Raw genomic sequence first — 57,671 nt, forward strand, 5'->3', positions numbered from 1 at the left:
AACGCCTGCCGTTGCCCGAAGGCGTCGAGCGCCTGTTACTGGAAGAGGCCGACCTCGGCAATGCGCTGGCGGTGCGTCCGCTGGTGCGCATCCAGGCGCAGAACCTCGCCTACCTGATCTACACCTCCGGCTCCACGGGCCAGCCCAAGGGCGTTGCCGTCGCCCACGGCGAGATTGCCGCGCACTGCCGCGCCATCGGCCAGCGCTACGCCATGAGCGCCGCCGACCGCGAGCTGATCTTCATGTCCTTCGCCTTCGACGGCGCCCACGAGCGCTGGCTTACCGCGCTGTCCCACGGCGGCAGCCTGCTGATCCGCAATGATGCGCTGTGGACCGCCGAACAAACTCTCGACCAGTTGCGCCGCCACGAAGTCACGGTGGCAGCCTTCCCGCCGGCCTACCTGCAACAGTTGGCCGAGCAGGCCATGATCCACGGCCACGCGCCGAGCATGCGCATCTACTGCTTCGGCGGTGACGCGGTGCCCGAAGCGGCCTACCAGTTGGCGCACCAGGCGCTGAAGCCACAGCACCTGATCAACGGCTACGGCCCGACTGAAACCGTGGTCACCCCGATGCTCTGGAAGGCCGACGCCCGCACCACTTGCGGCGCTGCCTACGCCCCCATTGGCGAAGTGGTGGGCGAACGCAGCCTGTACATCCTTGATGACCGCCTGCAACCGCTGCCGCGCGGCGTGGCCGGCGAGCTGTACATCGGCGGGCATGGCCTGGCTCGCGGCTACCACCAGCGCGCCGCCATGACCGCCGAGCGCTTCGTGGCCGATCCCTATGCTGACGGCCTTCGCCTGTACCGCAGCGGCGACCGCGTGCGCTGGCGTGAAGACGGCGCGCTGGACTACCTCGGTCGCGTCGACCAGCAGGTGAAGATCCGTGGCTTCCGCATCGAGCCGGGCGAGATCGAAGCCCGCCTGCGCGCGCTGCCCGGCGTGCGCGAAGCGGCGGTGATCGCACGCGACAACGAGCGCGGCAAGCGCCTGCTGGGTTACGTCACGGGCGAAGGTGTCGCCGAAGACACCCTGAAAGCCGCTCTGCGCGCACAACTGCCGGACTACATGGTGCCGTCGCGCATCCTCGTGCTGGCGCAGATGCCGCTCAACGCCAACGGCAAGATCGACCGCAAGGCGCTGCCTGAACCTGAGGAAACCGCCAGCGCTGCCGAGGCCCCGCGCGATGGCCTGGAAAACCGCGTCGCCGCCGTCTGGGCTGAAGTGCTTGGCGTGCCGGCTGTAGGTCGCGAGGACGACTTCTTCGAGCTGGGCGGCCACTCGCTGCTGGCCACGCAGGTCATCTCCCGCCTGCGCCGTGACCTGGGTTGCGAAGTCCCGCTGCGCGACCTGTTCGAAGCCAGCCGCCTGGATGAATTCGCGGCGCGGCTGAGTGCATCGACGCCCAGCGGACCTCCGCCACTGCGCGCCCTGGCTCGCGACGGCGATCTGCCGCTGTCCGCCGCCCAGAGCCGCCTGTGGTTCTTCTGGCAGATGGAACCGGCCAGCGCCGCCTACAACGTGCCGGGCGCCCTGCGCCTGCGCGGCGAGTTGGACGAATCTGCGCTGCGCCGCTCCTTCGACGCCCTGGTGGCGCGCCATGAAACCCTGCGCACCACCTTCGATGAAGTGGACGGCCAGGCCTTCCAGCGCATCCAGCCGGCCCGGCCCCTGGATCTCGCGGGGGTCGATCTGTCCGCTGAAAAAGACCCCGAAAGCGCCGCCCGCCGACTGGCGGAGGAAGAAGCGCAGCGTCCGTTCGATCTGCGCCATGGACCGCTGCTGCGTCTGACCCTGATCAAGCTGGCCGACAGCGACCATGTGCTGCTGCTGACCATGCACCACATCGTCTCCGACGGCTGGTCGATCCGCGTGCTGGTGGACGAGTTCAGCCGTCTCTACGGCGCCTTCGCTGCGAGCGAGAAGCTGGAACTGCCAGCGTTGCCGGTGCAGTACGCCGACTACGCCCAGTGGCAGCGCGAGTTGCTGGCGGGCGAGGAGGGCCAGCGTCAGCTGAGCTGGTGGACCGAGCAGCTGGGCCGCGATACGCCCGTTCTCGAATTGGCCGCCGACCGTCCACGCCCGGCGGTGCAGAGCTACCGGGGCGGCAGCCTCGGCTTCAGCCTTGATGCCGGACTTGGTGCGCGTCTCAAACAACTGGCCCGCGAGCAGGACGTCACCCTGTTCATGTTGCTGCTCGGCGCTTACGCCGTGCTGATGCAGCGCTACAGCGGCCAGCGCGACCTGCGTATCGCCGTGCCCATCGCCAACCGCCAGCAACTGGAGACCGAAGGGCTGATCGGCTTCTTCGTCAACACCCAGGTCATGCCATTGCAACTCGCCGATGACGAGTCCTTCGCCGCGCTGCTGACCCGCATCAAGCCGCTGGCGCTCGGTGCGCAAGCGAACCAGGACCTGCCATTCGAGCAACTGGTGGAAGCGTTGCAACCCGAGCGCAGCCTGGCCTACAACCCGCTGGTGCAGGTGAAGTTCAACTTCGGCTTCGACGTTAGCCGCCTGCCCGATGCCGGCGCGCTGAAGCTTGCGCTGTTCAGCGAGGAGCAATACGGCGCGCGTTTCGACCTCGCCCTGGACATGGCTGAGGCGCTGGATGCCAGCGGCCAACCTGGCGATGAGCTACGCGGCAGCTTCGTCTATGCCTGCGATCTGTTCGACGAGGACAGCGTCGTGGCTATCGCCGGCCAGTTCGAAGCGTTGCTGCGCCAGCTGTGTGCCGAGCCGCAGCGTGCTCTCGGCGAGTTGCCGCGCCCAGTGGCTTCGCGTCGTCGTGGCGAGGCGCGCCAATGGCCGCAGCAGGACGTGCTCGCTCTGTTCGCCACGCAAGTTGCCGCGCAACCGGACGCCATCGCCGTGCAGGACGACAGGGTGCGCTACAGCTACGCCGAACTGGATGCCCGCACCAACCGCCTGGCCAACGCGCTGATCGACAGCGGCGTGGAGCCAGTTGAGTGCGTAGCGATCTGCCAGGAGCGCAGCGCGCAGTGGGTGCTCCTGCTGCTGGGCGTGCTGAAAGCCGGCGCCACCTACGTCCCGCTGGACCCGGCGCAGCCGGCCGAGCGTCTGCGCCAGTTGATCAAGGACAACGGTATTGGCCGCGTGCTGGTCAGCGATGCCGTGCTGCAGGATACCTTCGGCGCCGCCGCCACGCTGATCCCGGCCGGTGGCCCGGAGCAGGGCAGCGACAAGGCGCCGTCGCTGAGCATCGAGCCGCAGCAGGTTGCCTACGTCATCTTCACCTCCGGCTCCACCGGCCAGCCCAAGGGCGTGCGCGTCAGCCACGCGGCGCTGGCCAACTATGTGCAGGCTGTGCTGGAGCGCCTGCAACTGGACCAGGGCCGCGCCCGTGGCCTGGGCATGGCGATGGTTTCCTCGGTAGCTGCAGACCTCGGTCACACCACGCTGTTCGGCGCGCTGTGCGGCGGGGGGCGTCTGCATCTGGCCGATGCCCAGGCGGTGGCCGATGCCGAACGCTTCTCGCAGTTCATGCGCGAAGTGGATGTGCTGAAGATCGTCCCCAGCCACCTCGCCGGTTTGCTGGCGGCTGCACCGAATGCTGCCGCTGTGCTGCCGCGCCGCCTGCTGGTGGTGGGCGGGGAAGCCTGTGACCGTGCGCTGCTGCAACCGATTCGTGAAATGGCCCCGCGACTGCGCATCGTCAACCACTACGGTCCCAGCGAGTCCACCGTGGGGGTGCTGACCCACGAATGGTCGCTGGTGGATGATCTGCCGGCTGCCAGCCTGCCCATCGGCACGCCCCTGGCCAACACCGCCATCCGCGTGCTCGACGAGAACGGTCGTGACCTGTTGCCGGGCGTACCGGGCGAGCTGTACATCGGCGGAGCCGGCCTGGCACTGGGCTACCTCGGTCTGCCGGAAATGACGGCGGAGCGTTTTGTGAAGATCGAAGGCGAGCGCCTGTACCGCAGCGGCGACCGTGTGCGCCTGAACCGTCGCGGCGCCGTGGAATTCCTCGGCCGCGTGGATGACCAGGTGAAGATCCGTGGCTACCGCGTCGAGCCGGGCGAACTGGCGCAAGCGCTCAAGCGCCTGCCGGGCGTGCGCGATGCCGTGGCGCTGGCCGAGCGCGAGGGCGACGGCCCGATGAGGCTGCTGGCCTGGGCCATTGCAGAAGGGCAGAGCGTTGAAAGTCTGCGTGAAAGCCTCGCCGCCGAAGTCCCCGAATACCTGCTGCCGGCCCAGTTGATGCTGCTGGAGTGCCTGCCGCTGAACGCCAATGGCAAGGTCGACCGCAAGGCCCTGCCGCGTGTCGAGACGGCGGCCAAGCCGTTGGATAGCGCACCGCTCTCCGAGCTGGAACAGCGTATCGCCGACATCTGGCAGGCGGTGCTGAAGGTCGAGCGCGTCGGTGCCGAGGACAATTTCTTCGAACTGGGCGGCGACTCCATCCTCAGCCTGCAGATCATCGCGCGCATCCGCAAACTGGGTTACAAGCTCAGCCCGAAACAGCTGTTCGAGCGGCAGAGCGTCCGCCAGCTCGCGCAGTGGCTGGAAAGCCGCGCGCCGGCTGCCCCCGCGCCGGTGGTTGCTGTCAGCGGTGAGGTGGCCTTGTCGCCGGTGCAGGCGCGCTTCTTCGAACGCGTACCGAGCGCCCAGCGTCACCACTGGAACCAGGCGCTGCTGCTGCAACCGCGCGAGGCGCTGGATGGTGATGCCCTGGCCCGTGCCCTGCACTGGCTGGTCGGCCAGCACGACGCGCTGCGCCTGCGCTTCGACGGCAGCCGCCAGCGTTACGCGGAACAGGGGCCGCTGGACATGACCCTGCTGTGGCGGCGCCGTGCCGCTGACGCCCGCACCCTGGAGCGTCTATGCGACGACGCCCAGGCCAGCCTGGATATCGCCAACGGTCCTCTGCTGCGCGCCATGCACGTCACGCTCGAAGAAGGTGGCGAGCGCCTGCTGCTGGTCATCCACCATCTGGCGGTGGATGGCGTGTCCTGGCGCATCCTGCTGGAAGACCTGCAGTACGCCTACCGCGAGCTGCGCGCCGGCCGCACGCCCGCCGCATTGCCGCGCACCGATGGTTACCAGGCCTGGAGCGCCCGCCAGCAGGCGGCCGCGGACAGCGCCGAAGTGGCTGCCGAGCTGGCTTACTGGCAAGCCGAATTGCGCGATGCGCCGTTGCTCAACCGTGGCCGCAACGACGCTCCGGCAACCTGGAAGGAAGCCGCTAACGCGCGCTTCAGCCTGGACGTCGAAACCACCCGCCAACTGCTCGGTCCCGCGCTCAAGGCGCAGCGCATCCAGATCAACGACCTGCTACTGACTGCCCTGGCCCGCGCGCTGTACGCCTGGACAGGCGAGTCCTCCGCGCTGGTGGAAATGGAAGGCCACGGCCGGGACGGCGACGGCGCGCTGGACCTGAGCCGCAGCGTCGGTTGGTTCACCGCCCTGTATCCGGTTCGTCTGCAAGCCGGCGGCGAGCCGGGCGAAGACCTGCGCGCCACTCGCGAGCACCTGCGCAACCTGCCGCGCGGCGGTATCGGTTACGGCCAACTGCGCTACCTCAGCCAGCACGCGGCCAGTCTGCGTGACCTGCCGGCGCCGCAGGTGACCTTCAACTACCTTGGCCAGCTCGACCAGGCCTTCGCCGACGCCGACTTCCTGCCGGCCTTCGAAGGTGTAGGCCGCAGCCAGCCGCTGAATGCTGCGCTGGGCAATGCGCTGGTGTACGTCGGCCGTGTGCTGGGCGGCGAGCTGAGCCTGGAAGTCACCTACAGCCGCTTCATGTTTGATGCTGCCGACATCGATGAGCTGCAAGCCTTGCTGCGCGCCGAGCTGCAAGCGCTGGTCGCATACTGCCTGAGCCATCCCTACAAGCTTGGCGCAAAGGATGTGCCGCTGGTCGAGCTGGACCAGCAACAGCTCGACGCACTGCCGCTGCCGGCCGGAGTGGAAGACCTTTATCCGCTGTCGCCGATGCAGCAGGGCATGCTCTTCCATGCGCTCGACGTGCCGGGCTCCTCGCTCTACGTCAACCAGTTGCGCGTCGACCTCGACGGCCTCGACGAGGCCCGCTTCCTCGACGCCTGGCGCGCGGTCATCGCCCGCCATGCGAACCTGCGCACCGGCTTCCTTGCCAGCGCCGATTCGGCGCCGCTGCAGTTCGTCCTGCGCGAGGTGCAACTGCCGGTGCAGTCCTTCGACTGGCGCGATCAGTCCGTCAGTGAGCAACAGCTCGACAGCGTCGCCGATGACCAGCGCAACCTGGGCTTCGACCTGGCCAAGCCACCGCTGCAACGCCTGGCGCTGGTGCGTCTGGGGGAGCGCCGCTACCACCTGATCTGGACTTGCCACCACCTGCTGCTGGATGGCTGGAGCAGCGCGCGGCTGATCGGCGAAGTGCTGGCCCTCTACCGTGCTGAAACTTTGTCTGCGCCCACCGTGCAGTACGGCGATTACATCGCCTGGCTGCACGCCCAGGATGGCGCTGTGGGTGAGACCTTCTGGCGTGAACGCCTGAAAGACTTCGATGAGCCGACCCTGCTGGCCACCGCCTGCAACGCCGGGTTCCGCGACGAGCCGCTGCGCGAACTGCGCAGTCGCCTCGACAGCGCACCGCTGCAACGCTTCGCCCAGGCCCAGCGCATCACCCTCAACACCCTGGTGCAGGGCGCCTGGGCGCTGCTGCTGCAACGTTACTGCGGCCAGCGCAGCGTCACCTTCGGCGCCACCGTGGCCGGGCGACCGGCCACCTTGCCGGGGGCGGAAGAGAGTCTCGGCCTGTTCATCAACACGCTGCCGATCCTGCAAAGCCCGGACGACGCCCAGCGCGTCGGCGACTGGCTGCGCGAGCTGCAGGCGTTCAACCTCGACGTGCGCGAGTTCGAGCACACCCCGCTGTACGACATCCAGCGCTGGGCGGGTCGCGGCGGGCAGGCGCTGTTCGACAGCCTCATCGTGTTCGAGAACTTCCCCATGGACGCGGCGCTGTCGTCCCCTGGCGACGATGACCTGCGCATCCTCGGCCACCGCCCGGTGGACGGCACCAACTACGCCCTGGCCCTGGTGGCCAGTGCCGGCGATCAGTTGGACGTGCGCTACACCTACCGCGCCGACCGCCTGAGCGCGAGCCAGGTCGAGCAACTGCGTGGCCACTTCGAGCACCTGCTGATGGCGCTGGTGGAAGACGCCGAACGCCCGCTGGGCCGGGTCAGCCAACTGGCCGACGGCGAGCGCCACTCTTTGCTGCAACGCTTCAACGACACCGTGGCGACTTTCCCGGCTGATGTGCAGCTGCAGGAGCTGATTGAGCGCCAGGTTGCCGCGACCCCGGATGCGCTGGCCCTGCAATGCGGTGAGGAGCACCTGAGCTACGCCCAGCTCAACGCCCGCGCCAACCAGCTCGCGCATTGGCTGCGCGGTCAGGGTGTCGGCCCGGATGTGCTGGTCGGCGTGGCCGCCGAGCGTTCGGTTGAGTTGGTGGTGGCGTTGCTGGGCATCGTCAAGGCCGGCGGCGCCTACGTGCCGATGGACCCGGATTACCCGCAGGATCGCCTGCAACACATGCTCAGCGATAGCGGCGTGGGGCTGCTGCTGACCCAGCAGCACCTGCGGGATCGCCTGCCGGCGACTGGCGCCCGACGGATCTGCCTGGACAGCCAGTGGAGCGAGATCGCCACGGCGTCAGAGCAGAATCCGGCCATTCTCGGCAGCCCGCAGAACCTCGCGTACCTGATCTACACCTCCGGTTCCACCGGCAAGCCCAAGGGCGCCGGCAACAGCCACCGCGCGCTGGTCAACCGCCTGCACTGGATGCAGAAGGCCTACGCGCTGGATGCCTCCGACCGGGTGCTGCAGAAGACCCCGTTCAGCTTCGACGTGTCGGTGTGGGAGTTCTTCTGGCCGCTCATGACCGGCGCCGCCCTGGTGGTCGCCGCGCCCGGCGCGCACCGCGATCCGGCAGCGCTGCGCCAGGTGATCGAGGCGGGGCAGGTCACCACGCTGCACTTCGTGCCCTCGATGCTTCAGGCCTTCGTGGCGTCCGGCGAGCTGGAACGCAGCCCGTCGCTGCGGCAGGTGATGTGCTCTGGCGAGGCGCTGCCCTATGAGCTGCAACAGCAGTTCCGCCAGCGCAGCAGCGCGAAGCTGCACAACCTCTATGGCCCGACGGAGGCGGCGATCGACGTCAGCTTCTGGGCCTGCGATGAAGACAACGCGCGGCACGTCGTGCCCATCGGTCGGCCCATCGACAACCTGCGCCTGGTGCTGCTGGACGAACGCCTGGAGCCGGTGCCGCAGGGTGTGGCGGGTGAACTGTACATCGGCGGCGTGGGCCTGGCGCGCGGTTACCACGCGCGTCCCGGGCTGACTTCCGAGCGTTTCGTCGCCGACCCCTTCGGCAGCGGTGAGCGGCTGTACCGCACTGGCGACCTGGCTCGCCAGCGCGAAGACGGCGCCATCGAATACCTCGGTCGTCTCGACCACCAGGTGAAGATTCGCGGCCTGCGTATCGAACTGGGCGAGATCGAGTCGCACCTGCAGGCCCACCCACAGGTCAGCGAGGCGGTGGTAGTAGCCAGGGACGGCGTGCTGCTGGCCTACGTGGTCGCCAGCGCCAAGCCCGAAGCCCTGCGCCAGGCGCTGCAAGGCGAGCTGCCGGACTACATGGTGCCGTCGCGGATCATCGCCCTCGATGCCATGCCGCTGTCGCCCAACGGCAAGCTGGATCGCAAGGCCCTGCCGGACCCGCAACTGGGCGAGCGCCTGCGCGAGTACGTGGCGCCGCGCAGCGACCTGGAAGTCGAGCTGGCCGGCATCTGGCAGCACGTGCTGCAAGTGGATCGCGTCGGCCTGCACGACGACTTCTTCGAACTGGGCGGGCATTCGCTGCTGCTCACCCAGGTCGGTCTGACCCTGCGTCAGCGTCTGGGCCTGGAACTGCCGCTGCATCGCCTGTTCGAGCTGAGCAACATCGAGGCGCTGGCCGCCTGGATCGAGTCGCAGCGGGCAAGCTCCGCCAGCGCGGAAGAGGAACTGGACCTGATGGACGAACTGCTCGGCGAGCTGGAGAACCTGTAATGAGTCAACCGATGGACGCCCAGCTGAAACAGGTCGCGGAGCGCCTTGGCGCGCTGTCCGAGGACAAGCAGATCGTCTTCCTGCGTCAGCTTCGTGAGAAGGGCGTGAGTCTTTCGCGCCTGCCGATCCTCCGCGAAGGGCGCGAGCACGCGCCGCTTTCGGCGGCCCAGGCGCGCCTGTGGTTCCTCTGGCAGATGGAGCCGCACAGCGCCGCCTACAACATTCCGGCCGCCGTGCGGCTGCGTGGCGCGCTGGACGAGGGCGCGCTTATGCGTGCCTTCACCGCGCTGATCGAGCGCCATGAAAGCCTGCGCACGGTTTTCCGCTCGGCAGAGTCCGGTCATGATGCCTCGGCGGATAACGCTGGCGCGTTATGCGCCCTACGGGAGCCGGCTGGCGAGGTACTGCGCACGGCAGAGGACTGCTCTGGTAGGGCGAATGACGCGCAGCGTCATCCGCCGCAGGCAGGACAGGGTGCGGCGGATGGCGAGGTGATGCAGTGCATCCTGCCGCCGGGGCCGGCGCATCTGGAGGCGAAGGACTTCGGTAGCGAAGACGAAGCCCGCCATTGGCTGAACCACTGCGCGCAACGCCCCTTCGACCTCGCCGAAGGCCCGCTGCTGCGCCTGCATCTGGCGCGCCTGCCGGGTGAAGCGCTGCTGCTGGTGAACCTGCACCACATCATTGCCGATGGCTGGTCCATCGGCGTGCTCATCGATGAATTCGCCGCGCTCTACAGCGCTGAAGTGAGCGGTGCGCAGGCCGATCTGGAGCCGCTGCCGATCCAGTACAGCGACATGGCCCGTTGGCAGCGCCTGTGGCTGGCGGCCGGCGAAGGTGAGCGGCAACTGGCCTACTGGAAGGCACAACTGGGCGACGAATCCCTGCTGTTGACGCTGCCGGGCGACCGGCAGCGTCCCCTGGTGCAGAGCTATAGCGGCGCGACACTGGACTTCGAGCTGCCCCGTGCGCTCAGCGATGCCTTGCGCGACCTGGCGCGGGGGCAGGGTGCCACGCTGTTCATGCTGATCCTCGCGGCCTACCAGCTGCTGCTGTCGCGCTACAGCGGCCAGCGCGAGCTGCGCGTCGGCGTGCCCATCGCCGGCCGTGGCCGTGCCGAGAGCGAACGGCTGATCGGCTTCTTCGTCAATACCCAGGTGCTGCCCGCGCGCATCGACGGCGACGAATCCTTCAGCGCGTTCCTGGCCCGCACCCGCGAAGCGGTGCTGGGCGCCCAGGCCCATCCGGACCTGCCGTTCGAGCAACTGGTGGACGCACTGCAGCCCGAGCGCAGCCTGAGCTACAACCCGCTGTTCCAGGTGGCCTGCAATCACCAGCCGAGCCGCCGCGACGCCCTGCGCGAGCTGCCCGGCGGCCTGCAGTTGGAGAGCCTGGAACTGGAGAGCGGCATCGCCAAGTTCGACCTGACCCTGAACACCGAGGAAAGCCGCGACGGCCAGGTGCGCGGGCAGTTCATGTACGCCACCGACCAGTTCGACGCGGCGACCATCCAGCGTCTTGCCGGGCATTTCCTCAACCTGCTGCGCGGCATCGTCACCGACCCGCACTGCCCGGTGGCGCGCCTGCCGCTGCTGGACGGTAGCGAACGCGAGCAACTGCTCTACGGCTGGAATGCCAGCGACTTCGATTACCCGCGCGATGCCTGCCTGCATCAACTGATCGAGCAACAGGCGGCGCGCACGCCGAACGATATTGCCGTCACCGACGGCCAGCGCAGCTTCAGCTACACGGAACTCAACCGCCGCGCCAACCGCCTGGCGCACTGGCTGCGCGAGCAGGGCGTCGGCCCGGACAGTCGCGTCGGCGTCGCCCTGGAGCGCTCCGTCGAACTGCCGGTGGCGCTGCTGGCCGTGCTCAAGGCGGGCGGCGCCTACGTGCCGCTGGACCCGGAATTCCCCGCCGAACGCCTGGCGCACATGCTCGAAGACGGCGATGTACGCCTGCTGCTGACCCAGCAGCACCTGCTCGGCGAGCTGCCGCAGACAGGCGCCCGTGCGTTCTGCCTGGATCGCGACTGGGCCCGACTGGACGGCTACGCCGACAGCGATCTGGCGAACCTCGCACAGCCCGATGATCTCGCCTATGTCATCTACACCTCCGGCTCCACTGGCAAGCCCAAGGGCGTCGCGGTGCGCCATGGCGGGGTGGTCAACTTCATGCTCAGCATGGCCCGCGAGCCGGGCCTGGAGGCGCGGGACCGCGTCCTCGCGCTGACTTCGCTGTCCTTCGACATCTCCGCGCTGGAGCTGTACCTGCCGCTGCTGGTGGGCGGCCGGGTGGTGCTGGTGGACCGCGACGTCGCTCGCGATCCATCACGCCTGCTCGGCGTGGCGCTGGAGCAGGGCGTGACGGTGATCCAGGCCACTCCGAGCACCTGGACGCTGCTCAGCGGCCACGAGGACTTCCCGCGCCTGAGCGGCTGCCGCTTCTTCTGCGGCGGCGAGGCGCTGTCCGCCGAACTGGCGGACAAGCTGACAGCCCAAACGGATGCACTGTGGAATCTCTACGGCCCCACCGAAACCACCATCTGGTCGGCGGCCTGGAAGATCGAAAAGGGCGCCCGCGCGCTGCTCGGCAAGCCCATCGCCAACACCCGGCTGTACATCCTCGATGGCGAGCTGCAACCGGCGCCCATCGGCGTGGCCGGCGAGCTGTACATCGCCGGCGACGGCCTGGCGCGCGGCTACCATGGCCGCCCCGATCTGACCGCCGAGCGCTTCGTCGCCGATCCCTACGGTAGGGAAATGGGCGCGCGCATGTACCGCACCGGTGATCTGGCGCGCTGGCGCGCCGATGGCGTGCTGGAGTACCTCGGCCGCCTCGACCATCAGGTGAAGATTCGCGGCTTCCGTATCGAGCTGGGCGAGATCGAATCGCGCCTGCTCGGCCAGCCCGGCGTGCGCGAGGCGGTGGTGATCGCCCGCGACGCCGGAGCGGTGAAGCAACTGGTCGGCTACGTGACGGGGCAGATCGATACCGACCTGCGTGCCGCGCTGCTGGAAGAGCTGCCGGACTACATGGTCCCCGCGCAGATCGTCCTGCTCGAGCGCATGCCGCTGACGCCCAACGGCAAGCTCGACCGCAAGGCCCTGCCGGAGCCGGATTTCAGCCTGCTGCAGAAGCACTATCGCGCGCCGCAAAGCCAGCGCGAACAGACCCTGGCGGCCATCTGGTGCGCCGTGCTGGGCCTGGAACGGGTGGGCCTGGACGACAACTTCTTCGAGCTGGGCGGCGACTCCATCGTCTCCATCCAGGTGGTCAGCCGCGCCCGCGCCGCCGGCCTGCACCTTCGCCCGAAGGACCTGTTCCAGCACCAGACCTTGCAGGCGCTGGCCCGTGTGGCCGGTGACTTCGTCACAACCGATGCGGCCGTCGTGGTCTCCGCCATCGAGGCGCCGGACGCCGCACAGCTGGCCGCGCTCGATCTGAATCCGGCCGAGATCGAAGACCTCTATCCGCTGTCGCCCATGCAGCAGGGCATGCTGTTCCACGGCGTGGACGGCAGCGAGGGCGGCGTCTATGTCAACCAGTTGCGCGTGGAAGTGCAGGGGCTGGACGTCGCGCGTTTCCGCGTTGCCTGGCAGGCGGCGCTGGATGCCCACGACAACCTGCGTGCCGGTGTGCATTGGGAGGGGCTGGATCAGCCGGTGCAGGTCGTGCACAAGCAGGTCGAGCTGCCGCTGGAAGTCCTCGACTGGCGTGGCCGTGAAGATTTGGACGCTGCGCTGGACGAACTGGCCGCTGACGAACGCAGCCGCAGCTTCGATCTTGTGCGTCCGCCGCTGCTGCGCCTGGTACTGGTGCGCAGCGCCGAGGCCAGTCACCAGCTGATCTACACCCATCACCACATCCTGCTCGACGGCTGGAGCAACGCCCAGCTGTTCGCTGAAGTGTTGCGCCGCTACAACGGCGAGAGCATCCCTCAGCAGGGCCGCTACCGTGACTACATCCACTGGCTGCAAGCTCAGGACCCGCAGCAGGCCCAGGATTTCTGGAACGCGCGGCTGGAAGGCTTCGCCCAGCCCACCGTGCTGGCTGACAGCCTGGCGCGCCCGGCCGAAGGCAGTGGCCACGGCCTGGAGTACAGCCGCTACGACGCGGCGGCCACCGAACGCCTGAAAGCCTTCGCCCGCAGCCAGCGGGTGACGCTGAATACCCTGGTGCAGGCGGCGTGGATTCTCCTGCTGCAACGCTACACCGGGCAGCAGCGCGTCGCCTTCGGCGCCACCGTGGCCGGGCGGCCCGCGCAACTGGCCGGCGCCGACAGACTGCTGGGCCTGTTCATCAACACCTTGCCCATCGTCCAGGCCCCGAGCGAGGACGCCGACCTCGGCGACTGGCTGCGTGAATTGCAGGCCTACAACCTGGACGTGCGCGAGTTCGAGCACACGCCGCTGTACGACATCCAGCGCTGGGCCAGCCAGGCCGGGCAGGCGCTGTTCGACAGCATCATCGTGTTCGAGAACTACCCGGTGGACGAGGTGCTACGCAGCGCCCAGGGCCCGCGCTTCGGCGAGCTGAAATCCAAGGATGAGACCAGCATTCCGATGGACCTCGCCGTGCGAGTCGGCGAGACGCTGGAGATCGAATACCAGTATCTGCGCGCCCACTTCAGTGCTCCCGCCGTGGCACGCCTGCGCGGCAATATGGAGCAGGTGCTGGACAGCCTGCTGCACGGCGCCGGCAAGCGCGTCGGCGAGCTGCAATGCCTGTCGGCCAGCGACCGCGCGGCGCTGGCCGCCTGCCGTGGTCCGCATCAGTCGCTGCCGCCGGCCGAGCCGGTGCACCTGGCCATTGCTCGCCAGGCTGCTCTGCGAGGCGATGAGGTGGCGCTGATCTGCGGCAACGAGGAGATCGACTACGCGATGCTGGAGCGCGACTCCAACCGCCTGGCCCATCGCCTGATGGCGCTGGGTATTGGTCCGGAAGTCCGCGTCGGCGTGGCCCTGCCGCGCAGCGTGCGCATTCCGTTGGCGCTGCTGGCGGTGCTCAAGGCCGGCGGTGCCTACGTGCCGCTGGACGCCGAGTACCCGCGCGAGCGCCTGGAGTTCCAGATGAGTGATGCCGGCATCGCGCTGCTGATCACCGACAGCCGCCTGCGCGAGCGACTGCCTCTGCCGGCGGGCGTGCAGTGCCTGGAGCTGGACGCGCTCGATCTGAGCGGCGAAGACAGCGACCTGCCCGTGGTGGCCCTGGAGCCGGAAAACCTCGCCTACCTGATCTACACCTCCGGCTCCACCGGCAAGCCCAAGGGCGTGGCGGTCAGCCACGGCCCGCTGGCCATGCACTGCGCGGCCATCGGCGAGCTGTACCGGATGGACGCTGCGACCCGCGAGCTGCACTTCATGTCCTTCGCCTTCGACGGTGCCCACGAGCGCTGGCTGACCACCCTGGTCCACGGCGGCAGCCTGGTACTGCGTGGCGATGAGCTGTGGACTCCGGAGCAGACCTACCGCGTGCTGCACGACAAGCAGGTCAGCGTGGCGGCCTTCCCGCCGGTCTACCTGCAACAACTGGCCGAGCATGCCCTGCGTGACGGCAACCCGCCGCCGGTGCGCATCTACTGCTTCGGTGGCGACGCGGTGCCCAATGCCAGCTTCGAACTGGCCAAACGCGCGCTGCGCGCCGAACACCTGATCAACGGCTACGGCCCCACGGAGACCGTGGTCACGCCGTTGCTGTGGAAGGCCGACCGCGCTACGGCCTGCGAGGCCGCCTATGCGCCTATCGGCAAGGGCGTCGGTGCGCGCAGGCTGTACATCCTCGACGAGCAACTGCGGCAGGTTCCGCTGGGCGTGGCTGGCGAGCTGTATATCGGCGGCGACGGCCTGGCGCGCGGGTACCACGAGCGCGCCGGTCTCACCGCCGAACGCTTCGTGGCGGACCCGTTCGATGCGCAAGGCGGTCGTCTGTACCGCAGCGGCGACCTGGTGCGCGGCCGCGCCGATGGCGTGATCGACTACGTCGGGCGTATCGACCACCAGGTGAAGATTCGCGGCTTCCGCATCGAGCTGGGCGAGATCGAGGCGCGTCTGCAGGATCACCCGCAGGTCAGCGAGGCGCTGGTGGTCGCCCGCGACGGCATCAGCGGCAAGCAACTGGTCGGCTACGTGGTGGGTGAAGCGGAAGGTGACGCGCTGCGCAGCTTCCTCCGCGAGCAGGTGCCGGACTACATGGTGCCGGCGCAGATCCTCAGGCTGGAGCGCTTCCCGCTGTCGCCCAACGGCAAGATCGACCGCAAGGCGCTGCCCGAACCGACCTGGCAGGGCGAAGCCTACGAGGCGCCGCGTAACGAGCGCGAGCGCGCCCTGGCCGACATCTGGCAGGACGTGCTGCAAGTGGAGCGCGTCGGTATCCGCGACAACTTCTTCGACCTCGGCGGCGACTCCATCCTCAGCCTGCAGATCGTCTCCCGCGCCCGCCAGGCGCTCGGCGAGGGTGTCGAAATTCGCCTGCGCGACCTGCTGCAGTACCAGACCATCGCCGGCCTGCTGGAGCGTTCCGAGAGCGTGGCTGAGGTAGCGCCGACAGCGACCGTGGAGGTCGCTGATGACGGCAAGTCCTTCGGCCTGGTGCCGATCCAGCAATGGATGTTCGAGCAGCAGCTGGAGGAGCCCAACCACTTCAACCAGGCGGTGCTGCTGGAGTGCCGCCAGCGTCTCGACGCTGATGCGCTGGAGGCATCCTTGCAAGGCCTGCTGGCCGAACACGGCAGCCTGCGTCTGTCCTTCGCCCGTGGCGCGGACGGCGTGTGGCGCCAGCGCACTCTTGAGGCCAGCGAGGTCACCGGTGCGCTGCTCTGGCAGCGTCAGGCGGCGAACGCCGAGGAAGCGCTGCTGATCGCCAACCAGGCGCAGCGCAGCCTGGAACTGAGCGAAGGCCGGCTGCTACGCGGCGTGCTCACCGACATGGCTGACGGCACCCAGCGCCTGCTGCTGGTGATCCACCACCTGGGCGTGGACGGCGTGTCCTGGCGCATCCTGTTGGAGGAGCTGCAACAGCGTTACGCCGCGCAGCTCGCTGGCGAACCGGCGCCGCGCTTCGAACGCACCAGCGCCTACCGCGCCTGGGCCGAGGGCCTGCGCGAGTACGCCGACAGCCAACTGGCGCAGGGCGACCTGCCGTACTGGCTGGAGCAGACCGAGACCGCCGGCTTGGGCGAGCCGCAGCGCGACAACCCGCGCGGCGCCGAGCGCATGGCGCACCTGGAGCAACTGTTCCTGCGCCTGGACCGCCAGCAGACCCAGCGCCTGCTGAAGGTGGCGCCGGAGGCCTATCGCACGCAGATCAACGACCTGCTGCTGACGGCCCTGAGCCGCACGCTGTGCCAATGGTGCGACAGCGAGTCGGTACTGATCGCTCTGGAAGGCCATGGCCGCGAGGACATCCTCGACGCGGTCGATCACAGCCGCACCCTGGGCTGGTTCACCAGCCTGTTCCCGCTGCGCCTGACTCCGGGGCAGGGCGACTACGCCCAGGCCATCACGGCGATCCGCCAGCAGCTGCGAGCGGTGCCGGACAAGGGTATCGGCTACGGCGCCTTGCGCTATCTGGGTGACAACGCGCTGCGCCGCCAGCTCGCCGCACGCGCCGAGCCGCGCGTCACCTTCAACTACCTCGGCCAGTTCGACCAGAGCTTCGACGACAAGGCCCTGTTCGTGCCGCTGCAGGAGAAACCCGGCGACACCTACGCCGCCAGCACGCCGATGAACAACTGGCTGGAGATCGTCGGCCAGGTCTACGACGGCGAACTGACCCTGCGTTGCATGTTCAGCCGCCGGGTGTTCCGGCCGTCGCGCATCGAGGCGCTGATGGCCAGGCTGCGCGAAGAGCTGGGCGGCGTGATCGATCACTGCTGTGCGCAGGTAGAAACCGCCAAGGAAAAGGCCACGGTATGAACACATTGATGAAAGAGGTCGGCATGCTGCACCCGGAGATTTCCGCCTTCCTGGACATGGTCGACGAAGGCCGCCGCAATGGTCGACCGGCGCTGCACGAACTGCCGGTGGAGCAGGCGCGAGAGGAGTTCGAAGCCTCGTCCGAGTCGCTCAAGGCCGGCGCACCGTCGATGCCGGTGGAAGAACTGCTGATCCCGGCGCGGGAGGGCCGGCAACTGCCGGCTCGCCTGTACCGGCCGCTAGGCGCGGGCGAGGGCGCGATCCTGTACTTCCACGGCGGCGGCTACACGGTCGGCAGCCTGGATTCCCACGACGGCCTGTGTCGGCTGCTGGCGAAGCACTGCGAGTGCGCCGTGATTTCGCTGGGCTACCGCCTGGCGCCGGAGGCACCCTTCCCGGCGGCTATCCACGATGCCCGCGACGCCTGGGACTGGCTGCTGAGTTCAGCGGCCAGCCTCGGGCTGAATCCACGGCGCATTGCCGTCGGAGGCGACAGCGCGGGTGCCACGCTGGCTACCGTCCTCAGTGCTGAACTTGCGGGGGAGGGCGCCGAACAGCCCTGCGCCCAACTGCTGTTCTACCCGGCGGCGGATGCCAGCGCGCGCAGCGAGTCCCAGGAACTGTTCGCCGAGGGCTACCTGCTGGAAACGGCCAGCCTGGACTGGTTCTACGACCAGTACATGCCGGAGGTTGCCCGGCGTGGCGATTGGCGTTGCTCGCCGCTCCATGCCGGCGCGGCCCTGCAAGGCAGTGCGCCGGCCCTGCTGTTCGCCGCCGAGTTCGATCCGCTGCTGGACGAAGGCCTGGCCTATGCCCAGGCACTGGTGCAGCAGGGCGTGGAAGTCGAGGCGGAGCGCTGCTGCGGCATGACCCACGACTTCCTGCGCATGGGCAACCTGGTGCCGGAGGTGGAGGGATATTATCGCCGGGTGGCGGAGTTCCTCGCGGCGCGCTGGTAAGCCGGCGAGCCCGGCGTCAAGCTGGTTCGCGAGCAAGCTCGCTCCTACGAAGAGCACGCGGTGCCACCTGTAGGAGCGAGCTTGCTCGCGAACCGCACTCTGCCGATGGATCAAGGCGCTCCGATCTGATGCCGGCGTCAGTGATGAGCTGAAATGAAGCGGCGTACAACCGGGAACGGTTATACGCCTTACGCTGAATCAGCCCTTGCGCTCCCGGCGCATCAGCCAGAGGAAATACGGGCAGCCGATGAACGCCGCCAGCAGTCCCGCCGACACTGGCCAGGGGTAGGCGATGTTCCTTCCCAGCCAGTCGGCCACCACCATGATCAGCGCGCCGGCCAGCGCACTCAGCAGCAACTGCGGAGCGGCGCGGCGTACGCCCAGGTGACGGGCGATATGCGGGCCGATCAGGCCGACGAAGCTCAGTGGCCCGACGATGATGGTGGCGGTTGCCGTGAGCACCGCGGCGCTGAGCAGGATCGCCAGATGGCTCAGGCGCAGCTTCAGGCCCAGGGCCGTCGCGGTGCCGTTGCCGAGGGACAGCAGGTCCAGCGGACGGGCCAGCAGCAGGCTCACGCCGATCATCACGGTAGCGACGACCACTCCGGTACCCGCCGACGCCACGTCGACCTGGTAGGTCGAGCCGGTCATCCAGCTCATCATCGCCGTCATGCGCGGGTCGCCGCTGGCCAGCAGCAGGGTACTCAGCGAGTGCAACAGGGTGGTCAGGCAGACGCCGGTGAGCAGCAGGCGCTCGGCGTTGAATGTCCTGCGCCAGGCGAACCAGAGCAGCAGGCCGAGGGTGAGCAGGGCGCCGATGCTGGCGGCGGGGACCATGTAGGCCTGCGGCTGCGGCAGCACCAGGAACAGCACCAGTACGGCGATGGCCGAGCCGGAGGTGGCGCCGAGCACTTCCGGGCTGGCCATGGGGTTGCCGGTCAGGCGCTGCACCAGCAGGCCGGCGACGGCGAGCATGGCGCCGGCGGCCAGCGAACCGAGCACGCGTGGCAGGCGCCATTGGACGATGGCGTCGGCAAGGCCGGCATCGCCCCAGTGCCAGCCGTTGGCGTCCACCGCGAAGTAGATCGCCGGCAGCGTCAACAGGGCGAGCACGATGGCGGCGCCGATGATCAGTCGCCAGGGATGTTCGCGTTGCGGCTTGGCCGGTGCCGGGCGCGGGACGATGCCGCCGCTGCGCTGGCGGCTGAGCAGCCACAGTAGCAGCGGCACGCTGAAGATGCCGGTGAGGATGCCGGCGGGAATCTCCCCGGCGAAACGCGACAGTTCGCGGGCGATCTGGTCCACCACGCAAAGCAGCGCGGCGCCCAGCAGTGGCGCCCAGATCAGCCGTTGCTTGAGCGTGCGCGCACCGCACAGCCGGGCGATGGTGGGCGCCGCGAGGCCGACGAAGGCGAGCATGCCCACGGCACTGGTGACGAAGGCGCTCAGTGACACCGCCACGGCGAGACCGAGCACGCGGGTACGGCGCAGATTCACGCCCACCGCGGCGGCGCCTTCGTCCTCCAGTCCCAGCGCGGCCAGCGGACGCGCCATCAGCAGCGCGACGACCATGGCCATCGCCAGACGCGGCGCCAGGTACAAAACGCCGTCCCAGCCGCTCTGGTTCAGCGAGCCGGCCTGCCAGAGCAGCAGGTCGATCAGGTAGTCGTGGTTGAACAGCACCAGCAGTGCGTTGAGCGATACGCAATAGAGGCTGATCACCATGCCGGCGAGGATGAAGCGCAGCGGCGACAGGGTGCGGCCCCAGGCGAAGGCGAACAGCAGACAGGCCGCCAGCGCCGCACCGCTCAGGGTGACCGCCTCCATGCCATGCACCAGCAACGCCGGGGCGAAGATGGTGGCGGCGGACAGCGCGAGGTTGGCGCCAGCGGATACACCCAGCGTCACCGGTTCGGCCAAGGGGTTGCGCAGGATCTGCTGGAACAGGGTGCCGGCCAGCGCCAGGGCGGCGCCGGCCATCAGGCTGACGGCCAGGCGCGGGTAGAAGCTGAAGTGCATCAATACCTGGCGCACGTCGTCGAGGTCCGGCGACCACAGTGCCGGCCACCAGAGCTCGCGCGGCAGGGCGCCCTGCAGGCCATGGAGCACCAGCAGCGCGGCAAGCGCTGCCAGCAGCAGCGTGCAGATCGCCGGGCCCAGCGGCAGGCCGTTACGGGGGAGGGCGAGGCCGAGGGTCGATTCAGGCATGCACAGCCTCCGTGGCGCTGTAGAGATAGGCGGCGATGCGCTCGGCAAGGTCCAGCACCGAGGCGGCGCCGGCGTAGGGGTAGAAGCGCTCCAGCGTCAGGGTGTGGCCACGGCGCACGGCGGGCAGGTTGGCCCACAGGTCGTTGGGCTGACGCAGGCTCTGCAGGCGCGCCGAGGTGGTTGGGATGTCGACGTAGACCAGGTGCGCGTCCGGGCGCTCGGCCAGGCGCTCGATGCTGACCATCGCCAGGCCCACCGGGCCGACCGGCCCTTGCCAGGCGTTCTCGACGCCGAGGCGATCGAGCACGTCCTGCACCATGCTGTTCCTGCCATACACCGCGGCGTGGCGGCCGTCCTGGTTGAGGACGGCGACGCACACCGGCGGCTGCGGGCGGTCGGCCAGCTTCGCCCTCAGTTCGGCGAGACGCCGCTCGCCGGCGGCGATGTAATCGGCGGCGACCTGCTCGACGCCCAGCCGGCGTGCCAGTTCGATCATGAACCCGGTCGTTGCGCGCCAGGCGCCCTGGGGCGCGGGATAGATGGCCACGCGCTCGGTGGGGGCGATGCCGTTCAGGCGTCGCTCCAGGGTTGGGGTCATCGGGTCACTGAGGATCAACTGTGGGCGCAATTGCTGGATCAGTTCGAGGTTCGGCTCCCAGTACGGGCCCACGTCGCGCACGCTCTCGGGTAGCGCCAGGGTGGGCATGCGCACCCGGTAGTAGCGGTCATCGGAGATCGCCAGCGGTGTGACGCCCAGGGTCAGCAGCGTCTCGGCGGCGACCCAGTTGAGCGCGACGATCCGCGTCAGGGGTTCTCCCGCCAGAACGGGCAGCCCGGCGGCGCAGGCCAGCCCACCAATGGCGAGCCCCTGCAACAGGTGGCGGCGGGTGAGGGACATGCATTTCTCCTCGCGGTTGAAACGGCGATCTGCTGAAACGACAACGGGCCCCCTGTGAACAGGGAGCCCGATCGGGGCGTTGGGAGACGGCCGGAGCCGCTTCCAGCGCCCGGTTTACCAGCTGTACTTCACGCTGGTCATGACGGTGCGGCGCAGGCCCGGGTAGCAGGAGATCGGGCTGTCGCAGGTCGCGGCATATTCCTCGTCCAGCAGATTCTGGGCGTTCACCGACAGGGTCACGTTCCTGTTCAGCGGGTAGCTCACGCCGGCGTCGAACAGGGTGTAGTTGTCGACGTGGTAGGTGTTGGCGTTGTTGCCGTACAGCGAACCGGTGTAGCGCACGCCGCCACCGACGGAGAGACCGTCCACCACACCCTCGTGGAAGGTGTAATTCAGCCAGCCGTTGGCCATGTGCTCGGGCACGTTGGCCGGGCGGTTGCCCTCGTTGCCATCGTTGCTCTGGGTGATCTTGGCCTTGGTGTAGGTGTAGGAGGCGAGCAGGTCCCAGTTCTGATCCAGCTTGGCTTTCAGCTCCGCCTCGATGCCGCGCGAGCGTTGCTCGCCGGTAGGTTCGCTGAAGCCGGTGGGCACGCCGTTGGCGTTGAGCTGCGGAGTCAGGATGTTTTCCTTGGTGAGCTCGTAAGCCGCCAGGGTGATCAGCAGGGCGTCGTCGGGCTGGAACTTCACGCCCGCTTCGTACTGGTGGGCTTCGCTGGCCTTGAAGGCGCTGCCGTCGGAACTGATGCCGGTGTTGGGCACGAAGGACTCGGAGTAGCTGACGTAGGGTGCGAGGCCGAAGTCGGTCAGGTAGGTCAGGCCGACGCGGCCGGTGAAGGCGTTGTCCTTCTGCATGCTGTGGGCGCCGACGTGGTTGTCCAGGTCGTTGCGCACGTAGTCGTAGCGGCCGCCGGCGGTGAGGATCCAGTGGTCGTCGAACTTGACCTGGTCCTGCAGGTAGGCGCCGATCTGCTCGATGTTCTGGTCGTAGTCGATGGACTGGAGACTGGTGCTCTTGTTCGGACGCGGCACGTCCTGGCCGTACACCGGTTTATCCAGGTTCAACGGAGGGCCCAGGGTGCGCCAGCGGGCAATATTGGCGTCCTGCCAGCTGTAGTCCGCGCCCATCAGCAGGGTGTGTTTGATGGCGCCAGTGTTGAAGTCCGCCTGCAACTGGTTGTCGAGGTTGAGGGTGTCCATGTGCTGGTCGAAGCGGTCGGCGGTACGGATGATGTTCCGTCCGACCTGCAGTTGCGGCAGCAGGTTGTTGAAGATCAGGTCGACCTGGCCGTAGCGGGCGTTCTGGCGAAATTCCCAGATGTCATCGATGCGATGACGGAATTCGTAACCCAGGGTGTACTGGTCCTGGTCGAAGTGGTTGAAGCTGTGGTCGCCCAGCAGGGTCCCGGTGGGATGGCCGTTCACGCTGTAGTCGAAGATCGAGCCGGAGTTGCGGTCGCGCAGGAAGTCGGTGAGCACGGTCAGGCTGGTGTCTTCGTCCGGCGCCCAGGTGAAGGACGGGGCCATGTAGTAGCGGTCGTCCTCGATCTCGTGGCCGTCGTCGTACTCGGCCTGGGTGTTGGCGTCGCGCGCCAGGCCCACGACGCGGTAGAGGAACTGGTTCTGGTCGTCCAGCGCGCCGCCGAGGTCGAACTGGCCCTGCTTGCGGTCATGGTTGCCGCCGGTGAGCTGGACTTCGTTGATGTGGTTGGCGGTGGGCTTCTTGCTCACGCGGTTGACGATACCGCCCGCATCGCCCAGGCCGAACAGGCTGGAGGAGGGGCCACGGACCACGTCGATGCGCTCGAAGGCGTAAGGCTCGCTGCGAAAGAAGGCATAGTTGTTGTTCTGCTGGCGCAGGCCGTTGAGGTAGTCGCTGGTGGCCTGGGCGTTGAAACCGCGGATGTACATCCAGTCGAAGCCCTTGGGGTCCAGGCCGTAGGCCTCGACCTTCACGCCGGGCACGTAGCGCAGCGCTTCGGTTACCGTCTGGGCGCCCTGGGCGTCCATCTGCTTGCGGGTGACCACGGAGATCGACTGGGGGATTTCCAGCAGCGGCGTATCGGTCTTGCTGCCGCTGGTGGAGGTGCGTGGCACGTAGCTGTCCTCGCCTTCGACGCTGCCGGTGATGGTCTGCGCGGCCAGGCTCAGGGTGTCGCTCGCGCTCGCGTTGGCGCCGAGCAGGGTCACGCGGCTGCCTTCGACCTGGTATTTGATGCCGGTGCCTTGCAGCAGGTGCTCCAGTGCCTGGGTCGGCTCCATCTCGCCGCGCACGCTGGGGGCGCGCAGGTTTCGTACCTGGGTCTGGTTGAAGACGATCTGCAGGTTCGACTGCGTGCCCAGGCTGGTGAGGGCAGAGGCCAGGGATTGCGCCGGGATGTCGATACGAACCGGTGCGGCCTCCACCGCGCCGGCGGTCAGGAGCATGCCTAGGGCGGCGGCGCGGACCCGGCGGGCCAGGGGCTTCACTGGGTGCCGGGTTTGAAGCGTGGAGCGGGTGCGACTCACTTGAAGACTCCTATGATCGTGTAAGCAGGAATTCTTGTAATGGAATTTCTAATAAGAATGATTAAGCTTCATATGACGCATCGGTTGGAAAAAACCGGAAGACTTCGTTGAATTATTTTTTCCACCTGGCGCTTTCCCGGCCGAGACCGGGGTGGCCGCTCAAGGCACTGCCACGCCCGAGCTGCCACTGGGGGAGGTTGCGCGGTACTCCTCGATCTCCGTGATGCGTCCGGCGCCCATGCGCAACAGCCGGTCGGCGACGTCGAAATAGCGGTCGTCGTGGGAGATCACGATCAGCGTCTTGCCCTGGGCGCGCAGCTCGGGCAGCAGCTCGGTGTAGAAGATGCGGCGGAATTCCGGGTCCTGGTCCGCCGCCCATTCGTCGAACACCAGTACCGGGCGCTTCTCCAGCCAGGCCTGCACCAATGCCAGGCGCTTGCGCTGGCCGGTGGACAGGTCGGTGGTGGAGAATTCCTGGCCCTGCAGGCTGACCTTGTGGGCGATCTCCAGCCGCTCCAGATAGCGCGCCGCTTGCGCGGGAATGTCCTGACTGCCCTTGAGCAGGTCCTCGAAGAGGAAGTAGTCGGCGAAGATGGTGGTGAAGAGTTGCCGGTAATCGTCGCGGTTGCCGTCGCTCACCGGCTCGCCGTTGAGCAGCAATTCGCCTTCACGCGGGACATAGAGGCCGAGCAGCAGCTTGATCAGGGTGGTCTTGCCGCAGCCGTTCTCGCCGGCGATGAAGAGGATTTCGCCGCGATTCACCTTGAGGTTCAGTGGCCCTACGCCGAAGCCGCGCGTGCCGTCGTCGGTGGGGTAACGGTAGGCCAGGTCGCGCAGTTCCAGGGACTGGAAGTCCGGCATTGCGCGGCCATCGTCGGCCAGCAGCAGGTTCGGTTCCGGCGAGGAGAAGCGCACCGACAGCTCGGCGATGCGGCGGAACGCGACCTGTGCGCGGGTCACCACCGGCAGTTGGCCGATCAGACCCTCCAGCGGTCCCTTCATGTACAGCAGCACCAGGATGAAGCCCGACAGCGTCGCCTGGTCGGTGCTCGGCCACAGCGACTGGTAGGCCAGCACCACGCCGATGACGATGAAGAACAGCGTCGAGCCGAAGCCCTTGGCGACGTTGAACAGGTTGATCGAGCGCAGCTGGATGTCGCAGATCTCGTCGGCGGTGCCTTGCAGGCGCTCGCTGTAGTGCTGGAAGCGGCGCGGGCGGCTGATGCGCAGTTCCTTGGCGCCCTCGGCGATGGCGCGGTAGTGCTTCTGCAGTTCGTCTTCCTTGTCCCGCGCCTCGAAGAAGCCCTTGATGCCCTTGGCCCGTGCCACGTACTGGACGGCACTGCCGACGACGATGGCGACGGCCGTGGCGAGGAACATGGGGGGCGACAGCCAGGCCAGGTAGCCCAGGCAGCCCAGGGTGGTGGTCAGGGCGATGGCCAGGGGCGCGAAGGCGAAGGCGAAGTCGCTGATGGTGTCGATGTCGTGGGTCAGCACCGGGATCAGGCGGTGGCTGCGGTAACGCTCGATCTGCTCGATGGGCGCGGCGATGATCTTGCTGCCCAGGTCCTTGCGCAGGTTGGCGATGACGTGCTGGCCGACATAGTTGGTGCCACGGTCCGAGACGATCGAGCCGAGCAGGGCGAGGACGCACAGGCCCGCGAAGCCGAGCAGGAGCGCGGCGGGCATGCCGCCTTCGGTATGCAGGCCGTAGTTGATGGTAGCGAGCAGGGCGGTGATGGCGGCACCACCGAGAATCCCCAGCAGGGTGGCGATGGTCAGCGGTAGCCAATAGGGCCGCAGCAGGTTGAGCATTTCGCGGAAGGCGCTTGGAGCGGGAGTTTGCATCGTCTTTTCCTGGGCTCGGCCTGCCGGCGAGGCGGGCCGTAAAACGGGGCGAGACGGCGGCGCGAATCAGGAAATCATCGGCAAATCCGAATCGTTGCTATCAAGACGAATGAGCCCGGCGAAAACTGAAGAGAATTTGCGAAAAGTTCGCAAATAAGAAGGTGTATCCGAGTGGGGCGCCCCAGTATCGAGCTCAGTGGGCGCGGGCGCTGATCCTTGGTGCGGTCGGGAAAGGCAGATTCCGTCGCATTGGAGTTCGCGAGCAAGCTCGCTCCTACAGTTCGGGACCCGGGTGCTCCTTGCAGGAGCGAACCCGCACGGCACACCGCTACCCGACATGCCCGCATGGCGAGTATCAGAGCTGCACGTAGCGGCTGGCGAGAACCATGCGACCCTGGTTGTCCTTGCGCAGGTCCACCGGCAGCACCCTGGGCAGCGAATCCACCAGTGCCTGCAGATCGTCGGTACGGTAGATACCGCCGATGCGCATGGCGGCGACGGCAGCGTCGTCGAGGAGTACCGGTTGCCGGAGGTAGCGGTTGATCAGCGGGATGGCGGCCTGCAGGGGCAGGTCGTCGATCACCAGCTTGCCCTCGGTCCAGGCGATGGCGCCGGTTGGTGCGACCTGGGCCAGTTCGATGCGCGCGCTGCCCTTCAGGTAGCGCGCCTGCATCCCTGGGGTGAGCTGGGCGCTGTTGCCGTCGATGCTGTCGGGCGGGCTGACCACTACCGAACCTTCCAGCAGGGTGACCAGCGTCTGGTTCTGGTCGGTCCAGACGTTGAAGCGCGTGCCGGTGACTCGCACGCTGCCGTTGTCGGTCCAGACCGAGAAGGGCTGCAAGGTGTCGTGGGTGACGCGGAAGTAGGCTTCGCCACCGCTCTTGAGCCAGGCGCTGCGGCGGTCGCGGAAGTCAGCGAAGATCAGTTGCGAGTTGCTGTTGAGTTCCACCTTCGAGCCATCGGCCAGTTCGACCATCCGCGGCGTGGGCTGTGCCGCGTAGTAGCCGACGCGCGATGGCAGCAGCCCGGCCGACCATCCGGCCGACCAGGCCGCGCCGATGCTGACCAGCACGCCGGCGGCCACGGCGGCGATGCGCTTGCCGCTGCGTGGGCGGCGCTGGCTGCGAGCGCGACCAGGCATGGGGCTGATAGCGAGATTCGGCTGGATGTGCGGGGTCGGTGGCAGTCGTTCCGAGAGCTGCCAGATTTCCAGCATCGCCTGGTACTCCGCCTCGTGCCGAGGATCAGCCGCGCGCCAGCGTCCGAAGGCGGCGCGTTCCGCGTCGCTGCACTCGGCATCGTGCAGGCGCGCGCACCAGTGCGCAGCTTCGTCGCTGATACGGTCCTCGTCGAACGGGGCGGGGGAGTTGGTCATCAGGGGCTCGGTTCAGGCCGCGGTGCGGCCAATATCACACTTTTCTTTCGTGTTGATGCGAGTGATTATAAATAAGCCTGACTCGGACTGTCAGCAGGCGCCTACAGCCTCGACGGTTTTTCATAGGATGCCCACGGGGTGGAAAGCGCGTTCATCCGTTACTACAAGGAACTGTTCCTGTACCTGAATCGCAGCCTCGGTGATCGCCAGGCGGCTGCCGATGTCAGCCAGGAGGCCTTCCTGCGCCTGCTCGACCGCAAGGGCGAGGAGAATATCGAGCAACCGCGGGCGTTTCTCTATCGCACAGCGGTGAACCTCAGTATCGATCTGCACCGGCGCAGCCGCGTGCGGCGCAACCAGGACCTGGAGACCCTCGACCACGAAGGCGGCCTGGACGAGCGCTGCCCGCAGGAGGAGGCCTGCCGGCAGCAGCAGTTGCAGATGCTCCAGCGCGCCCTCGCGGAGCTGCCCGAAGCCTGTCGCCGCGCCTTCGTCCTGCGCAAGGTCGAGGGTTGCAGCCATGCCGAGATTGCCGAGCTCATGGGCATTTCCCGCGACATGGTGGAAAAGCACATCGTCAACGCGATGAAACATTGTCGGGCGCGCCTGAAGGCCTGGGGCGGACAGGACTGACAGCGGTTGTTGTTCGCCGGCGACTGCGTGTCGTCTCTGGTTCGCGAGCAAGCCCGCTCCTGCAGGGAGAGCCTGGCCGCTCTTTGTAGGAGCGAGCTTGCTCGCGAACCGCATTTACATACACAGACGCATGGCATGCGCCAGGATTTAGTCCCACGCGGCCTGCGCACGAATTTCTATCTCTGGCACCCGCTCGTCATTCTGAAATTTTAATGACTTAGTGAGAATCATTCTAAATTTCGCCAAGCCTGCCTCGTCTCTCCAGATAACGCGCTATCGACAGCGCAAATCATGGGCAACACGCAGGAACGGGTGCCGGACACGCACCCCAGGCAGGGCAAAGCAGTAAGCCGCCGACTCCGCGTCGTCATGCCCCACGGCCATCGCGACACAGGACATTGGCACCATGACCCAGATGATCACCCCGACCTATGACGTGCTCGGCGTCGGTTTCGGCCCCTCCAACCTGGCGCTGGCGATCGCCCTGCAGGAGCAGGCGCGGCGCGAGGGTCGCCACTACCACGCGCTGTTCCTCGACAGGCAGGCCGACTACCGCTGGCACGGCAACACCCTGGTGGCGCAGAGCGAGCTGCAGATTTCCTTCCTCAAGGACCTGGTAACGCTGCGCAATCCCACCAGCCCCTACAGCTTCGTCAACTACCTGCACGCCATGGGCCGGTTGATCGACTTCACCAACCTGGGCACCTTCTACCCGTGCCGCATGGAGTACAACGACTACCTGCGCTGGGTCAGCGAACAGTTCGCCGAGCAGCGCGTCTGCGGCGAGACGGTCAGACGCGTCGAGCCGGTGCAGGGCCCCGACGGCATCGAGCTGGTGAAAGTGATCTCGGCAGATGCCCACGGCCACGAACGCTTCCGCCTGGCCCGCAGCGTGGTGGTGAGCACCGGCGGCACGCCGCGCTTCCCCTCCGCCTTCAGCCACCTGCGTGACGACCCGCGCGTGTTCCACCACGCCCGCTACCTGGAATGCATGGCCCAGCAACGCTGCAACCAGAACGAGCCGATGCGCATTGCCGTGATCGGCGGCGGCCAGAGCGCCGCTGAGGCGTTCATCGACCTGAACGACAGCTACCCCTCGGTGCAGGTCGACATGGTCCTGCGCGCGGCGGTGCTCAAGCCGGCCGACGACAGCCCCTTCGTCAACGAAATCTTCGCCCCACGCTACACCGACCTGGTGTTCAACGAACCCAAGGCCGAGCGCGAGAAGCTCATCCAGGAGTTCCATAACACCAACTACTCGGTGGTGGACCTGGACCTGATCGAGCGCATCTACGGCATCTTCTATCGCCAGAAAGTGGCCGGGGTGGACCGCCACGCTTTCCTCTGCCGGCGCAACGTGGAAGTGGCCCGCGCCGATGCCGGCGGCATCGAGCTGACCCTGCGCGACAGCGCCACCGGCGCCGTGGAAACCCATCGCTACGACGCGGTGATCCTCGCCACCGGCTATGAGCGCAAGTCCCACCGTGAGCTGCTCGCGCCGTTGCAGGAGTACCTGGGCGACTTCGAAGTGGGCCGCGACTACCGCGTGCTGGCCGATGAGCGCCTGCACGCCGGCATCTACCTGCAGGGCTTCACCCAGGACAGCCACGGCCTGAGCGATACGCTGCTGTCGGTGCTGCCGATCCGCGCCCAGGAGATCGCCGCGTCGATGTTCGAACGCCTGCCGCCGCATGAAGCCGCGCACAAACCGTCACGCCCGCTGACCGCGGAAAGCGCTTGAGCCACGCGGCCCGGAAGAGATTTCTTCCGGGCCGACTAAATTCCGGCCGACCCTGCTCGTCATACGAGCGGGGTCGTTGCATTCACGAATGGGAACCCACCATGACGCCCGATTTTTCCCTGCCGCTGCCCGATGGCCGCAGACTCACCGCCGACCACGGCACCCAAAGCCTGACCCTGCTGCTGGACGGCCAGTCGCTGCTCACCGCGCAACGTGACGGCGAGTGCTGGCAGCTGACTTCCGCGCCGGCCGAGGAGGCACTCTGGGCGCTGGCGTACTGGACCTTCGCCAGCGATGCGCAGTGCGAGCGCGTGCAGTTCGCCGCTGCCGACGTTCCGGCCGAGGCTTTCGCACAAGGGCTGGTCAATCGCGATGAAGTCGGCGGGTGTCTGCAGATCGAGCGCGCGGCGTTCTGGCAACTGCCTGCTGCATGGCACAAGGGCGTGGCCAGCGCGGGCTACCCGCAGGTCTATCGCATGAGCAGCGGCCGTCGCCATCCACTGCGTGCGCCCAAGCCGCAGGGCGAGGTCTATCGACGCTTCGATGCGAAGCTGGGGCAATGGATATCCCTGCGCACCCTGGATATCGACCTGGACCTGGAGCGCTTCAACCGCTGGCAGAACAGCCCGCGCGTGCTGGAGTTCTGGCAGGAAGGCGGCACCCTGGAGCAGCACCGCGCCTACCTGGAAAAGGCCGCTGCGGACCCGCACACCACCACCCTGATCGGCTGCATCGACGACCAGCCCTTCGCCTACTACGAAGCCTACTGGGCCAAGGAAGACCGCATCGCGCCGTTCTACGAGGTGGGCGATCACGACCGTGGCATCCACATGCTGGTGGGCGAGGAAAGCCATCGCGGCCCGCACAAGGTGGAAAGCTGGATGACCGCCCTGGTGCACTACCTGCTGCTGGACGACCCGCGCACCCAGCGCATCGTCGCCGAGCCGCGCGCCGACAACGCCAGGATGATCGGCCACATGCAGCGCCTGGGCTTCTGGCGCGAGAAGGAATTCGATTTCCCGCACAAGCGCGCCGCGCTGATGGTGCAGAGCCGGGAAACCTTCTTCGAGCGTTGCGGCCTGTGCTGACGGCGATTCTCGGCGTGACTGAGGGCTGCCGGTGATCGCAGCCCTGGCGCCCCTGTATTTCGGCGAGTTCGCCAGCTACCGCGAGGTGCTGGTGACCCGCGACGATCCGCGACCCTCGATTCCCGCCCGCGCATTGCTGGAGCGGGAGATGCTCGACAGCGTGCTGCGCCGCTTCGACCCGCCGCACGCTGATGGCGACCGTCGCGCGCTGGCCTCGCAGTGGTCCAAGTGGTACCTGGTGCGGCTCATTCCTCCGGTGGTGGCCGCCGCGCTGGTATTGGGCCACACGCTGCCGCTGGCCTTCGATGACGTGGACGTGGTGCTCGACGCCCAGGGGATTCCACAAGCCTTCAAATTGCCGGGGGAGGGCGGGCCATTCGCCGCGCCGCCGGACGATCCGTTCCAGCGCTTTGCCCATCTGCTGGAAGATCACCTGCGACCCTTCGTGCACACGCTCGCCGCCGAAGTCCGTCTTTCTCCCAGGGTGTTGTGGAGCAACGCGGGCAACTACTTCGAATGGTTCATCGGCGAGATGGCCAAGCTGCCGCCGTTGGCGCCGATGCTGGGGCATGGTCGCGAACTGCTGGAGACCGAGCGCCGCCCGGATGGCACGCGCAATCCACTGTTCAAGCCGATCCAGTATGTCGAGGTGTCCTGCGCGCAGCGGCCGAATGGGCTGTGGCGGCAGCGGCGGACGTGCTGCATTCGCTACCGGCTGGGCAGTATCGGAAACTGCGACAACTGCCCGCTGATCGATGAGCCGCTGCCGGAAGCGAGCGACCTATGAGGCCAGCGTCTGCGGGCGCTCTGTTCGCGAGCAAGCTCGCTCCTACGAAAATCGCTCCAAAGCCAGGGCTGGACTGTAGGAGCGAGCTTGCTCGCGAACCGTACGGCACCGACGCAATGGTGTAGCCGCAGGCGCTGCGTTGGAACGACGCTGTAAGCGATGGGCCCGGAATACGCCGCAGGTGATTCAGCGGACAAGGTCCGCTCCGACGAAAAACGACTCGGTCAACTCAACGCAGATAACTGATCGGCGACCCGTCCACCGGGTTGCTCAGCACGCCCATGGGAATGCCGTAGATGTCTTCCAGCATTTCCCCGCGCATCAGCTCCGCCGGCGTACCCTGGGCCAGCAGGCGCCCGCCATGCAGGGCGATCAGGTGATCGCAATAGCGCGCCGCCATGTTGATGTCGTGCAGCACCACCAGCACGCCCAGGCCCAGCTCGCGGCTGAGTTCGTGGACGCGGGAGAGCACTTCCACCTGGTGGGCGATGTCCAGCGCCGAGGTCGGTTCGTCGAGCAGCAGGTAGCGGCTGTTCTGCGCCAGCAGCATGGCGAGCCAGACGCGCTGGCGTTCGCCGCCGGAGAGCAGGTCCACCGGGCGCTCGGCGAAGGCAAGGGTATCGGTCAGGTCCAGCGCGCGGTCGATCTGCTGGCGGTCTTTGCCGGTGATACGGCCCAGCGCGCCGTGCCACGGGTAGCGGCCGAAGGCGACCAGTTCGCGCACGGTCAGGCCGTCGGTCTGCGGCAGTTGCTGCGGCAGGTAGGCCACCTGGCGCGCGAAATCGCGGTTGCCCCAGTCCTGCAGCGGCTTGCCGTCCAGGCGGATGCTTCCGCCGCTGGCCTGTTGCTGGCGGGCCAGCAGCTTGAGCAGGGTGGATTTGCCCGAGCCGTTGTGGCCGATCAGGCCGATCATGTTGCCGTCGGCCAGCTTCAGACTCAGCGGTTGCAGGAGGGTGCGGCCGGGGACGCTGAAACTGACATTTTCCAGTTCGAACATGAGGTCATCCATCAGGGCGGCTGGGCCGGAAAAAGCGGGAGTCCGACTCTAATTCAATCGCTAATGGTTATCAATTTTGATCGCCTTGTGGAACCGCTGATCCGATTGCCTGTCCTTGTCGCAAAGCGCTTATGATTCAACGCTGTAATTGATCGAGTAGGGCCCATGGAGTCTGCTGTCGAACGCTACAAACGCCTGCTTGCCGAGGCCCTGGCGCGTTATTTTCCCCGTACCACCGAATACCTGCGCGCCGAACGCGAAGCGGCGCAGCCGCAGCCCCGTGGGCGCGGCAAGGCCAAGGGCAAAGCCAAGGCGCCGGCCAGGCGTGCCGCGAAGGCCAAAAAGGAGGGCGACGCGCAGCCGCCCAAGCGCCCACGAGCCCCCGCTGTCGCCGGCATCTACGGAACCGCCAAGACGCCGGATGAACAGCACGCACTCGACATGCGCCAGCGCGTGGCCCAGGCCGCCGCCCACGGTGTCATCAGCCTGCCGTCGGACGAGCAGTGGGCGATGATCCTCGCGCCCGATCCACTGACCCGCATCTTCGCCGGCGCCGGTTCCGGCAAGTCGACGACGCTGGTGCTGCGCGTCGTCTACATGCTCTGCCACCTGGGTGTCGAGGCTGAGCGGGTGACGGTGATTTCCTTCACCAATGCGTCCTGCGCCCAGCTGCGCGAGCAACTGGTGAAGGTGCTCGGCTACTGGGGCCATCCGTTCGACGCGGCACAGGCCCGCCAGTGCGTGCGCACCTTCCACTCGGCCATGGGCACCCTGGCCAAGGTGGCGCTGAAGAGCCCGCGCTGGTTCGAGCAACTGGACGAGCGCACCCCGGCCGATGAGCTGGATAACCCGCTGCTCGCCGGCCGCCTGCGTCCCGCGCAGCAGCGCCTGCTCAAGCAGGTCTACCAGCAGTGCTATGCCGAGCAGCACGAATTCCGCGTGCGGGTGCATCAACTGCTCGACCTGCCGGCACCACCCGAAGCCGGGGAAGACGGCAAGCCGCCACGCATCGGCAAGGCGCCTTTGGATGCCTTCAAGCTGGCCGGCGAGTTCATCGCGTTGCCGCTGTTCGAAGCCTTCTACGCCCAGGCCGGTTTCATCGAGAGCATCGGCCTGCGCATCGCTCGGTTGCAGCCATCGAGGCTCGGTTGCCCGGCGCGCGAGCGGCACTTCGTCGAGGCCCTGCAACTGTTCTGGGCGGGGTTCGAAAAGGTACTGCAGGAGCAGGGCCTGCTGACCTTCAACCTGGCCTTCCAACACCTCACCGACCAGCTCGGCGACGGCAAGCTGCCGGCCGAGGCCCTGGCGCCGTTCCAGCACCTGCTGATCGACGAGTTCCAGGATGTCTCGCCGCAGATCGTCCAGTGGCTGCAGGCGCTGCACCGTGACCTGGCCAAGCGTGGCGAGGCGGTCAGCCTGATGGCCATCGGCGACGACTGGCAGTCCATCTACGCCTGGCGCGGCAGCTCGCCGGAGCTGTTCATGGACTTCGACCGGCACTTCCCCAGCAAGGGCCGGCGCAAGAGCCGCGTGCTGCTGCTGGAGACCAACTACCGCAGCATCGACCCGGTGATCCGCGATGGCGAGCGGGTGCTGGTGGGGGTGGCGAACAAGCAGGCCAGGACCTGCCGCGCCTTCAAGTCAGCGGAGGCGGGCGATCACGGGGTGAAGCTGGTGCAGCGCTTCGATGCGCGCAACAACCTGCCGATCCTGCTTGCGGAAATCCGCCAGCAGTGCGAGCACGTTGCCGCGCGTGGATCGAAGGAGAAAACCGCCGTACTGCTGCTCAGCCGGCGCAACGAGACCCTGCAAAGCATTCTCGGCGAGCTGGATCGCAAGCTGCCGGTGAAGGGCATGACCATTCACCGCGCCAAGGGTTTGCAGGCGGAAGTGGCGATCATCGTCGACGATTGCGCGCCGCCGGAGAAACACCCGCTGCGCAGCGCGTTGTACGCGGCGTCGGGCTTCTTCGCCAGCAGCTACGACCAGGCCCAGCAGGACGAACAACTGCGCCTGGCCTACGTGGCGATCACCCGAGGCGTCAGCCGCGTGCTCTGGTTCACCCGCAAGGCCCAGGGGCCGACGGCGATCCTGGCCATGCGGCGCAGCGTGGAAAGCGCGCCGGTCCCGGCATGAGGATCAGTCGTCGCGGGTGAGGACTTCCAGCAGTTCGATCTCGAACAGCAGGTTGGAATTGGGCTGGATGTGCGCGCCCACCTGGCGCTCGCCGTAGGCCAGGTGCGCGGGCACGAACAGCTTGCGCTTGCCGCCGACTTTCATCCCCATCAGGCCGATGTCCCAGCCCTTGATCACCCGGCCGGTGCCGATCACGCACTGGAAGGGGCGGCCCTTGTCGTACGACGAGTCGAAGACGGTGCCGTCCTCCAGGGTGCCCTTGTACTGGGTGGTGATCAGGGCGCCCTTGACCACGGCCTTGCCGTCGCCGACGACGATATCTTCGATCTGCAGTTCGCTGCTCATGGCGTTCTCCGGTGATGCGGCTGCGGCATGACCGCCGCGAGGGCGTGGGTTTTCGCAGGAAAGCCCGGTATTTGCAAGCCGACCGAGGTGATCAGCCGATGGCCGTTTCCTCGAGAATCCATTCGCGGAAGGCTCTGACTCGCGGGTCGTCCGCGCTGGCCTGCGGATAGACCAGGTTGTATGCGTAGCCCTCGGCAACCTGCACACCCAACTCGAACGGCTGCACCAGCAGGCCCTGCTCCAGCTCGCGGGCGACCATGGCGTGATCGACCAGCCCGACCGCGCCGCCTTCCAGCACCGCCTGCACCACGTGGCTGGTGTCCTCGAAGGTGACGCAGCCGCTGGCGTCGAAATCCGCCACGCCGGCCGCCGCCATCCAGCGCGACCAGTCCGGCCAGGCTGCGCCCTCGGTCTCGCACACCACATGGCACAGGGTGTGGGCCAGCAGGTCGCGCGGCTCGCGCAAGGGCGGCCCCTCGCTCAGCAGGCTCGGGCAGCACACCGGCACTATCTGGGTATCGAACAGGCGCTCGGCCAGCAGGCCGGGATAGCGTCCGCTGCCGAAACGGATGGCCAGGTCGATGTCGTCCACGGCAAAGTCGCGCAGCTCGTCGCTGACGTCGAAGCTGAGCTTGAGCCCCGGATGCAGCGCGCGGAATTTGGGCAGGCGCGGCAGCAGCCAGTGGGTGGCGAAACGCGGGGTCAGCGAGACCCGCAACTGCCTGGACGTTCGCGCCAGTCGCCGCGCACGCACGGTGGCGCGGTGCAGCAGGCCAAGGGATTCCGCCGCCGCTTCCAGCAACAGCGCGCCCGCCGGGGTCAGTTGGATGCTGCGGCTGGTGCGCACGAACAGGCCGAGGCCGAGCTGGTCTTCCAGTTCCTTGATCTGGTAGCTGACCGCGGCCGGCGTCAGGCCGACCTCTTCGGCGGCGCGGGTGAAGTTCAGGTGGCGACCGGCTGCCTCGAAGGTGCGCAGGGAGCGGATGCCAGGAAAGGGGCGGCTCATCGATCTTCAAATCCTGTTTGATGATCCGTCGAGAAATACTCGTTTCTCCTGGCTTCGTCAAAGTTCGATAGTAAGCCAACTTGAAAATCATCGAGCAGAGGAAGCCCACGTCATGTCAGCCGCCATCCATCCCTACATCACCCAACGCAACGCCCAGCCGGCCAGCGCCGACGACCTTGCACCGCTGGCCTTCGCCGGTTACGCCCACTTCACCGCCATGCAGGTGCGCGACGGTGGTGTTCGCGGCCTGGACTTGCACCTGCAACGACTGCGCAACGCGTCCCAGCGTCTGTTCGGTCAGAGCCACTCCGACGAGGAGGTCCGTGCCGCCCTGCGCGCTGCGCTGGAGCAAGCACCGGCGGATGTTTCGCTGATGGCGACGGTGTACTCGCCCGCCGGCGAATTCACCGTCGCCGGCCCCGAGCACCGGCCCGAGTTGCTGGTGCGTACCGCGCCGCCCTCGGACGGCCCGCAGGGTCCGCTGGCCCTGGCCATCGCCAGCCATGAGCGGGTGCTGCCGGAACTCAAGCACGTCGGCGAGATCGCCAAGACCTGGTACCTGCGCGAGGCGGTCTCCGCGGGCTTCGACGACGCGGCATTCGTCGACCATCGCGGCCGCTTCAGTGAAGCAACCATCTGGAACCTGGCGTTCTGGGACGGCGAGACGGTGATCTGGCCGAAGGCGAAGATGCTTACCGGCACCACCATGGGCATTCTCCAGCGGCAACTGGAGCGCCTGGGCGTCCGCCAGGTCACACGCGGCATCGACCTTCAGGACCTGCCGGGCCTGACCGGCGCCGTGGTGATGAACTCCTGGACGCCGGGAGTGCCGGTGAACCGCATCGGCGATGTCGAGTTTCCTGCGGCGCCTGGTTTCGTCGAATTGCTGCACCGCGCCTTCGAGGCCGAGCCTTGGATCAAGCCCTGAGGAAGGTCTGCGGTTGGGCGGTTTGCGAGCAAGTTGGCTCCTGCCTGAAAGGCTTCGCCCCGGCGTTTGACCATGGTGGCCGGGCACTCCGGGCTTGACCGTGAAGCTGCCGATACGCGTGGTGTATCGGTGTACAACCGCGAACGGTTGTACGCCCTACGGTCTGTAACGGACCTTGCGCTGTGTTCAGACCCAACGCCGCACCCGGCGGCAATAGGCGTCGAAGTTCGCTCCGAAGCGGTGCCGCAGCGCGTGTTCTTCAGGACCGATCTGGAAACGGTTCATGTACAGCACGAAGGCAACCACTCCCAGCAAGGCAGGCAGGGAGGCGAGGGCGATGCTCCAGGCCAGCAGCACGATGGCGAAGCCTAGGTACATCGGGTTGCGCGTGTGGCGGTAGATGCCGGCGACTACCAGCGAGGATGCGGTTTCCGGTTTCAGCGGATTGACGGTGGTGCGTGCGCGGCGAAAGGACAGTACGCCGGCCAGGCATACCGCGATTCCGCCCAGCAGCACCAGTAGTGCCAGCCACACCCGGCCGCCGAATGGCGGCAGTGGGCGGGCCGGTAGCCACATCAATATGCCTAGGATTACCGCCACCAGAGGCGGGGGAATACGGTGTTCGAGCCATTCCATGCTGCATCTCCATGCTGTGCCGGGCCGCCCCGCAGCTGTCGGTGCGCAGGGCGTATAACGTTCGACGTTATACGCCGTTTCACCGTGGTCGCCGAGCACTTGGAAGCCAAGTATGGAGCCGCGATTTCGGGCGCTCCAGGCTTGATCGTGGAGCCGGTAATGAGCTCGGTGTATCGGCGTACAACCGCGAACGGCTGTACGCCCTGCGTTAGCGAATCAGGGTAACTGGCGCAGGCAACTGCCGAGAATGCAGGGCGGGGTTGGCAGCTGGAGGGCGCTGCGGGCGGCCTGCAGTTTCGAGTCCTCGTAGTGGCAGAGCATGAGGTGCGCGGTCAGCAGGCTGGAACAGATGACCAGCGCGATCAGCAGAGGAATGAATCGGGACATGGCATCGGCCTCGTCGACTAACCCCATGCTGCTCACGTTAGTCTCGGAAGGCCGGCCGCCAAATCGTCCGCTCGGACTAACCAAGGGTGGCCACACTGCGCAGGATCAGGCGCACCAGCATGGTCTGCCGGGTCACCCCGGTCTTGGAGAAGGTCGAGCGCAGGTGGGCACGCGCGGTGTTGCGGCTGATGCCCAGCTCGTCGGAGGCTTCGTCCAGGGTCAGGCCGTTGGCCAGCAGCATCGCCAGTTGCGCCTCGGCCGGGGTCAGGTCGAACAGTGCCTTGACGATCTCCTGGGGCGCGCGGGATTCCTGTTCCGGGTCGCTGACGAAGATCACCACCGAGGGGCAGTGCTTGCCTTCGTTCCACTCGCTCAGGGGGACCGAGCGCACGATGATGCCCAGGTCCGAGCGTCCGGACGGGCGCTGCACCCGCATGGCCTCGACCACCGAGGGCTGCGAGCCTTTCTGCGACTGCAGGGCCTGCTTCACCAGCCGGCGGAACTCCTGGCAGTCGCGCGGGGTGCCGACCTGCAGGTTGTCGCCGCTGATCTTCAGCCCGTCCTTCTCGCGCAGCAGGTTCTCGGCCACCTGGTTGGTCTGCAGGATCTTGCCGGTCTCGTCGAGGATGATGGTGCCGACGGCGAACTGGTCCACCGCGCCGGCGTAGAGGTTGCGTTCGGTTTCGATGCGGTTGATCTGCGTGTGCAGCATCACCGAGCGTTCCAGGTGCGGTACGAAATACGCCAGCAGGGCCTTGTCGTTCTCGGTGAAACCGGGGGACTCGACACCACGGCTGACGCGGATGCGGCACAGGGCGCCATCGCTGGTGCGGATGTCGGCGCCGAGAATGTGGAACACCCCCACCGGCTCGAGGAAATTGCGGTAGAACTCCGAGGTCAACCACTCTTCGCGGGAGACGAATTCATCCAGGATCACCACCTGGCCGCTGGGCAGATCGACGAAGGGATCGAGGTTGAAATAGTACTGGTTGTACGACGCCACCACTTCGGCCGAACTGCCGTTGGTGTTGACCATCAGCCCTTCGTTCTGGTCACTGGGCGGACGCAGGATGAAGGTGACGTACTTGGCGTCGAGGAACTGGTTGAGCTGGTTGAGAAAGGATTGCCACGGCGTGGACTCCATCGGGCCCTGGTAGAGATTGCCGAGCATCCCGCTGAACTGGTCGAGCGAAAGCGAGTGTGCCATTGGTAAACCATTTCTTATTTTTGTAGTAGGAAAACGCCGACAAGATTGAATCGGCGTTTTCCGCAGAAGGCAATCCGTCCTGCAAGGCAGGGGACGGGTGGATCAGGCCGGCTCGGCCTGCGCGGCGCGCACGATGAAGTCCTTGCGCTCATCCAGGTTCGCGGGCAGTTCGGCAACGTTGGTATAGAACTGCTCGTACCACTTGCGCAATTGGTACACCGGGCCGTCGCCGTCGCACAGCAGCGGGTTGTCGACGCGGGTCTTGGTGTGCCAGATCGCCACGTCCTCATAGAACGCCAGGCGCGCCTGCTCGACATAGGCCTGGGCCATGGCGCGGTTTTCCTCGGCGGACAGCCCCGGCACCTTCTTCACCAGCACGCCGTAGCGCAGGGTGAAGCTGTTCTGGTCGATCGGTACGTGGCAGTTGAGCAGGATCGAATGGATCGGCTGGCCGCCCATGGCACCGGTCATCTCGGTGATCTGGTAGGCCGGGCCGTAATAGGTGGCCACGGTGGTCAGTTCGCTGTCGCCGGACAGGCGGGCGCTGCGGCCGCGCATCACCTGGGTGGCGGTGTGCGCTTCGAAGTGGTTGCTGAACTCGTCGATGGGCGCGCCGTGGACGCTCTTGAAGTGCGCCATGTCGGAGACGTTGTCCACCAGTTCGCGGCAGTTGGTGTCGATCTTGATGTCAGCCACTTCCCACTCGGCCCATGCGTCGTCGTAGCAGGCGTCGATGCGCGGGATCGCCTGGCTGGCGATGGGCGGATTGCCTTCGGGGTCGTTCCAGACGAACAGCAGGTGGTTCTGCTCCATCACCGGCCATGACTTGATCTTCGCCCGCGGCGGGATGCGCTTGGCGTACGGGATGTCGTCGCACACACCGTCGGCGCCCCAACGCCATTCGTGGAACGGGCAGCGCAGGCTGTTGCCTTCCACGCAGCCTTCGCTGAGATCAGCGCCCATGTGCGGGCAGTAGCCGTCGAGGATGTTCAGTTGGCCATCCTCGCCCTGGAAGGCCACCAGGCGGGTGCCGAAGACATCCAGGCGGTGGGCCTTGCCGTCGCGGTACTGGCTGGCCAGCCCCAGGCAGTGCCAGCCGCGCGCGTAGCGGTCTTCCACTGGGCGGGCTTCGATTCGGTGCAGCGTGCTCATCTTATTGTTCTCCCATCAGATGCCGCAGGCAGGGGGTGGGTGGCGGCAAGGGCCTGGTTGGGATTCTGCAAGCCAGGGCGGTAACGGCATCGTCTGAATGGACGATGGCCGGGAAACAGGGGATCGATTTACTGCCCGCACAACGACAAGACGCGGGATTTCTCGATGATCCGCATACCCGATGAGATCACCCTCGATGCCGAGCCCATCGATACGGTGATACAGGCCCTGGCGGGGCTCTACCTGCCGTCCGACGCCGAGCGTGGCCTGGGCCTGGCCCAACGGAGTGCCCGTTGATGCGCGCAGTGATCATTCAACGTGTCGGCGGCGCCGAAGTTCTGCAACTGGCCGAGGTCGACACGCCACGCCCGGGCCCCGGCGAAGTGCTGGTGCGGGTGCGCTATGCCGGGGTCAACCCGGCCGACTGGAAATGCCGCGAGGGCTATCTCGCCGGTTTCTTCGAATACCGCTTCCCGTTGGTGCTGGGCTTCGACCTGTCCGGCACGGTCGCCGAGGTGGGCGAGGGCGTGGACGACCTGCCGGTCGGCACCCCGGTGTTCGCCCAGAGCGACATTGGCGCCGGCAAGTGGGGCTCCTACGCGGAATACGCCTGCGTCTCCCGCGCCTCCGTGGTGCGCATGCCGCAGGCGCTGGACTTCGCCGCCGCCGCCGCGGTCCCGACCCCGGCCCTGGCCGCCTGGGCTGGACTGTTCGACGAGGGTGGTCTGCAAGCCGGCCAGCACGTGCTGGTGCACGGCGGCGGCAGTGCGGTGGGCGGTTTCGCCATCCAGCTCGCCCGGCACGCCGGCGCGCGGGTCGCCACCACCTGCAGCGCCGACAACCGTGACTACGTCGCCGCGCTGGGCGCCGAGTGCGCCATCGACTACCGCCGAGACGATATCGGCGCGGTACTGCGGGACTGGTCCGCCGAAGGCGTCGACCTGGTGCTCGACTGCATCGGCGGCGGAAGTCTGCCCGATCCGCTGGGACTGCTGCGCAGGAACGGCATCCTCGTCTCGATTCTCACCCTGGCGCCGGGCGATGCCGCGCCGGACCCGGCCGTGGCCGAGCGCCTGGGTGTACGCATCGCAGTGGCCTACAGCCGCATGCCCAGCGGCGCCACCCTGCAACGGGTAGCCGACCTGCTGGCCAGCGGCGCGCTGCTGCCGCCGCGCCTGGAACAGTTGCCGCTGGCCGACGTGGCCTTGGCCCATACACGCCTGCAGCAGGGCCTGGCCCGGACCAAGCAGGTCCTGCGGGTAACGACGGACTGACCCAAGAGGAATGACCATGAGCGTTCGACAAGGCCAAGTGGCTGTGATCACCGGTGCCGCCAGCGGCATCGGCCGGGGGCTGGCGGAGCACGCGGCGAAACTGGGCCTGCGCCTGGTGCTGGCCGACCGCGACCAGGCCGGACTGGACGACCTGGCCGGCGAGCTACGCGCCAGTGGCTGCGAGGTGCTCGCGCGGGTAACCGACGTGGCCAGCGAGGCTGACCTTGCGGCCCTGCGCGACGCCGCGCTGGCGCAGTTCGGCGGTGTCGACCTGCTGTTCAACAACGCCGGCGTGATGCAGACCGGCGCCAGCTGGGAGCTGAGTGCGGCGCAATGGCAGCGCATGCTCGACATCAATCTGGTGGGCGTGATCAACGGCCTGCGGGTCTTCATGCCGACCCTGCTGGCCCAGGGCCGTCCGGCCCACGTGATCAATACCGCATCGCTCGCCGGCCTGCTCACCAGCCCGTTCCTGGCCGCCTATACGGTGACCAAGCAGGCCCTGGTGGCGCTCTCCGAAGTGCTGCATCACGAAATGCTCGCCCTCGGCTCCCCGGTCGGTGTCTCGGTGCTCTGCCCGGGGCCGGTGGCCAGCCGCATCATGGCCTCCGACCAGGCGGGAGAGGGCGCCGGCGCGGCGCTGGGCGCCGTGCTGGAACAGAGCATCCGCCAGGGCATGCCGGCGGATGAGCTGGCGCAGATCGTGTTCCAGGCGATCGACCAGAAGCGCTTCTGGATCCTGCCGCACCCCGACTTCAAGCCTGCGCTGCAGGCACGCACGCAAAGCATTCTCGACGAGACCAATCCGGTCTTCCTGATGGCCGACGTTTAAAAGGAGTGACCATGGCCCTCGATCCCCATATGCAGGCTCTGCTCGACCAGTTCGCCGGCGCCTTCGCCCTGGACTTCGACACCCTCGATGCCACCACCTACCGCAGCTTCGCCGACCAGGGCCTGGCCGGCGAACCCGTTGCCCTGGCCGAGGTGCGCGAACTGCGCCTGGCCGATGACCTGCCGGCGCGGCTGTACCGCCCGAGCGCCGAGGCCGGTCTGCCGCTGCTGGTGTTCTTCCATGGTGGCGGCTTCGTCGCCGGCACCATTGACACCCATGACGACCTCTGCCGTCGCCTGGCCCAGGCCACTGGCGCGGCAGTCGCCTCGGTGGGCTACCGTCTGGCACCGGAAACCCGCTTCCCGGGTCCGGCGGAAGACTGCTTCCGCGCCACCTGCGAGCTGGTCGAGCGCGCCGCCGAACTGGGCGCCGATGCCTCGCGCCTGGCCCTGGCCGGCGACAGCGCCGGCGGCAACCTCTCCATTGCCGCCGCGCGCCTGCTCAACCAGCGCGGCGGGCCGCGCCCGAGCGCGCTGTGCCTGTTCTACCCGGTGACCGACCAGAGCTGCGGCAGCGCCTCCTACCGCGAATTCGCCAAAGGTTACTTCCTCGAAGCCTCGATGATGCATTGGTTCTGGCGCCAGTACCTGGGCCAGTGGCCCGCGCCGCTGGACGTCCTGGCCTCGCCGCTGCACGCCGCCGATCTCGGCAGCCTGCCGCCGACCCTGCTGATGAGCGCCGAATACGACCCGCTGCGCGACGAGGGCGAAGCCTTCGCCGAGCGCGCCCGCGCCGCTGGCGCCGAAGTCGCCCTGGTACGCGCCGAGGGCATGATCCACGGTTTTGCCAGCTTCGCGCCCTTTGCCCCGCGCGCCGCCGCCTACCTCGCGGAAGCGGCGGCCTGGCTGCGCGGCAACCTGTCCTGAGGAGACCGACATGACGCTGGACAGTCCACTGCACCTGATCGAAGCCCTGCGTCGCGGCCAGCCGGTGGTGCTGGTCGACGGCGAGGATGATGGCGGCGACGGCATGCTGCTGCAGGCCGCCGAGTTCATCGACGACGCAGCGCTGAACTTCTTCGCCCGCGAGGCGCGCGGGCTGATCTGCCTGGCGCTGACCGACGAGCGCTGCCAGGAACTCGGTCTGAAGCCGATGACCGACAACCCGCGTGGCGAAGGCAAGGGGTTCATGGTCTCCATCGAGGCCACGCAAGGCATCACCACCGGCATCTCCGCCGCCGATCGCGCACGCACCGTGCAGGTCGCGGTGGACCCGGCCAGCGGCCCGGCGGACCTGGTCAGCCCCGGTCACGTCTTCCCGCTGCGGGCGCTGCCTGGTGGGGTGATGAGCCGCGCCGGTCACGCCGAGGCGGCCTGTGACCTGGCCCGCCTGGCCGGCTTGCAACCGGCGGCGCTGCTCGCCGGGATCCTCGACGAGGAGGGCGAGAACGCCCGTGGCGAAACCCTGCGCGCCTTTGCCCGGCAGCATGACCTGCGCATCGGCGGCATCGCCGAGTTGATCCACCACCGTATTCTCCATGAGGGCACCATCGCCCGCAGTGGCGAATACCGCATCGACACCCGCCACGGCCCGTTCCGCGTGTGCGCCTACCACGACGCCTTCAAGGATGTGGTGCACCTGGCGCTGGTGCGCGGCGAGGTGAATCCGGCGCAGCCGGTGCTGGTGCGCGTGCAGGCGGTGGAGACCTTCCGTGACCTGCTGGCCGGCGAGCCGCCGCGCGGGCCGCAGCAATGGAGCCTGGACCGTTCCCTGGCGCGGATCGCCGCCGAAGGCAGCGGCGTGCTGGTCCTGCTGGCGCAGCAGGAAAGCGCCGCCGCCATACTCGACCAGCTGGCCCATGGGCCGCGCCTGCAGGCGCCGAACTTCCCTCAGCGTACACTCGGCGTCGGCGCGCAGATCCTGCGCGACCTGGGCGTGCACCAGATGCGCCTGATGAGCTTCCCGGCGCCCTACAAGGCTGTGTCCGGCTTCGATCTGGAAGTCGTCGAGTTCGTCCCCTTCACCCCGGCCCAGGAGGCTTGAGATGACCCCGCAAGACGCGCTGGACAAGGTTTTCGCCCCCGCCCACCTGGCCGGCCTGGCCTTGCGTAACCGCGTGATCAAGACCGCCACCTTCGAGGGCATGTGCCAGGGCGGCGTGCCCAGTGACGACCTGGTCGCGCACCATGCGCGTATGGCTCGTGGCGGCGTCGCCCTGAGCACCGTGGCCTACTGCGGGGTATCGCCCGACGGCCTGACCTTCCCCGACCAGATGTGGATGCACGAAGGCGTCTTCGCCAAGCTCAGCGAACTGGCCGGCGCGGTGCACCGCGAGGGCGGGGCGGTGTCGGCACAACTGGCGCACTGCGGCTTCTTCAGTCGCAACCGCCCGCAGAACATCCCGCGTCCGCGCGGCCCCAGCGCCTGCATCAACCAGTACGGGCTGTTTTCCGGCGTACCCTTCGCCGGCGCCATGGGCGATGCGGACATCCGCAAGACCCTGAACGAATACCGCGACGCCGCGGCCTTCGTGAAGCGCGCCGGCTTCGACGCCATCGAAATCCACATGGGCCACGGCTACCTGCTCAGCCAGTTCATTTCGCCGGCCACCAACAAGCGCAGCGATGCCTACGGCGGCAGCCTGGACAACCGCCTGCGCCTGCCACTGCAAGTGCTGGAGGCGGTACGCGAAGCAGTGGGCGACGACTTCCCGATCCTGGCCAAGCTCAACCTCAGCGACGGTTTTGCCGGGGGGCTGGAGATCGACGAGTCGTGCCGTGCCGCGCAGCGCCTGGCCGAGCATGGCCTCAACGCCCTGGTCATGAGCGGCGGCTTCACCAGCCGTTCGCCGATGTACCTGTTCCGTGGCGAAAGCCCGCTGCAGCAGATGATCCCGCTGGAGACCAACCCGTTGCAGCGCACCGCGATGAAATGGTTCGGCGGCCGCCTGTTCGCCGACTCGCCCTATACCGAGATGTACTTCCTCGAACAGGCCCGACGGGTGCGCCAGGCCACCGACATGCCGCTGGTGTACCTGGGCGGCGTGAGCAGCCGCGACAGCCTGCAGCGCGCCATGAGCGAGGGCTTCGACTTCGTCGCCATGGGCCGCGCACTGCTGCGCGACCCGGACCTGGTGCGCAACATCCAGCAGCACGGCGAGCGCTACGCCAACGGCTGCACGCACTGCAACCAGTGCGTGGCGAGCATGGGGCTGCCCGGTGGTATTCGTTGCGTGCTGAACCGGCCGGAGAGCTTTGCGGCGGTACGCTAAGCCGTCGTCAAAGCGTCAAGAAAAAACGGCCTGCACTTTCCGGTGCAGGCCGTTTTCTTTTGCCTTCCCCCCGAGGAGCCGGTTCGGCTCCTCGGGGGTGTTGCGCTTAGAAGGCGATACCCAGGCTGAGGTTGCCGCTCAGGCCGTGGCTGTCGGAGCCTTGCAGCCCCTGCACGTCGGCGCTGACGCTGACGGCGCCCGCGCGGGCGGTGAGGCCGGCGCCGACCTTGAACAGGTCGCGGTCGTTGAAGGCCGAGACCTGCTCCACGCCGAAGCCCTGGACTGCCCCGTGGCTCTTCACCTCGGGATTGCCGAAGGCGTGCTCGTAACCCAGGTTCAGCCCCGGCTGCAGGCTCCAGTCGCCGACGTGGGACTGACCGAAGCCCAGGTTCAGGCCGCCGACCAGGCTGGTGACGGTCTTGTCGACGGTGTCGACGTCCAGGGCCAGCTCGCTGCCTTTTTCGGTGAAGCCGTCGAGGCGGACCTGGCTGACGCGTACGCCGAGGGTCGGCTCCAGGGTCAGGTCGCCGTTGTGGGTGCGATAGCCGAGGTTGGCCAGGGCACTGTACAGGCTGCCCTGGGTGTCGCCCTTGGCGCGGCCCAGGCCGTAGCCGAGGTCGCGGCGGCTGTCGTAGTCGATGTAGCCGGCGTCCAGGCGCAGGTCGGCGTAGGCGCCCTGTTCGAGGCTGTCGAAGGCGTAGCGGCCGCCCAGGGTGATGAAGGTGAGGTCGGCGTCGGCGGAGGCGCCGGAGCTGGCCACGTCGCCGTTGGAGTAGCCGAAGCCGGCGCGGGCGCTGGTCTGGCTGTCGAAGCGGTGGGTCAGGCCGACCAGGGCGCCCTGGCTGTGCTCGTTGCTGCTGGAGGCATGGGACGATCCATCGGTGCCGACGTAGCTGGCCAGCGCGCTCATCCACAGCTGGCTTTCGCCCTCGCGCAGGTCGCGGCCGCTGGCGTAGGGCGCGATGGCGTTGTCAATCAACTGGGTCTGGCGCAGCAGGTAGCTGGCCGAGTCGGCGTGGATCTGCCCGCCGACGCGTTGCTCCAGGCCGCCCAGGCTGCCGGCATCGATGGCCGATTGCAGGTAGTAGTTGTAGGCGCTGTAGCGGCCGGAGAGGTCGCTGTCCTGCAAGGCGGCCAGCAGGCCGGCGCCGGCCGCGGCGTTGCCCGCGAGCCCCGCCTGGCCGGGCAGGCTGCCAAAGCGGACCATCTTGCCGCGCAGCACGTAAATGGTCTCCTGGTCCAGGCCCAGGCCCTCTTTCAGGTAGTTGTCGACCGTGCCGTAGTCCTGGGTGATCTGGTCGAGACCGGCCTGCAGGTAACTTTCTTCCACGCCCAGCAGCGGCGCATAGACGGAGGCCAGCGCCGGTGCGCGGGAGCTCAGCTTGGCCAGGGTGGCGCTGATGCTGCCGGCGCTGTAGCTGTTGGTGGCCAGGTAGTCCTGCATGATGGTGGCCGAGTCGACGCCGGCAATGGATTGCAGCATGGCGGCGGTCCAGCCGGTGCGGTCCTTGCCGGAGGTGCAGTGGAAGATCACCGGGTCTTCGGCGCTGGCCAGCTCCATGAACAGGTCATGGTAGCGCGCACGTTGGCCGGCGTCGGTGACGAAGTCGCGGTTCAGGTCGCGCATCCACTCACGCGCCGCCTCGGGGCTGGTGAGGGGCGGGTTCACCTGTTCGCCGCCGATGATGTTGATGTTCTGGTAGCGGGCTCCGGCGGGGAGGACATCCGGCGCCTGGGCGATTTCGCCGGGGGTGCGCAGGTCGAAGATTTCGCCGATCCCCAGTCCTTCGAGGATCGCCTTGTCATTGCCCTTCAGGGTCAGTGCGTTGGAACGGTAGAACACGCCGGAGCGCATGACGCCGCCATTGGCGGTGACGTCGGCCTGGGTGGTGCCGGCAACGTCGCGGAAGTTGTCCGCACCGACGAGGCGCGGGGTATCCAGCGAGAGGTCAAGGGCAAGGGCGGTGGTGTGCGGCAGGCAGAGCAGGGCAGCAGGGATGAGCAATCGCTTGGCCACGAGGGATGTTCCTTATCGAGGGGTGGTAGTCATGACGCAGGTGCGATGAGCCCGGGCGGGTCCTGCACGGGAGCGTCATCGTTACTGGCACGCAGAACGCCGCGCCAAAAAAGGAATTCGGGGCGAAAAAAAACCGGCCGCCCCAAAAGGAGGAGCGGCCGGCCCTGTGGCCTTACTGGCCGAGCTTGCGCATGTTCGCAGCGGTGAAGTAGTTGCTGTCGTACTTGACGGTGTTCAGTTGTGGTTGCGGCTGTTCGTTGGACAGGCGGTCGGCCAGGTAGGAGCCGGCGATCAGGTCGTGGAACAGGGCGACACGTGCCTGGTTGACCTGGATGTCATAGGCATAGGTGGTGGTCTGCATGTTGGTGCGCCACAGCTGGCCGCGGTTGTCGTAGTTGTCGGCCAGGGCGGCGGACCAGCTGTCCTCGTCGAGGTAGAGGGTACGCTTGCCGTAGATGTGCCGTGCGCCGGGCTTGAGGGTCGCTTCCACCACCCATACGCGGTGCAGCTCGTAGCGCATGTAGTCCGGGTTGATGTGGTTGGGCGTGAGCAGATCCGAATACTTCACGTTCGGATCGTCGAGCTTGTAGTTGTTGTAGGGGATGTAGATCTCTTTCTTGCCGATCATCTTCCAGTTGTAACGGTCGGTCGCGCCGTTGAACAGGCGGTCTTCGTCGATGACGCGGAAGCCGCCAGCGCCGGTGGGGGTGTCGTAGCCGACGGTGGGCGCGCGGCGAACGCGGCGGGTACCGGGCAGGTACTGCCAGCTCTGGCGCGGATTGGCCATGGGGTCGATGAACTCGTTGCCGCCGATGATCTCGCCCTTGGAGCGCACGGGCTTCAGGGTGGTGAGCATGAAGTGGCTCATGATGCCGCTGGCCGCGGACTGTTCGACCGAGCCATTGGGGTCCGACCAGGGGCAGGAGATCTGGTAGTGGACGGTCTGCGGCGCGGTGTTGCCGTTGGAGTAGATCACCGACTGGTCGTACACCGCTTCCTCGCTCCAGGCGCGGGTCTGCAGGGCGTGGTTCCAGATCAGCTCATTGCCGTTCTTCGGAATCGGGAAAGGGGAGGCGCCGAAGGCACCGGCCACCGCGTTTCCTTCCTGGGTCAGTTCCGCGCTGACGGCGTTGGCCTTGATCCGCTCTTCCGCCTTCTCGCTGTAGCGGAAGTCACGGTGCGACGGGTAGACGGGCATCTTGAAGGTGGTGGGGTAGCGCTTGAACAGCGCGCGCTGGCCGTCGGTCAGGTACTTGGAATACTGCTCCATGTTCTGCGCGGTGATGACGAACAGCGGCTTCTCGTCGGCGTAGGGATCGGGGTAACGGTTGCCCGGCCCTGCGTAGTTCACATGGGGCGGCGCTCCGCGCCATTTGCCCGACCAGGCCGGGATGGTGCCATCTGCGTTGCCGGCTTTCTCGGCGCCCATGGGGGTCAGTTCCGTGCCGAGGCGGGCGGCCTCTTCAGGGCTGACCTTGGCCTGCGCCTGGCCGATCAGGCAAGCGAGTCCGGCGGACAGCAGTAGAGCTGAAAAGTGGGGTTTGCGGTTCATGGGAGGGCTCCTCCTGCTGGGTCAGAAGCTGTATTTCGCGGTCAGCGAAACGTTGTCGCGGTCGGACAGTGCGGTTTCGCTCGGATTGCCGAGGAACACGTTGTAGCGGGCCTCGATGCTGAAGTTGTTCAGGTAGCGCCAGGTGGTGCCGACGCCGAGGCGGTCGTCGCCTTCGCCCAGGCCGAAGCTGCCGGGCATCGACGAGCTGCCGTTGACGGCCTGGCTGTAGATGAGCGGAACGCTGAGGTCCCAGCCGTTGAAGATGTTGTTGTAATCAAGGGTGACGTTGAGGGTGTAACCCCAGGCGGACTTGTCGTAGTACAGCTCGCCGGTGTTGGGGGTATTGATCAGCGCGTAGCCGGCGCCGGTGGGCACGAACACGTCGAAGCTCGGTGCCTTGTCGTTGCTCAGCACGCGGTTGTAGCCCACTTCGCCGGTCAGGGTGACGTTGTCGGCGAAGGGCTGGTTGCCATAGGAGTGGATGAAGGACATCAACGCTTCCATGGTCTTGGCGCGCACCGGGTGCGGTACCAGGCCGGTATCCACCAGCACCGGCTGGCCGTCGCGGTAGCTCAGTTCGCCGCTGACGTTGGTCTCGCCCAGCACGGTGGAGAAGCTGGCGCCGTACAGGTCGATGTTGTCGAAGTAACGTACGTTGTACTCGGCCTGGTTCCAGTGGCTGAGGAAGTCCAGCTGCGGCGTCTTGTCGTGGAAGCGCACGTAGTACAGGCCGAACTCGGTGTTGTTCAGTTGCTCGGCGCTGTAGGTCAGCGCCACGCCGAACTGGCCGGAGTCGCTGGGCTTGTCGTCGCCGATGCGGCGGGTCATGCCGAAGGCGTCGCTGTAGCCGCCGCGGTCCATCTGGTCGGTGATCGAGAAATAGCTGCCGACGCCGTCGATCTCGGTCTTTTTCCAGTCGTACTGGTAGTAGGCCTGCACGCCGAGCGCGTCGGTGAGGCTGTACTGGACGAACGCCTGGCCGACCGGCAGGAACAGTTCCTTGATCTCGATGCCCGGGACGTTGGCCTTGGTCGCGTCCACCGGGCTCATCGCGCCGGAGATGCCGAAGCCGTTGAACAGGCTTTCACCCCAGCTCACCACCTGGTTGCCGACGCGCGCGTTGAGGGCGTGTCCGTTCAGGTCCCAGTTGCCATAGCCGTAGGTGTCGAGCATGCGCACGCGGTCGCCGTGCTGGTCGACGGTGTCTTCGGGGAATTCGTCGGCCTTGGAGCAATGACCGGACGCCAGGCAGTTGGAGGTGCCGGTCGTGTTGTCGTTGCTGTGATGGTAGACGTCGTCGTAGAAGCCGGAGGCGCGCGCGAACAGGCCGAAGTCCTCGCGGAACTTGAAGTCGGCCTCGGTGAGGAAGCTGGCGCGGTTGTTGATCAAGCTGCCGCGATCGAAAGCGTTGTTGCCGTCATCGATGTTGGCGATCGCCGGGTTGCTGCCACCGTTGGAGAGCGCGTGGGCGCGCTTCTCGGTACGCCAGGCGAGGCCGTAGCTGACGGTGGTGTTCCAGTTGATCTTGAGGTCGTCGTTTACGTCGAACGACAGTGCCTGGGCCTGGCTGGCCAGGAACAGGCTGGAGGCGCTGATCGCAACGGCAAGGGGCATCGGCTGGAAGGCGATTCTTATTCTTGTCATTTCGTCCTCTGCTCGGGCAGGCACGGTTGTCCAGACCCGGAACTGTGTTGGCGGGAATGTGGCGGGGCTGACTATGTGGTCACCCGGATTCGCCAACATCGTCCGAAGGGACTACGCCAGCGAGACGGTGCCGAGGCCCTTCCGGGCTAGTCCCATCGGACGATGTTCGGGCTCATGGGCTGCGCGAAAAATCGCCGAGGATGCGTGGGTCGGACCCACGCCAGCTCCCGGAGAAAACAGCGCATGAACGCAAGGGCGAGCGGCCAGCGGAGCCGCGAGTGGGACCATGAATGTGACGTACTGGTGGTGGGCAGCGGCGCTGGTGGCATGACCGCCGCCTTGCGTGCCCGCGACCTGGGCATGGACGTATTGGTGGTGGAAAAGAGCGACCGCTACGGCGGCACCTCGGCGGTGTCCGGCGGCGGCATCTGGATTCCCTGCAACCATCGGATCGCCGCCCTCGGTGGCCAGGATTCGGCACAGGAAGCGATTCGTTACATCCGTACCGTGACCCGGGACCTGGTGACCGACGGCCGCATCGAGACCTACGTCGAACACGGCCGGCGCATGGTCGAATACCTGGAGGCCAACAGCCGGGTGCGCTTCGAGGCGCAGCCCGAGTACGCCGACTATTACCCGGAAGTCCCGGGGGGCAAGCCGGGCTTCCGCTCCATGGACCCGCTGCCGTTCGACGCCCGCGAACTGGGCGATGAATTCGCGCGGATGCGCGAGCCGTCGCCGGGCACCCTGATGATGGGGCGCGTCGCCATGACCATGAAGGAAGCGCGCGTGCTGCTCTGCCGCGGGCCCGGCTGGGTCGGGCTGACGATGCGCATCCTGTGGCGCTACTGGCGCGACCTGGGCGGACGCCTGAGCTCGAAGCGCGACCGCTTCCTCACCCTGGGCAACGCCCTGGTCGCCGCGCTGCGCCGTTCGCTGCTCGATCGCCAGGTACCGCTGTGGCTGGAAGCGCCACTGCAGGGCCTGGTGGAAGAGGACGGCCGGGTAGTGGGCGCCGAACTGCTGCACAAGGGCCGCCCGTTGCGGGTGCATGCTCGACGTGGGGTGGTCATCGCCGCCGGCGGTTTCGAGCGTAACCAGGCGATGCGCAGCCAGTACCATCCGCAGCCATCGCAAAGCCAGTGGAGCGCGACGCCGCCCTACAACAGCGGCGACGGCATCTGCGCCGGTCAGGCACTGGGCGCGGCCACCGCGCTGATGGAGCACGCCTGGTGGGCGCCGACCACCCATGTCGAGGGTGAGGAAAAACAGCGCGCGCTGTTCGTCGAGCGCACCCTGCCGGGTTGCGTGCTGGTGGACTCCGCCGGCCAGCGCTTCGTCAACGAAGCCGCGCCCTACACCGACATCGTCTATGCCATGTACGGGCACAACACCGAACAGGCGCGCAGTGTGCCCTGCTGGATGGTGTTCGACGCCGAGTTCCGCCGCAAATACCCCTGCGGCGCCTTGCTGCCCGGCTATGCGATGCCCGACAGCCGCCTGCCCAAACATCTGCACGGCTACTACCACAAGGCCGACAGTATCGCCGAACTGGCCACCGCCATTGGCGTCGACGGCGCCGGTCTCGCCCGCACCCTGGAGCGTTTCAACCGCCATGCGGCACTGGGCCAGGACCCGGACTTCCACAAGGGCGAGTCGGCCTTCGACCGCTACTACGGTGACCCCACCGTGCTGCCCAACCCGTGCCTGGCGCCGCTGCTCAAGGCGCCGTTCTATGCGGTGCAGATCAATGCCGGTGACATCGGCACCAAGGGCGGCCTGCTCACCGACGTGAACGCCCGCGTGCTGCGCGAGGACGGCAGTGCCATCGACGGCCTCTACGCCATCGGCAACTCCGCCGCCTCGATGATGGGTACCACCTATCCCGGCGCGGGCTCCACCATCGGCCCGGCGATGACCTTCGGTTTCCTCGCCGCCGAGCACATCCAGCAACAGGCCGAGCAGACCCGCGCTCGCGCCAGCCAGGAGGCTTCGAACAATGTCTGAACAGACTCCCCGTATCGCCCTGGTCACCGGCGCCAGCCGTGGCGTCGGCAAGGGCATCGCCCAGGCGCTGGGCGCCGCCGGCATGACTGTCTACGTCAGCGGCCGCTCGCTGCAGTCCGGCGCCGCCACGCTGCATGGCCAGGTGATGCACGGCTCCATCCATGAAACCGCCGCGGCCATCGACGCCGCCGGCGGCAAGGGCATCGCCGTGCAGTGCGACCACAGCGACGACGAGCAGGTGCGCGCGCTGTTCCAGCGTATCGAGACGGAGCAGGGGCGCCTGGACCTGCTGGTGAACAACGTCACCTTCATCCACGAGCAGTTGATCGAGCCCGGCCCGTTCTGGGAGAAGCCGCTGGAGATGGTGAACATCCTCGACGTCGGCCTGCGCTCGTCCTACGTCGCCAGCTATTACGCCGCGCCGCTGCTGCTGCGCGCACCGAAGGCGCTGATGGCCTTTGTCTCCTCGTTCGGCGCCGGCTGCTACATGCACGGCCCGGCCTACGGGGCGCAGAAGGCCGGGGTGGACAAGCTGGCGGCGGACATGGCCATCGACTTCGAGAACAGCGCGGTCGCGGCGGTTTCCCTTTGGCTCGGCCCGCAGCTGACCGAACGCACCGCCATCGCCGGCCAGGCCAAGGCCGAGCAGTACGAGGCCTTCCTGGCGATGGCCGAGACGCCGCAGTTCAACGGCCGGATCATCCGCGCGATGCTGGATGACCCCAAGCTGACTGAGCTCTCCGGACAGACCCTGGTCAGCGCGGAACTGGCGCTGCGCTACGGCATCAAGGACAGCGACGACCGCCAGCCGCCGTCCTGGCGCGAACAGCTTGGCAGTCCGCGCGTGCAGCATCCGGCACGGGTGATGTGAGCCGGTGCGGCGGGGAAGGTGATCCCGTCACGTTCTCCGTTGCCCGCCGACCAGTGCTTTCCATGAAACACGCCAAAAACCGGACCCGATGATCGGGTCCGGTTTTTTTCATGAGGCCGTATCAGGCGATGCGGCGCAGTGCCTTGCGTCCCTTGCTGGCGCGGGTGTGGCGGAACAGGTCCTTGGGATCGTTTTCCTCGCCATCCTCGCCCCAGGGCACCAGATCGATCTTCTGCCCGAGGTTGAGCCGGCTCGCCTGATCGTTCACGTAGCGCAGCGCGGAGTAGTCCTCCAGTGCGAAGCCGACCGAGTCGAAGATGGTGACCTGCTCGGCGCTGTCGCGCCCTGCTACCTGGCCGGCCAGCACGCGCCAGAGGTCCACCACCGGGAAGTCCGCCGGCATCTGCTGGATCTCGCCCTCGACCCGCGACTGCGGCTCGTACTCGACGAACACCTTGCCGGCCCGCAGCACGTCGGCATGCAGCTCGGTCTTGCCCGGGCAGTCGCCGCCCACGCCATTGATGTGCATGCCGGGCTCGATCATCTCCGGAGTCAGGATGGTCGCGTAGGTCTTGTCCGCGGTCACCGTGGTGACGATGTCGGCGCCACGCACGGCTTCGGCGGTGGAGCTGGCGCGGATGATCTTCAGGTTCGGGAATTCGGCCAGGTTGCGGATCAGCTTTTCGGTCGCCAGCGGGTCGATGTCATAGACGGCGATTTCCTCGATGCCCAGGTGGAAATGGAAGGCCAGCGCCTGGAACTCGCTCTGCGCGCCGTTGCCGATCAATGCCATGCGCCGCGAGTTCGGCCGCGCCAGTGCGCGGGCGGCCATCAGCGAGGTGGCGCAGGTGCGCAGGGCGGTGGCCACGGTCAGCTCGGAGAGCAGCACCGGGTAGCCGGTCTCGACGTCGGCCAGCACGCCGAAGGCCATGACGGTGTAGAGCCCGCGCTGGGTGTTCTGCGGGTGGCCGTTGACGTACTTGAAGGCGTAGCGCACGGGGTCGGACACCGGCATCAGTTCGATGACGCCGATGTCGGAGTGGTTGGCGACCCGCGCCGATTTATCGAAGGATTCCCACCGTACGAAATCCTGCTGGATGGTGTCGGCCAGCTCGCCGATGAAGCGTGCGACTCCGATTTCCTGCACCAGTTGAGACATCGTGGGGACGTCGACGAAGCGAGTCATGGCGGGACCTCCAGCTAATTTGATTGGTATTGGAATTTCAGCTTGATATCCCGAACGCCAATGCTCGCCAGGTCCATTCGACAGGTGTTTTGCGGTCGGCCGGAGAGGGCCATTGTTCGTGTGGGATAGCGCCATTCTCCCACCCGGCCTGGAGAAATCCCGGCTGTAATGCCGGGGTGCGCCGACCGATCCGGCTGTATTGAGTCCTTTGGACAGCCGATTCTGCTGTGAAGGAAACGCCCTGCAGGCGGGCGTTTTTTCGGCCGGGAGCAGGGCGGAGCGAGGAGGTGTGGCGCTTAGCTGGCCGACTCTTTGATGGTGGTCAGTTCGGGGTGGGCGACGAGCTTGTCGATGTGCAAGCTTTCGTCGTTCAGCCAGGTCTCGGTGAGCGCGCGGTAGTGCTCCATGTCCCGGCAGCGCATGCGTACGCTGTAGTCGAAGGTGCCGCTGATCAGTTGGCAGTGCAGCACTTCCGGGCAGGCGATGACACAGGCCTCGAAGGCCTTCTGCGCGGTGCGCCCGCTCTGGTTCGACAGGGCGACCAGCACCAGCAGCGACAGGCCCGAGGCGATTTTCTGTTCATCGATGACGGCGCCGTAGCCGCGGATGATCCCGTGCTTCTCAAGCTTGCGCACGCGCTCCTGGCAGGGACGCGGCGTGAGGTGGACCAGGGACGAGAGCTTGCCGTAGGTAATGCGGCCCTGGTGGCGGAGGATCCTGATGATCTCTTCGTCGATGCGATCCAGGGTGAATGACGACGAGGTGTCCTGTTCTTTCGTGCTCATGGTTTCTGTTCTGACTAAGCGGAAAGGGCCGCCGGACGCGCTTCATCGAATGGCGCCCGGCAGCCCTTGCCTTTATGGGGTAACGCTCCGTCGTCTGTCAAAGACCGCCATCAACTTCACGGCGGCACAGGCGCGATCAGATCTCCCGGGCCAGCTCGGCGCCGTTGCCGCGCCGGTTCAGTACGACCAGATACACCAGGCCGAGTGCGATCCAGCCGATCCCCAGGGACTGGGCTTCGTAGCTCATGCTCACCAGCACGTAGGCGATGATCACCAGGCCGATCAGCGGGAAGACCAGGTGCTTGAGCACCTGCCCGGACTTCTGGCGGATGAAGTAGTGGTTGATCACCGCGACATGCAGCAGGCAGAAACCGGTCAGCGCGCCGAAGTTGACCAGGGAGGTGAGCACATCGGGGCTGTCGAGGAAGTAGATGCCGATGCCCAGGGACAGCACGCCAACCAGGTAGAGACTGATGTGCGGGGTCTGGTATTTCGGGTGGACCTTGGCCAGCACGCGCGGCAGCTTGCCGTCACGGGCCATCGAGTAGAGCAGGCGGGAGACGGCGGCCTGGGAGGTGATCGACACGGTCACGCCCCAGGCCAGCGCGGTGGATACGGCGGTCAGGGTGGACAGCCAGTTGCCGCCGGCCGCTTCGGCGATTTCATAGAAGGCGGTATCCGCCGACTTGAACGTCATGCCGGCGGCCAGGTCGGTGGCCAGCCAGGTCTGCACGATGAAGATGCCGCCCATGACGAACAGCGCGATCAGCGAGGCGCGGCCGATCTGCTTCGCCGGGTCGCCCTTGACCTCTTCGGCGAGGGTGGAGATCGCGTCGAAGCCCAAGAAGGACAGCACCGCGATGGACACCGCCTTCATCACCAGCCCGAGGTTGAAATGCTCCGGTTGCAGCAGTGGCTCCATCGTCAGGCGACCGTTGCCCAACCCGCCTTGCAGTGCCTGGTAACCCACGATCAGGAAGATGGCCAGCACCACCAGCTCGGCGATCAGGAACAGCAGGTTGAAGCGCGCCGCCAGGGTGATGCCGCGCAGGTTGATGAGGGTGGCGGACACCAGGAAGATCAGCATGAACACCAGCTTGGGGATCGCCGGGAACAGGTGGTTCAACGCCAGGGCGCTGAACACGTAGAGCAGTGGCGGGATCAGCAGGTAGTCGAGCAGCAGCACCCAGCCGGCGATGAAGCCGACGTTGGGGTGGATGCCGCGCTGGGCGTAGGAGTACACGGAACCGGCGATGGGGAAGGCGCGGGCCATGGCGCCATAGCTGAGCGCGGTGAAGAGCATCGCCACCATGCCCACCAGGTAGGCCATGGGGACCATGCCATGGGCGTCCGCGTGGACCCAGCCGTAAACGCCGAAGGGCGCGATGGGGATCATGAAGATCATCCCGTAGATCACCAGGTCGCTGAGGGTGAGACTACGACGGAGTTGTTGCTTGTATCCGAACTGTTCGATAGCCACGGGGCACTTCCTCTGGGAACGGCAGCTTTAAGGTTTCGGCGCTGTATGCGCTGAATTGTTGTTGTTTTCAGAACCTGCCCGGCCGGTCGAACATGGCCGGCCGGGTAGGGTCCTCAGAGCCAGGGAGCCAGGCGTTCCGCCCAGGTCTCCACCCCTTGCGGGGTCCGCAGTCCGTCATTGCGGATTTCGATCAGCACGGCGTCCAGGCCGCGTTCGTCACCATGTACCGGGACGGTCATGTCCTCCAGGGGGTCGATGACATAGGGTTGGTTGGAGCCGATTTCCTCGCCGCTCTGGCGCAGCCCGCCGATGATGCGGTTGGCGTACGCGTCGGCCTTGCCGAAGAGCACGCCGGCGACCCAGGGACGGGGCTCGCCGCGGTAGCTCGGTGTGAAGCTGTGCACCCCGACCAGCCTCGGCGCACGTTGCGCCTCGATACGCCCGTCGATCAGCTCGCTGAGCTGCCGGTGGAAGGGCTCGAAGATGCTCGACACCCGTTCCTGCCGGGCCGCGGCCGTGAGGCCCCGGTTGCCGGGGATCGGGTAGATCTCGCTGTGCTCGGGGATGGCGTCGGGCGCGGCCAGCGGCCGGTTCAGGTCGATCAGCAGGCGCGAGTAATTGGCCACCAGCAGCGTGGCGTCGAGGCGCGCCGAGAGCGCCTCGGCCAGGGCCAGTGCGCCGATGTCCCAGGCGATGTGCTCGTGGGCCGCCGCGTCGTCCAGGCCCAACTGGCCCAGCGCCTCGGGGATGTAGCGGCTCGCGTGTTCGCAAACCAGCAGCACGGGGCTCTTGCCCTGCGGATTGACGATCCGGAACGGCGGGTGCTGGTAGAGGCCGGATTCAGTAGAACTTTGCATAGGATTCACAGAGTTGTTCTTCGCTGAGATCGCAGGTCAGGGTCAGCTCCTGCCGCTTCATGGAGAAGTAGGTTTCCA

General features: G+C 67.1%; 37 protein-coding genes (2 of these 37 cut by a window edge). 17 read left to right on the plus strand and 20 right to left on the minus strand.

From position 1 onward, the window contains the following. The 3 genes in view from SD196_RS11720 to SD196_RS11730 are tightly spaced (each overlapping or abutting the next) and all read left to right on the plus strand, a layout consistent with a single transcriptional unit that may run on beyond the window. A protein-coding gene (locus tag SD196_RS11720; RefSeq protein WP_416311493.1) for a non-ribosomal peptide synthase/polyketide synthase crosses the window boundary here: on the plus strand, positions 1-9,062 show its 3' portion. Its footprint begins 3,694 nt before the window's first position; 9,062 of the gene's 12,756 nt are visible here — the last part of the coding sequence; the start codon falls outside the window, past its left edge; its stop codon occupies positions 9,060-9,062. Then, on the plus strand, positions 9,062-16,981 hold the full coding sequence (locus SD196_RS11725) for an amino acid adenylation domain-containing protein (protein ID WP_416311494.1): 7,920 nt from the start codon (positions 9,062-9,064) through the stop codon (positions 16,979-16,981). The genes SD196_RS11720 and SD196_RS11725 overlap by 1 nt, the downstream gene beginning before the upstream one ends. Further along, positions 16,978-17,940, plus strand: coding sequence for an alpha/beta hydrolase (locus SD196_RS11730; protein ID WP_416311495.1), 963 nt, complete (start codon positions 16,978-16,980; stop codon positions 17,938-17,940). Before SD196_RS11725 ends, SD196_RS11730 begins: the two co-directional genes overlap by 4 nt. Positions 17,941-18,138: 198 nt before the next feature. Here the strand turns inward: SD196_RS11730 and fhuB are convergent, their stop codons facing one another. The 5 genes from fhuB to SD196_RS11755 all read right to left on the minus strand — a co-directional run bounded on the left by fhuB (position 18,139) and on the right by SD196_RS11755 (position 26,774). Then, positions 18,139-20,148 (minus strand): Fe(3+)-hydroxamate ABC transporter permease FhuB, encoded by a 2,010-nt coding sequence (fhuB, locus tag SD196_RS11735; RefSeq protein ID WP_416311496.1) that lies wholly within the window; start codon positions 20,146-20,148, stop codon positions 18,139-18,141. Then, on the minus strand, positions 20,141-21,046 hold the full coding sequence (locus tag SD196_RS11740; protein ID WP_416311497.1) for an ABC transporter substrate-binding protein: 906 nt from the start codon (positions 21,044-21,046) through the stop codon (positions 20,141-20,143). The genes fhuB and SD196_RS11740 overlap by 8 nt, the downstream gene beginning before the upstream one ends. Before the next feature lie 114 nt (positions 21,047-21,160). Continuing rightward, a complete protein-coding gene (locus SD196_RS11745) occupies positions 21,161-23,551 on the minus strand; it encodes a TonB-dependent siderophore receptor (RefSeq protein WP_416311498.1) in 2,391 nt (796 codons plus the stop codon). A gap of 159 nt (positions 23,552-23,710) precedes the next feature. Next, a complete protein-coding gene (locus SD196_RS11750) occupies positions 23,711-25,399 on the minus strand; it encodes a cyclic peptide export ABC transporter (RefSeq protein ID WP_416311499.1) in 1,689 nt (562 codons plus the stop codon). Between the two features lie 355 nt (positions 25,400-25,754). Further along, the gene (locus SD196_RS11755; protein WP_416311500.1) at positions 25,755-26,774 is read right to left on the minus strand and encodes a FecR family protein; all 1,020 of its coding nucleotides are present in this window, start codon (positions 26,772-26,774) and stop codon (positions 25,755-25,757) included. A gap of 138 nt (positions 26,775-26,912) precedes the next feature. Between SD196_RS11755 and SD196_RS11760 the strand changes: the two genes are divergently transcribed. The 4 genes from SD196_RS11760 (at position 26,913) to fhuF (ending at position 31,023) form a co-directional block, all read left to right on the plus strand. Beyond that, complete coding sequence (locus tag SD196_RS11760) at positions 26,913-27,407, plus strand: sigma-70 family RNA polymerase sigma factor (protein WP_275607468.1); 495 nt, start codon at positions 26,913-26,915, stop codon at positions 27,405-27,407. A 406-nt stretch (positions 27,408-27,813) separates the two neighbouring features. Further along, entirely contained in the window at positions 27,814-29,148 is a 1,335-nt protein-coding gene (locus SD196_RS11765; RefSeq protein WP_275607467.1) for a lysine N(6)-hydroxylase/L-ornithine N(5)-oxygenase family protein, read from the plus strand. Between the two features lie 101 nt (positions 29,149-29,249). Beyond that, on the plus strand, positions 29,250-30,236 hold the full coding sequence (locus SD196_RS11770; RefSeq protein WP_275607466.1) for a GNAT family N-acetyltransferase: 987 nt from the start codon (positions 29,250-29,252) through the stop codon (positions 30,234-30,236). A 31-nt stretch (positions 30,237-30,267) separates the two neighbouring features. Next, complete coding sequence (fhuF, locus tag SD196_RS11775; RefSeq protein ID WP_331314377.1) at positions 30,268-31,023, plus strand: siderophore-iron reductase FhuF; 756 nt, start codon at positions 30,268-30,270, stop codon at positions 31,021-31,023. A gap of 229 nt (positions 31,024-31,252) precedes the next feature. Here the strand turns inward: fhuF and SD196_RS11780 are convergent, their stop codons facing one another. Further along, on the minus strand, positions 31,253-32,020 hold the full coding sequence (locus tag SD196_RS11780) for an ATP-binding cassette domain-containing protein (protein ID WP_370601393.1): 768 nt from the start codon (positions 32,018-32,020) through the stop codon (positions 31,253-31,255). A 165-nt stretch (positions 32,021-32,185) separates the two neighbouring features. Here SD196_RS11780 and SD196_RS11785 point away from each other — a divergent pair, with 165 nt between their 5' ends. Then, a complete protein-coding gene (locus SD196_RS11785) occupies positions 32,186-34,156 on the plus strand; it encodes a UvrD-helicase domain-containing protein (protein WP_416311501.1) in 1,971 nt (656 codons plus the stop codon). A 3-nt stretch (positions 34,157-34,159) separates the two neighbouring features. Here SD196_RS11785 and SD196_RS11790 read toward each other — a convergent pair whose 3' ends face one another. Both SD196_RS11790 and SD196_RS11795 read right to left on the minus strand, forming a co-directional pair. Continuing rightward, positions 34,160-34,501, minus strand: a complete 342-nt coding sequence (locus SD196_RS11790) for an FKBP-type peptidyl-prolyl cis-trans isomerase (protein ID WP_207883299.1) — start codon at positions 34,499-34,501, stop codon at positions 34,160-34,162. Positions 34,502-34,592: 91 nt separating this feature from the next. Beyond that, positions 34,593-35,507: a LysR substrate-binding domain-containing protein gene (locus tag SD196_RS11795; RefSeq protein ID WP_416311502.1), complete on the minus strand. Its 915-nt coding sequence runs from the start codon at positions 35,505-35,507 to the stop codon at positions 34,593-34,595. A 112-nt stretch (positions 35,508-35,619) separates the two neighbouring features. Here SD196_RS11795 and SD196_RS11800 point away from each other — a divergent pair, with 112 nt between their 5' ends. Then, entirely contained in the window at positions 35,620-36,435 is an 816-nt protein-coding gene (locus tag SD196_RS11800; protein WP_275607461.1) for an aminotransferase class IV family protein, read from the plus strand. Positions 36,436-36,621: 186 nt separating this feature from the next. On the opposite strand, the gene SD196_RS11805 is transcribed toward SD196_RS11800, so the two are convergent. The 4 genes from SD196_RS11805 to SD196_RS11820 form a co-directional block, all read right to left on the minus strand. Further along, the gene (locus SD196_RS11805) at positions 36,622-37,071 is read right to left on the minus strand and encodes a methyltransferase family protein (RefSeq protein WP_275607460.1); all 450 of its coding nucleotides are present in this window, start codon (positions 37,069-37,071) and stop codon (positions 36,622-36,624) included. Positions 37,072-37,287: 216 nt separating this feature from the next. Continuing rightward, positions 37,288-37,458, minus strand: coding sequence for a hypothetical protein (locus tag SD196_RS11810; protein WP_331314395.1), 171 nt, complete (start codon positions 37,456-37,458; stop codon positions 37,288-37,290). A gap of 76 nt (positions 37,459-37,534) precedes the next feature. Then, positions 37,535-38,665: a helix-turn-helix transcriptional regulator gene (locus SD196_RS11815; protein ID WP_275607458.1), complete on the minus strand. Its 1,131-nt coding sequence runs from the start codon at positions 38,663-38,665 to the stop codon at positions 37,535-37,537. Between the two features lie 102 nt (positions 38,666-38,767). Beyond that, positions 38,768-39,817, minus strand: a complete 1,050-nt coding sequence (locus SD196_RS11820) for a Rieske 2Fe-2S domain-containing protein (RefSeq protein ID WP_275607457.1) — start codon at positions 39,815-39,817, stop codon at positions 38,768-38,770. Positions 39,818-39,982: 165 nt separating this feature from the next. On the opposite strand from SD196_RS11820, the gene SD196_RS11825 reads away from it, so the two are divergent. The 6 genes from SD196_RS11825 to SD196_RS11850 are packed head-to-tail and all read left to right on the plus strand — an operon-like array spanning position 39,983 to position 45,194. Further along, positions 39,983-40,114 (plus strand): hypothetical protein, encoded by a 132-nt coding sequence (locus SD196_RS11825; protein WP_275607456.1) that lies wholly within the window; start codon positions 39,983-39,985, stop codon positions 40,112-40,114. Beyond that, positions 40,114-41,091 (plus strand): NADP-dependent oxidoreductase, encoded by a 978-nt coding sequence (locus tag SD196_RS11830; RefSeq protein WP_416311503.1) that lies wholly within the window; start codon positions 40,114-40,116, stop codon positions 41,089-41,091. The genes SD196_RS11825 and SD196_RS11830 overlap by 1 nt, the downstream gene beginning before the upstream one ends. Before the next feature lie 16 nt (positions 41,092-41,107). Then, positions 41,108-41,923, plus strand: a complete 816-nt coding sequence (locus SD196_RS11835; RefSeq protein ID WP_416311504.1) for an SDR family NAD(P)-dependent oxidoreductase — start codon at positions 41,108-41,110, stop codon at positions 41,921-41,923. 11 nt (positions 41,924-41,934) lie between these two features. Continuing rightward, positions 41,935-42,849, plus strand: coding sequence for an alpha/beta hydrolase (locus SD196_RS11840; protein ID WP_416311505.1), 915 nt, complete (start codon positions 41,935-41,937; stop codon positions 42,847-42,849). 10 nt (positions 42,850-42,859) lie between these two features. Next, the gene (locus tag SD196_RS11845) at positions 42,860-43,966 is read left to right on the plus strand and encodes a 3,4-dihydroxy-2-butanone-4-phosphate synthase (protein WP_275607452.1); all 1,107 of its coding nucleotides are present in this window, start codon (positions 42,860-42,862) and stop codon (positions 43,964-43,966) included. 1 nt (position 43,967) lies between these two features. Next, the gene (locus SD196_RS11850; protein ID WP_416311506.1) at positions 43,968-45,194 is read left to right on the plus strand and encodes an NADH:flavin oxidoreductase; all 1,227 of its coding nucleotides are present in this window, start codon (positions 43,968-43,970) and stop codon (positions 45,192-45,194) included. Between the two features lie 106 nt (positions 45,195-45,300). Here the strand turns inward: SD196_RS11850 and SD196_RS11855 are convergent, their stop codons facing one another. The 3 genes from SD196_RS11855 to SD196_RS11865 all read right to left on the minus strand — a co-directional run bounded on the left by SD196_RS11855 (position 45,301) and on the right by SD196_RS11865 (position 50,407). Continuing rightward, positions 45,301-47,211 (minus strand): tyrosine-protein phosphatase, encoded by a 1,911-nt coding sequence (locus tag SD196_RS11855; RefSeq protein ID WP_416311507.1) that lies wholly within the window; start codon positions 47,209-47,211, stop codon positions 45,301-45,303. Between the two features lie 172 nt (positions 47,212-47,383). Beyond that, complete coding sequence (locus tag SD196_RS11860; protein WP_275607449.1) at positions 47,384-48,763, minus strand: DUF1329 domain-containing protein; 1,380 nt, start codon at positions 48,761-48,763, stop codon at positions 47,384-47,386. Positions 48,764-48,784: 21 nt separating this feature from the next. After that, positions 48,785-50,407 (minus strand): DUF1302 domain-containing protein, encoded by a 1,623-nt coding sequence (locus tag SD196_RS11865; RefSeq protein WP_275607448.1) that lies wholly within the window; start codon positions 50,405-50,407, stop codon positions 48,785-48,787. A 243-nt stretch (positions 50,408-50,650) separates the two neighbouring features. Here SD196_RS11865 and SD196_RS11870 point away from each other — a divergent pair, with 243 nt between their 5' ends. Continuing rightward, positions 50,651-52,414 carry an FAD-dependent oxidoreductase gene (locus SD196_RS11870; RefSeq protein ID WP_331314414.1) on the plus strand — a complete coding sequence of 588 codons (1,764 nt, stop codon included), beginning with the start codon at positions 50,651-50,653 and terminating at the stop codon, positions 52,412-52,414. Then, positions 52,407-53,285, plus strand: a complete 879-nt coding sequence (locus tag SD196_RS11875; RefSeq protein WP_416311508.1) for an SDR family NAD(P)-dependent oxidoreductase — start codon at positions 52,407-52,409, stop codon at positions 53,283-53,285. The genes SD196_RS11870 and SD196_RS11875 overlap by 8 nt, the downstream gene beginning before the upstream one ends. A gap of 121 nt (positions 53,286-53,406) precedes the next feature. On the opposite strand, the gene SD196_RS11880 is transcribed toward SD196_RS11875, so the two are convergent. The 5 genes from SD196_RS11880 to SD196_RS11900 all read right to left on the minus strand — a co-directional run. Then, positions 53,407-54,471, minus strand: a complete 1,065-nt coding sequence (locus SD196_RS11880) for an ornithine cyclodeaminase (protein ID WP_331314420.1) — start codon at positions 54,469-54,471, stop codon at positions 53,407-53,409. Between the two features lie 296 nt (positions 54,472-54,767). Further along, positions 54,768-55,256, minus strand: a complete 489-nt coding sequence (locus SD196_RS11885) for an Lrp/AsnC family transcriptional regulator (RefSeq protein ID WP_275607444.1) — start codon at positions 55,254-55,256, stop codon at positions 54,768-54,770. A 136-nt stretch (positions 55,257-55,392) separates the two neighbouring features. After that, a complete protein-coding gene (locus SD196_RS11890; RefSeq protein WP_416311509.1) occupies positions 55,393-56,736 on the minus strand; it encodes an APC family permease in 1,344 nt (447 codons plus the stop codon). A 113-nt stretch (positions 56,737-56,849) separates the two neighbouring features. Beyond that, complete coding sequence (locus tag SD196_RS11895; protein ID WP_416311510.1) at positions 56,850-57,593, minus strand: N-formylglutamate amidohydrolase; 744 nt, start codon at positions 57,591-57,593, stop codon at positions 56,850-56,852. Then, a protein-coding gene (locus SD196_RS11900) for a glutamine synthetase (protein ID WP_370601407.1) crosses the window boundary here: on the minus strand, positions 57,577-57,671 show its end. Its footprint extends 1,249 nt past the window's final position; the window shows 95 of its 1,344 coding nt (coding positions 1,250-1,344); its start codon lies beyond the right edge, outside the window; the stop codon is at positions 57,577-57,579. The genes SD196_RS11895 and SD196_RS11900 overlap by 17 nt, the downstream gene beginning before the upstream one ends.

This window comes from Pseudomonas macauensis, assembly GCF_047902425.1.
Lineage (GTDB): Bacteria > Pseudomonadota > Gammaproteobacteria > Pseudomonadales > Pseudomonadaceae > Pseudomonas.

Coding starts and splice junctions, on each gene's coding strand:
- SD196_RS11725 (WP_416311494.1), top strand. CDS start 9,062: ATGAGTCAACCGATGGACGCCCAGCTGAAACAGGTCGCGGAGCGCCTT.
- SD196_RS11730 (WP_416311495.1), top strand. CDS start 16,978: ATGAACACATTGATGAAAGAGGTCGGCATGCTGCACCCGGAGATTTCC.
- fhuB (WP_416311496.1), bottom strand. CDS start 20,148: ATGCCTGAATCGACCCTCGGCCTCGCCCTCCCCCGTAACGGCCTGCCG.
- SD196_RS11740 (WP_416311497.1), bottom strand. CDS start 21,046: ATGTCCCTCACCCGCCGCCACCTGTTGCAGGGGCTCGCCATTGGTGGG.
- SD196_RS11750 (WP_416311499.1), bottom strand. CDS start 25,399: ATGCAAACTCCCGCTCCAAGCGCCTTCCGCGAAATGCTCAACCTGCTG.
- SD196_RS11755 (WP_416311500.1), bottom strand. CDS start 26,774: ATGACCAACTCCCCCGCCCCGTTCGACGAGGACCGTATCAGCGACGAA.
- SD196_RS11765 (WP_275607467.1), top strand. CDS start 27,814: ATGACCCAGATGATCACCCCGACCTATGACGTGCTCGGCGTCGGTTTC.
- SD196_RS11770 (WP_275607466.1), top strand. CDS start 29,250: ATGACGCCCGATTTTTCCCTGCCGCTGCCCGATGGCCGCAGACTCACC.
- SD196_RS11780 (WP_370601393.1), bottom strand. CDS start 32,020: ATGTTCGAACTGGAAAATGTCAGTTTCAGCGTCCCCGGCCGCACCCTC.
- SD196_RS11785 (WP_416311501.1), top strand. CDS start 32,186: ATGGAGTCTGCTGTCGAACGCTACAAACGCCTGCTTGCCGAGGCCCTG.
- SD196_RS11790 (WP_207883299.1), bottom strand. CDS start 34,501: ATGAGCAGCGAACTGCAGATCGAAGATATCGTCGTCGGCGACGGCAAG.
- SD196_RS11795 (WP_416311502.1), bottom strand. CDS start 35,507: ATGAGCCGCCCCTTTCCTGGCATCCGCTCCCTGCGCACCTTCGAGGCA.
- SD196_RS11800 (WP_275607461.1), top strand. CDS start 35,620: ATGTCAGCCGCCATCCATCCCTACATCACCCAACGCAACGCCCAGCCG.
- SD196_RS11805 (WP_275607460.1), bottom strand. CDS start 37,071: ATGGAATGGCTCGAACACCGTATTCCCCCGCCTCTGGTGGCGGTAATC.
- SD196_RS11810 (WP_331314395.1), bottom strand. CDS start 37,458: ATGTCCCGATTCATTCCTCTGCTGATCGCGCTGGTCATCTGTTCCAGC.
- SD196_RS11815 (WP_275607458.1), bottom strand. CDS start 38,665: ATGGCACACTCGCTTTCGCTCGACCAGTTCAGCGGGATGCTCGGCAAT.
- SD196_RS11820 (WP_275607457.1), bottom strand. CDS start 39,817: ATGAGCACGCTGCACCGAATCGAAGCCCGCCCAGTGGAAGACCGCTAC.
- SD196_RS11825 (WP_275607456.1), top strand. CDS start 39,983: ATGATCCGCATACCCGATGAGATCACCCTCGATGCCGAGCCCATCGAT.
- SD196_RS11830 (WP_416311503.1), top strand. CDS start 40,114: ATGCGCGCAGTGATCATTCAACGTGTCGGCGGCGCCGAAGTTCTGCAA.
- SD196_RS11835 (WP_416311504.1), top strand. CDS start 41,108: ATGAGCGTTCGACAAGGCCAAGTGGCTGTGATCACCGGTGCCGCCAGC.
- SD196_RS11840 (WP_416311505.1), top strand. CDS start 41,935: ATGGCCCTCGATCCCCATATGCAGGCTCTGCTCGACCAGTTCGCCGGC.
- SD196_RS11845 (WP_275607452.1), top strand. CDS start 42,860: ATGACGCTGGACAGTCCACTGCACCTGATCGAAGCCCTGCGTCGCGGC.
- SD196_RS11850 (WP_416311506.1), top strand. CDS start 43,968: ATGACCCCGCAAGACGCGCTGGACAAGGTTTTCGCCCCCGCCCACCTG.
- SD196_RS11860 (WP_275607449.1), bottom strand. CDS start 48,763: ATGAACCGCAAACCCCACTTTTCAGCTCTACTGCTGTCCGCCGGACTC.
- SD196_RS11865 (WP_275607448.1), bottom strand. CDS start 50,407: ATGACAAGAATAAGAATCGCCTTCCAGCCGATGCCCCTTGCCGTTGCG.
- SD196_RS11870 (WP_331314414.1), top strand. CDS start 50,651: ATGAACGCAAGGGCGAGCGGCCAGCGGAGCCGCGAGTGGGACCATGAA.
- SD196_RS11875 (WP_416311508.1), top strand. CDS start 52,407: ATGTCTGAACAGACTCCCCGTATCGCCCTGGTCACCGGCGCCAGCCGT.
- SD196_RS11880 (WP_331314420.1), bottom strand. CDS start 54,471: ATGACTCGCTTCGTCGACGTCCCCACGATGTCTCAACTGGTGCAGGAA.
- SD196_RS11885 (WP_275607444.1), bottom strand. CDS start 55,256: ATGAGCACGAAAGAACAGGACACCTCGTCGTCATTCACCCTGGATCGC.
- SD196_RS11895 (WP_416311510.1), bottom strand. CDS start 57,593: ATGCAAAGTTCTACTGAATCCGGCCTCTACCAGCACCCGCCGTTCCGG.